General features: G+C 60.2%; 54 protein-coding genes (1 of these 54 only partly in view). 27 read left to right on the plus strand and 27 right to left on the minus strand.

Translation table 11 applies throughout. The annotated features are described in order from the left end of the window. Positions 1-29: 29 nt before the first annotated feature. On the minus strand, positions 30-2,666 hold the full coding sequence (locus HX814_RS13405) for a glucosidase (RefSeq protein WP_177008650.1): 2,637 nt from the start codon (positions 2,664-2,666) through the stop codon (positions 30-32). 195 nt (positions 2,667-2,861) lie between these two features. On the opposite strand from HX814_RS13405, the gene HX814_RS13410 reads away from it, so the two are divergent. Beyond that, a complete protein-coding gene (locus HX814_RS13410) occupies positions 2,862-4,220 on the plus strand; it encodes a VOC family protein (protein WP_177008651.1) in 1,359 nt (452 codons plus the stop codon). 125 nt (positions 4,221-4,345) lie between these two features. Here HX814_RS13410 and HX814_RS13415 read toward each other — a convergent pair whose 3' ends face one another. Beyond that, positions 4,346-4,585, minus strand: coding sequence for a DUF465 domain-containing protein (locus HX814_RS13415; RefSeq protein WP_102605146.1), 240 nt, complete (start codon positions 4,583-4,585; stop codon positions 4,346-4,348). Positions 4,586-4,774: 189 nt separating this feature from the next. Between HX814_RS13415 and tkt the strand changes: the two genes are divergently transcribed. Then, the gene (gene tkt, locus HX814_RS13420) at positions 4,775-6,835 is read left to right on the plus strand and encodes a transketolase (RefSeq protein WP_177008652.1); all 2,061 of its coding nucleotides are present in this window, start codon (positions 4,775-4,777) and stop codon (positions 6,833-6,835) included. Positions 6,836-6,896: 61 nt separating this feature from the next. On the opposite strand, the gene HX814_RS13425 is transcribed toward tkt, so the two are convergent. From HX814_RS13425 to HX814_RS13475, 11 genes are all read right to left on the minus strand, one after another. After that, entirely contained in the window at positions 6,897-7,658 is a 762-nt protein-coding gene (locus tag HX814_RS13425) for an SDR family oxidoreductase (protein ID WP_003215653.1), read from the minus strand. Between the two features lie 43 nt (positions 7,659-7,701). Next, positions 7,702-8,529, minus strand: coding sequence for a DMT family transporter (locus HX814_RS13430; RefSeq protein WP_177008653.1), 828 nt, complete (start codon positions 8,527-8,529; stop codon positions 7,702-7,704). Positions 8,530-8,604: 75 nt separating this feature from the next. Next, on the minus strand, positions 8,605-9,510 hold the full coding sequence (gene gcvA, locus HX814_RS13435) for a transcriptional regulator GcvA (RefSeq protein WP_003215650.1): 906 nt from the start codon (positions 9,508-9,510) through the stop codon (positions 8,605-8,607). 69 nt (positions 9,511-9,579) lie between these two features. After that, a complete protein-coding gene (locus HX814_RS13440) occupies positions 9,580-11,637 on the minus strand; it encodes a methyl-accepting chemotaxis protein (protein WP_177008654.1) in 2,058 nt (685 codons plus the stop codon). 401 nt (positions 11,638-12,038) lie between these two features. Continuing rightward, on the minus strand, positions 12,039-13,196 hold the full coding sequence (gene argE / locus HX814_RS13445; RefSeq protein WP_177008655.1) for an acetylornithine deacetylase: 1,158 nt from the start codon (positions 13,194-13,196) through the stop codon (positions 12,039-12,041). Continuing rightward, complete coding sequence (locus HX814_RS13450) at positions 13,193-13,870, minus strand: DUF1028 domain-containing protein (protein ID WP_177008656.1); 678 nt, start codon at positions 13,868-13,870, stop codon at positions 13,193-13,195. Before HX814_RS13450 ends, argE begins: the two co-directional genes overlap by 4 nt. A gap of 27 nt (positions 13,871-13,897) precedes the next feature. Continuing rightward, positions 13,898-14,629, minus strand: coding sequence for a class II aldolase and adducin N-terminal domain-containing protein (locus HX814_RS13455; RefSeq protein WP_008434687.1), 732 nt, complete (start codon positions 14,627-14,629; stop codon positions 13,898-13,900). A 94-nt stretch (positions 14,630-14,723) separates the two neighbouring features. Then, the gene (locus HX814_RS13460; RefSeq protein ID WP_177008657.1) at positions 14,724-15,557 is read right to left on the minus strand and encodes an ABC transporter substrate-binding protein; all 834 of its coding nucleotides are present in this window, start codon (positions 15,555-15,557) and stop codon (positions 14,724-14,726) included. A gap of 28 nt (positions 15,558-15,585) precedes the next feature. After that, entirely contained in the window at positions 15,586-16,458 is an 873-nt protein-coding gene (locus HX814_RS13465) for a phytanoyl-CoA dioxygenase family protein (RefSeq protein WP_008434690.1), read from the minus strand. Positions 16,459-16,493: 35 nt separating this feature from the next. Continuing rightward, on the minus strand, positions 16,494-18,011 hold the full coding sequence (locus HX814_RS13470) for an amino acid ABC transporter permease/ATP-binding protein (RefSeq protein ID WP_003215631.1): 1,518 nt from the start codon (positions 18,009-18,011) through the stop codon (positions 16,494-16,496). A 380-nt stretch (positions 18,012-18,391) separates the two neighbouring features. Next, on the minus strand, positions 18,392-19,366 hold the full coding sequence (locus tag HX814_RS13475) for a LysR family transcriptional regulator (protein ID WP_177008658.1): 975 nt from the start codon (positions 19,364-19,366) through the stop codon (positions 18,392-18,394). A 217-nt stretch (positions 19,367-19,583) separates the two neighbouring features. Between HX814_RS13475 and HX814_RS13480 the strand changes: the two genes are divergently transcribed. The 3 genes from HX814_RS13480 to HX814_RS13490 all read left to right on the plus strand — a co-directional run bounded on the left by HX814_RS13480 (position 19,584) and on the right by HX814_RS13490 (position 21,839). After that, the gene (locus HX814_RS13480) at positions 19,584-20,018 is read left to right on the plus strand and encodes a RidA family protein (RefSeq protein WP_003215629.1); all 435 of its coding nucleotides are present in this window, start codon (positions 19,584-19,586) and stop codon (positions 20,016-20,018) included. A gap of 17 nt (positions 20,019-20,035) precedes the next feature. Beyond that, positions 20,036-20,479: a type II 3-dehydroquinate dehydratase gene (locus tag HX814_RS13485; protein ID WP_023658744.1), complete on the plus strand. Its 444-nt coding sequence runs from the start codon at positions 20,036-20,038 to the stop codon at positions 20,477-20,479. Positions 20,480-20,588: 109 nt separating this feature from the next. Beyond that, positions 20,589-21,839, plus strand: coding sequence for an NAD(P)/FAD-dependent oxidoreductase (locus HX814_RS13490; protein ID WP_008434698.1), 1,251 nt, complete (start codon positions 20,589-20,591; stop codon positions 21,837-21,839). A gap of 468 nt (positions 21,840-22,307) precedes the next feature. Here HX814_RS13490 and HX814_RS13495 read toward each other — a convergent pair whose 3' ends face one another. Next, positions 22,308-22,715: a VOC family protein gene (locus tag HX814_RS13495; protein ID WP_102368782.1), complete on the minus strand. Its 408-nt coding sequence runs from the start codon at positions 22,713-22,715 to the stop codon at positions 22,308-22,310. 215 nt (positions 22,716-22,930) lie between these two features. Here HX814_RS13495 and HX814_RS13500 point away from each other — a divergent pair, with 215 nt between their 5' ends. The 7 genes from HX814_RS13500 to msrA all read left to right on the plus strand — a co-directional run bounded on the left by HX814_RS13500 (position 22,931) and on the right by msrA (position 29,671). Next, the gene (locus tag HX814_RS13500) at positions 22,931-23,896 is read left to right on the plus strand and encodes an amino acid ABC transporter permease (protein WP_177008659.1); all 966 of its coding nucleotides are present in this window, start codon (positions 22,931-22,933) and stop codon (positions 23,894-23,896) included. Positions 23,897-23,911: 15 nt separating this feature from the next. Beyond that, positions 23,912-24,676, plus strand: a complete 765-nt coding sequence (locus HX814_RS13505) for an amino acid ABC transporter ATP-binding protein (protein ID WP_023658742.1) — start codon at positions 23,912-23,914, stop codon at positions 24,674-24,676. A gap of 74 nt (positions 24,677-24,750) precedes the next feature. Then, the gene (locus tag HX814_RS13510) at positions 24,751-25,590 is read left to right on the plus strand and encodes a transporter substrate-binding domain-containing protein (RefSeq protein ID WP_003215621.1); all 840 of its coding nucleotides are present in this window, start codon (positions 24,751-24,753) and stop codon (positions 25,588-25,590) included. 83 nt (positions 25,591-25,673) lie between these two features. Further along, positions 25,674-26,981, plus strand: coding sequence for an FAD-binding oxidoreductase (locus HX814_RS13515; RefSeq protein WP_177008660.1), 1,308 nt, complete (start codon positions 25,674-25,676; stop codon positions 26,979-26,981). A gap of 27 nt (positions 26,982-27,008) precedes the next feature. Continuing rightward, entirely contained in the window at positions 27,009-27,479 is a 471-nt protein-coding gene (locus tag HX814_RS13520; RefSeq protein ID WP_003215617.1) for an Lrp/AsnC family transcriptional regulator, read from the plus strand. Positions 27,480-27,680: 201 nt separating this feature from the next. Beyond that, on the plus strand, positions 27,681-29,168 hold the full coding sequence (locus tag HX814_RS13525; protein ID WP_177008661.1) for an MFS transporter: 1,488 nt from the start codon (positions 27,681-27,683) through the stop codon (positions 29,166-29,168). Beyond that, positions 29,165-29,671: a peptide-methionine (S)-S-oxide reductase MsrA gene (gene msrA, locus HX814_RS13530; RefSeq protein ID WP_003215613.1), complete on the plus strand. Its 507-nt coding sequence runs from the start codon at positions 29,165-29,167 to the stop codon at positions 29,669-29,671. Before HX814_RS13525 ends, msrA begins: the two co-directional genes overlap by 4 nt. Positions 29,672-29,810: 139 nt before the next feature. On the opposite strand, the gene HX814_RS13535 is transcribed toward msrA, so the two are convergent. From HX814_RS13535 to HX814_RS13550, 4 genes are all read right to left on the minus strand, one after another. After that, positions 29,811-31,154, minus strand: a complete 1,344-nt coding sequence (locus tag HX814_RS13535) for a cytochrome c (RefSeq protein WP_003215611.1) — start codon at positions 31,152-31,154, stop codon at positions 29,811-29,813. Between the two features lie 17 nt (positions 31,155-31,171). Continuing rightward, a complete protein-coding gene (locus HX814_RS13540) occupies positions 31,172-33,424 on the minus strand; it encodes a molybdopterin cofactor-binding domain-containing protein (RefSeq protein ID WP_177008662.1) in 2,253 nt (750 codons plus the stop codon). After that, on the minus strand, positions 33,424-33,879 hold the full coding sequence (locus HX814_RS13545) for a (2Fe-2S)-binding protein (RefSeq protein ID WP_008434715.1): 456 nt from the start codon (positions 33,877-33,879) through the stop codon (positions 33,424-33,426). Before HX814_RS13545 ends, HX814_RS13540 begins: the two co-directional genes overlap by 1 nt. Positions 33,880-34,133: 254 nt before the next feature. Then, on the minus strand, positions 34,134-35,027 hold the full coding sequence (locus HX814_RS13550) for a LysR family transcriptional regulator (RefSeq protein WP_023658741.1): 894 nt from the start codon (positions 35,025-35,027) through the stop codon (positions 34,134-34,136). Between the two features lie 94 nt (positions 35,028-35,121). Here HX814_RS13550 and HX814_RS13555 point away from each other — a divergent pair, with 94 nt between their 5' ends. From HX814_RS13555 to HX814_RS13580, 6 genes are all read left to right on the plus strand, one after another. Further along, positions 35,122-36,306: an MFS transporter gene (locus HX814_RS13555; RefSeq protein ID WP_177008663.1), complete on the plus strand. Its 1,185-nt coding sequence runs from the start codon at positions 35,122-35,124 to the stop codon at positions 36,304-36,306. A 184-nt stretch (positions 36,307-36,490) separates the two neighbouring features. Continuing rightward, the gene (locus HX814_RS13560; protein ID WP_102368778.1) at positions 36,491-37,012 is read left to right on the plus strand and encodes a helix-turn-helix domain-containing protein; all 522 of its coding nucleotides are present in this window, start codon (positions 36,491-36,493) and stop codon (positions 37,010-37,012) included. Between the two features lie 22 nt (positions 37,013-37,034). Continuing rightward, the gene (locus HX814_RS13565; protein WP_087694676.1) at positions 37,035-38,144 is read left to right on the plus strand and encodes an HlyD family secretion protein; all 1,110 of its coding nucleotides are present in this window, start codon (positions 37,035-37,037) and stop codon (positions 38,142-38,144) included. Next, positions 38,141-39,706 (plus strand): DHA2 family efflux MFS transporter permease subunit, encoded by a 1,566-nt coding sequence (locus tag HX814_RS13570; RefSeq protein ID WP_134326310.1) that lies wholly within the window; start codon positions 38,141-38,143, stop codon positions 39,704-39,706. The genes HX814_RS13565 and HX814_RS13570 overlap by 4 nt, the downstream gene beginning before the upstream one ends. Positions 39,707-39,894: 188 nt before the next feature. Then, positions 39,895-40,212, plus strand: a complete 318-nt coding sequence (locus HX814_RS13575) for a type II toxin-antitoxin system RelE/ParE family toxin (protein ID WP_177008664.1) — start codon at positions 39,895-39,897, stop codon at positions 40,210-40,212. A gap of 1 nt (position 40,213) precedes the next feature. Continuing rightward, positions 40,214-40,630 (plus strand): addiction module antidote protein, encoded by a 417-nt coding sequence (locus HX814_RS13580; RefSeq protein ID WP_008434724.1) that lies wholly within the window; start codon positions 40,214-40,216, stop codon positions 40,628-40,630. 62 nt (positions 40,631-40,692) lie between these two features. Here the strand turns inward: HX814_RS13580 and HX814_RS13585 are convergent, their stop codons facing one another. Both HX814_RS13585 and HX814_RS13590 read right to left on the minus strand, forming a co-directional pair. Continuing rightward, positions 40,693-41,223, minus strand: coding sequence for a hypothetical protein (locus HX814_RS13585; protein ID WP_102605919.1), 531 nt, complete (start codon positions 41,221-41,223; stop codon positions 40,693-40,695). 46 nt (positions 41,224-41,269) lie between these two features. Next, the gene (locus HX814_RS13590) at positions 41,270-41,431 is read right to left on the minus strand and encodes a DUF2986 domain-containing protein (protein WP_008434728.1); all 162 of its coding nucleotides are present in this window, start codon (positions 41,429-41,431) and stop codon (positions 41,270-41,272) included. A gap of 145 nt (positions 41,432-41,576) precedes the next feature. Here HX814_RS13590 and HX814_RS13595 point away from each other — a divergent pair, with 145 nt between their 5' ends. Both HX814_RS13595 and HX814_RS13600 read left to right on the plus strand, forming a co-directional pair. Continuing rightward, positions 41,577-42,203 (plus strand): glutathione S-transferase family protein, encoded by a 627-nt coding sequence (locus HX814_RS13595; RefSeq protein WP_102368774.1) that lies wholly within the window; start codon positions 41,577-41,579, stop codon positions 42,201-42,203. A gap of 95 nt (positions 42,204-42,298) precedes the next feature. Next, positions 42,299-42,925: a LysE family translocator gene (locus HX814_RS13600; protein ID WP_003215595.1), complete on the plus strand. Its 627-nt coding sequence runs from the start codon at positions 42,299-42,301 to the stop codon at positions 42,923-42,925. Here HX814_RS13600 and HX814_RS13605 read toward each other — a convergent pair. Beyond that, a complete protein-coding gene (locus tag HX814_RS13605; RefSeq protein WP_087694680.1) occupies positions 42,922-43,785 on the minus strand; it encodes a sensor domain-containing diguanylate cyclase in 864 nt (287 codons plus the stop codon). The two genes, HX814_RS13600 and HX814_RS13605, sit on opposite strands and share 4 nt — an antisense overlap. A gap of 309 nt (positions 43,786-44,094) precedes the next feature. Between HX814_RS13605 and HX814_RS13610 the strand changes: the two genes are divergently transcribed. After that, positions 44,095-44,667: a helix-turn-helix domain-containing protein gene (locus HX814_RS13610; RefSeq protein WP_177008665.1), complete on the plus strand. Its 573-nt coding sequence runs from the start codon at positions 44,095-44,097 to the stop codon at positions 44,665-44,667. Positions 44,668-44,684: 17 nt separating this feature from the next. Here the strand turns inward: HX814_RS13610 and HX814_RS13615 are convergent, their stop codons facing one another. Next, complete coding sequence (locus tag HX814_RS13615) at positions 44,685-45,293, minus strand: LysE family translocator (protein ID WP_003215589.1); 609 nt, start codon at positions 45,291-45,293, stop codon at positions 44,685-44,687. Positions 45,294-45,407: 114 nt separating this feature from the next. Here HX814_RS13615 and HX814_RS13620 point away from each other — a divergent pair, with 114 nt between their 5' ends. The 3 genes from HX814_RS13620 to HX814_RS13630 all read left to right on the plus strand — a co-directional run bounded on the left by HX814_RS13620 (position 45,408) and on the right by HX814_RS13630 (position 47,727). After that, positions 45,408-46,271, plus strand: coding sequence for a LysR family transcriptional regulator (locus tag HX814_RS13620; protein WP_102368769.1), 864 nt, complete (start codon positions 45,408-45,410; stop codon positions 46,269-46,271). A gap of 101 nt (positions 46,272-46,372) precedes the next feature. Further along, positions 46,373-46,912 carry a YbhB/YbcL family Raf kinase inhibitor-like protein gene (locus HX814_RS13625; protein WP_177008666.1) on the plus strand — a complete coding sequence of 180 codons (540 nt, stop codon included), beginning with the start codon at positions 46,373-46,375 and terminating at the stop codon, positions 46,910-46,912. A 5-nt stretch (positions 46,913-46,917) separates the two neighbouring features. Next, positions 46,918-47,727, plus strand: coding sequence for an AraC family transcriptional regulator (locus HX814_RS13630; protein WP_177008667.1), 810 nt, complete (start codon positions 46,918-46,920; stop codon positions 47,725-47,727). 71 nt (positions 47,728-47,798) lie between these two features. On the opposite strand, the gene HX814_RS13635 is transcribed toward HX814_RS13630, so the two are convergent. Then, positions 47,799-49,058, minus strand: a complete 1,260-nt coding sequence (locus HX814_RS13635; RefSeq protein ID WP_177008668.1) for a serine hydrolase — start codon at positions 49,056-49,058, stop codon at positions 47,799-47,801. Positions 49,059-49,377: 319 nt separating this feature from the next. On the opposite strand from HX814_RS13635, the gene HX814_RS13640 reads away from it, so the two are divergent. From HX814_RS13640 to HX814_RS13650, 3 genes are all read left to right on the plus strand, one after another. Then, positions 49,378-50,604: an MFS transporter gene (locus tag HX814_RS13640; protein ID WP_003209751.1), complete on the plus strand. Its 1,227-nt coding sequence runs from the start codon at positions 49,378-49,380 to the stop codon at positions 50,602-50,604. Positions 50,605-50,962: 358 nt separating this feature from the next. Continuing rightward, entirely contained in the window at positions 50,963-51,292 is a 330-nt protein-coding gene (locus tag HX814_RS13645) for a DUF6124 family protein (protein WP_177008669.1), read from the plus strand. A 496-nt stretch (positions 51,293-51,788) separates the two neighbouring features. After that, positions 51,789-52,997: a Fic family protein gene (locus HX814_RS13650; protein WP_177008670.1), complete on the plus strand. Its 1,209-nt coding sequence runs from the start codon at positions 51,789-51,791 to the stop codon at positions 52,995-52,997. Positions 52,998-53,174: 177 nt separating this feature from the next. Here the strand turns inward: HX814_RS13650 and HX814_RS13655 are convergent, their stop codons facing one another. From HX814_RS13655 to yiaY, 4 genes are all read right to left on the minus strand, one after another. Beyond that, positions 53,175-54,743 carry a DUF262 domain-containing protein gene (locus HX814_RS13655; protein WP_177008671.1) on the minus strand — a complete coding sequence of 523 codons (1,569 nt, stop codon included), beginning with the start codon at positions 54,741-54,743 and terminating at the stop codon, positions 53,175-53,177. Further along, on the minus strand, positions 54,743-55,750 hold the full coding sequence (locus HX814_RS13660; RefSeq protein WP_177008672.1) for a putative phage abortive infection protein: 1,008 nt from the start codon (positions 55,748-55,750) through the stop codon (positions 54,743-54,745). The genes HX814_RS13655 and HX814_RS13660 overlap by 1 nt, the downstream gene beginning before the upstream one ends. Positions 55,751-56,011: 261 nt before the next feature. Then, positions 56,012-56,554 (minus strand): demethoxyubiquinone hydroxylase family protein, encoded by a 543-nt coding sequence (locus HX814_RS13665; RefSeq protein WP_371318522.1) that lies wholly within the window; start codon positions 56,552-56,554, stop codon positions 56,012-56,014. Between the two features lie 296 nt (positions 56,555-56,850). Then, a protein-coding gene (gene yiaY / locus HX814_RS13670; protein ID WP_177008673.1) for an L-threonine dehydrogenase crosses the window boundary here: on the minus strand, positions 56,851-56,882 show its 3' end. 1,117 nt of this gene lie beyond the right edge of the window; only the last 32 of its 1,149 coding nucleotides appear in the window; its start codon lies beyond the right edge, outside the window; its stop codon occupies positions 56,851-56,853.

The following is a 56,882-nucleotide window of genomic DNA, read 5'->3' on the forward strand; positions in this document are numbered from 1 at the left end:
CCCGCTCCCACATTTTGATTGTGCTGTTTTCAGGTTTTTGGCTGCAACAACAGCGCCACCAACGCACTCCACCCTGTCTGATGCGAAGCCCCCAACCCCCGCCCGGTCTCGCCATGAAAATACTCATGGAACAACACCAGGTCGCGGCTCGCCGGGTCCGCCTCCAACTGTGCATACCCCACCATCGACGGCCTTGAACCGTTCTCATCCCTCAGAAACAAACGCGTCAACCGCTGACTGAGCCCATCGGCAACCTCCTCCAGCGACGCCAGATACCCACTCCCCGCCGGATACTCCACCGAGAAATTATCCGCGTAGTAGCGGTGAAACTCCCGCAGCGACTCAATCAGCATGTAGTTGACCGGCATCCACAACGGCCCGCGCCAGTTGGAGTTACCCCCATACAACCGCGAATCCGACTCTGCCGGCTCATAACGGGCACACAGCGTATTGCCATTCATCTTCAGCGCCAGCGGCTCTTCGGCAAACGCTTTCGACAGCGACCGCACACCAAACGTCGAGAGAAACTCAGACTCATCCAGCATGCGCCGCAGCAAATCCTTGGTTCGCTCACCCCGCAACAACGCCAGCAACAGCCGATTCCCCTGCCCCGGCTCGTTCCAGCGCGACACCAACTTGGCCAGGTCCGGCCGATGCTTCATAAACCCCAGCAACCGCTCGCGCAGCCCCTCCAGCCCTTCATGCTCGCGCTGCTCCAGCACCAGCACCGCAAACAGCGGCATCAGGCCGACGATAGAACGCAGCCGCACCGGCTCACTTTCACCGCCCGGACGATGCAGCACGTCATAGAAAAACTGATCCTGCTCATCCCATAAGCCTTCGGCGCCATCGTCAACGCGGTTGATCGCCCCGGCGATGTACAGGAAGTGCTCAAAGAACTTCACCGCGATATCCACATACACGACATTGCGCTTGGCCAATTCCAGGCCGATACGCATCAGGTCCAGCGCGTACGCCGCAACCCACGCTGTGCCGTCCGCCTGGTCCAACTGATAACCCGGCGGCAAATCAGCCGAGCGATCAAACAGCGCAATGTTGTCCAGCCCAAGAAACCCACCCTGGAACAGGTTGCGGCCCTCGGCGTCCTTGCGGTTGACCCACCAGGAAAAATTCAGCAGCAGCTTGTGGAAGATCCGCTCCAGGAAATCCATGTCGCCCACGCCATTCAGCGCCTTGTCCTGCTGATACACCCGCCAACTGGCCCAGGCATGCACCGGCGGGTTGGCGTCGTCAAAACGCCACTCGTAGGCCGGCAACTGACCGTTGGGGTGCATGAAACGGTCTTTCACCAACAGCAGCAGTTGCTGCTTGGCGTAACCCGGATCCATCAGGGCAAACGCCACGGCCTGGAAACCCTGGTCCCACGAGGCATACCACGGGTACTCCCAGGTGTCGGGCATCGAGAGAATGTCGAAATTCGACAAGTGCCGCCAATGGGTATTACGGATATGCAAACGCTCGGGCGGCGGCGCGGGCTGGGCCGGGTCGCCGTCGAGCCATTGATTCACGTCGAAGTAGTACAGCTGCTTGGACCACAGCAACCCGACCAGGGCCTGGCGCTGCACATTGCGTGAGTCTTCATCGGCGATGCCCTGTTGCAGCGCCGCGTAAAAGTCATCGGTCTCCTGGCGGCGCTCTTCGAATAGCTTGCGCGCATTGATCCACGGCGCCTCCACCGGGGCGAAGCGCAGGTACAGGGTTTTGCTTTCCTGGCCCGCCAGCTCGAGGATGAAACGCGCAGCCACCTTGGTACCCGCATCCCGGCGAATCGCTGCTTGCGCCCCCGTGGTCACATAGTCGTTGATCCCGTCCTTGAACGGCCCCGGCGCCGGTTGCCCGTCCAGCCTGGGGTAGTTGGTTTCGTTCTCGCAGAACAGCCATTCCACCCCGTCCTGGCCCCAGGCACTCAGGTGGCGATCGAACAGCTCATGGTGCCGCGCCACCACCTGTTCGCCCTCCAGGCGCAATTCAGGCTTGGGGGCATCGTGGGTCCAACTCCAGTCGTTGCGCGCCCACAGGTGCGGCATCACCTGCAAGCGTGTGGGCTGGTCCGATCGGTTGTGCACGGTGATGCGCATGAACACGTCATCGGGCTGGTGCTTGGCGTATTCCACCGTGACGTCGCAGTAGCGGTTGTCTTCGAAAACCCCGGTATCGAGGATTTCGTATTCGGCATCCCCCAGGCCACGCCGGGCGTTTTCGGCGATCAGGTCGTCATAGGGAAAAGCCGCGTGGGGGTATTTGTAGAGCATGCGCATGTAGGCATGGCTCGGCACGCCATCGACGAAAAAGTACAGTTCCTTGACGTCTTCGCCGTGGTTGCCCTCGGCGTTGTTCAGGCCGAACAGGCGCTCCTTGATGATCGCGTCGCGCTCGTTCCACAGCGCCAGGCCCAGGCACCAGCGCTGGGCCTTGTCGCTGAAGCCCGCCAGGCCATCCTCGCCCCAGCGGTAGGCGCGGCTGCGGGCATGTTCGTGGGGGAAGTAGCGCCAGGCATCGCCGTCGGCGCTGTAGTCTTCGCGCACCGTGCCCCATTGCCGTTCGCTCAGGTAGGGGCCCCAGTCACGCCAGCGCTCGCCGTCAGGCTTGGCCAGGCGCTGGCCTTCAATCGTTTCCAGAATGTTCGTCGCAGGCTGTGCCGTCATCGAGTCTTCCGTCGCGTTCAGAGGTGACGGCCAGTGTAGAGCCCTTATACGGTGAGATGCACGTGAAGCTGGCGTCATCCAGCTCATTCATTTGCAGAATGAAGTCCAGAGGAATCTTCGTTTGCAAGGCGCCGGCAGGCCCAACAAAATCAGGCAACCGTGCTTTTCCTCTCTATAGCCGCCAGGAATTTTTCTATGCCCACCGTCAGCCCTGACGAGATTCGCAAAGGCTTCTCCAAAGCCATGTCCGACATGTACCGCGATGAAGTGCCGCTGTACGGAGCGTTGATGGAACTGGTCGCCGAGACCAATGCCCACGTGCTCGACACCGACGCAGGGCTGACTCATCAACTGCAACGCACCGGGGAAATCCAGCGCCTGGACAGGGAGCGCCACGGCGCCATCCGCCTGGGCACCGCTGAAGAACTGGCCACCATCAGCCGCCTGTTTGCGGTGATGGGCATGCAGCCGGTGGGCTATTACGACCTCACGCCGGCCGGGGTACCGGTGCACTCCACCGCCTTTCGCGCCGTGCATGAAAGCGCCCTGCAAACCAGCCCCTTCCGGGTGTTCACTTCGCTGCTGCGCCTGGAGCTGATCGAAAACCCGGAACTGCGGGCCTTCGCCCAGTCAGCCCTGGCCAAGCGTTCGATCTTCACCCCACGCGCCCTTGAGTTGATCCAGCAAGCCGAAGCCGACGGCGGCCTCGACGCCGCCCATGCCGAAGAGTTTATCCAGCAAGCCCTGGAAACCTTCCGCTGGCACCACACCGCCACCGTCACGGCCGCGCAATACCAGCAACTGAGCGACCAGCACCGGCTGATCGCCGACGTGGTCGCCTTCAAGGGCCCGCACATCAACCACCTGACACCGCGCACCCTGGACATTGACCAGGTGCAGGCCGCGATGCCCGGCAAAGGCATCACCCCCAAGGCGGTGATCGAAGGCCCGCCCCGCCGCCAGTGCCCGATACTGCTGCGCCAGACCAGCTTCAAGGCCCTCGACGAGGCAATCGCCTTTACCGATGCCAAAGGCAGCCACAGCGCGCGCTTCGGCGAAATCGAACAACGCGGCGTGGCGCTGACCCCCAAGGGCCGCGCGCTGTACGACCAACTGCTGAATGCTGCACGGGATGAATTGGGCGCGTTTCCGAATGAGGCCAATGCCGGGCGCTACACCGAATTGATGGAGCAGCACTTCCAGGCGTTTCCCGATAATTACCAGCAGATGCGTGAGCAGGAACTGGCGTACTTCCGCTACTTCGTAACCGAGAAAGGCTTGGCCGCCCAGGACAAAGTTAAAACCCTGGACGAACTGATCGCCGCCGGCCACGTGGACGTGGAGCCGTTGGTGTACGAAGATTTTCTGCCGGTGAGTGCGGCGGGGATTTTCCAGTCGAACCTGGGGGATGCGGCGCAGAGTCACTACGCGGCCAACTCCAACCAGGCCGAGTTTGAAAAGTCCCTAGGTCGCCAGACTATCGACGAGTTGAAGTTGTACGGTGAAACCCAGCAGCGCTCGATTGACGAATGCAAGCGCGCGCTGCTGGCTTGAAAGAGAGAGTTCGCCCGGCCACAGCGCATTCCATGCGCCGTCTAAGAGCCCCAGTGCCGGGCGAACGGTTGGCATGATAGGCAGCGACGGGGTCGCTGTCTTTCAGGCAATTCTGAACAAATATTTTACTTGGCCGCGGCTTTCTCCAACTGCTCGACGATCTTGTCTTTGATCAACAGGCGTTTCTTCTTCAGCTTCTCCAGCTCCTCGTCACCGCCGCTTGAGGACTCAAGCTCCAGCACCTCCTTGTCGGCGCTGTCGTATTGGTGGAGCAGCGAATCCAATCGGTTATCGCTCGCCCTGCGTTCATGAATAGCTTCCTTGCTCAAACCCAGGTCCTGATACAGGTCGTGTTTCACTGGCATGGAGTACCTCCGCAAGTTGATCATTGACTGAATGCCCCTTGAAGCTAGCCCATCCGGCGGGCTCTTGTCATGTTTGAGATCAACCTGTCGCGTTTGCGTCCCCGTTCGTCGCGGGGCAGACGATTTCATAAAACCTTTGGCGCACGCTGCCCTCCACTGTAGATCGTCACCCGATGGAGAACAGGTTCCATGAATCACGCTGCCAACGCTGTCGACACCCAGTGCATCAACACCATTCGTACCCTCGCCATGGACGCTGTGCAGAAGGCCAACTCCGGCCACCCCGGCACGCCCATGGGCCTGGCGCCCGTCGGTTACACCTTGTGGAGCCGCTTCCTGCGTTATCACCCCGAGCACCCCGACTGGCCCAACCGTGACCGTTTCGTATTGTCGGTGGGCCATGCCTCGATGCTGTTGTATTCGCTGTTGCACCTGGCGGGCGTGGTGGAGATTGACGCCCACGGCAAGCGCTCCGGCCAGCCGGCCATCAGCCTGGACGACATCAAGCAGTTCCGGCAGATGAGCTCCAAAACTCCCGGCCACCCCGAATACCGCATGACCACCGGCGTGGAAACCACCACCGGCCCCCTCGGCCAGGGGTGCGCCAACAGCGTCGGCATGGCCATGGCCGAGCGTTGGCTGGCCAAGCGTTTCAACCGTGACGACCAGGTGCTGTTCGACTACAACGTCTACACCCTGTGCGGCGACGGCGACATGATGGAAGGCATCAGCAGCGAAGCCGCGTCCATCGCCGGGCACTTGAAGCTGGAGAACCTGTGCTGGATCTACGACAACAACACCATCAGCATCGAAGGCCACACTGAACTGGCCTTCAGCGAAGACGTGATCAAGCGTTTCCAGGCTTATGGCTGGCACACCTTGCACGTCACCGATGCGAACAACCTGCTGGCCCTGAGCGACGCGCTGAGCACGTTCCAGAAAAACACTGGGGCACCGACGCTGATCGTGGTCGACAGCGTGATCGGCTATGGCTCGCCCCACAAGCACAACACCGCGTCGGCCCATGGCGAGCCTTTGGGCGAAGAAGAAATCCGCCTGACCAAAGCCGCATACGGCTGGCCCGAAGACTCAAGCTTCCTGGTGCCGGATGAAGCGCGCACGGTCCTGCGGGATGCACTGCTCAAGCGCAGCAAGCCGCTGTATGAGCAATGGACTGAGACCCTGTCCCACCTCGAACAGTACGAACCGGAACTGGCCGATGAACTGCGCCGCATGCGTGCCGGCGAGATGCCCGAGCATTGGCAGGAGCAACTGCCGAGCTTCGACGCGGATGCCAAGGGCGTCGCCAGCCGTGCCGCCGGGGGCGAGGTGTTGAATGCGTTTGCCAAGCAGATCCCGTGGCTGCTGGGGGGCTCGGCAGACTTGTCGCCGTCCACCAAGACCAACCTGACGTTCGACGACGCCGGGCGCTTCAGCGCCGAGAACTACGGCGGGCGCAACCTGCACTTCGGCATTCGTGAACATGCCATGGGCGCGATTGCCAACGGCATGGCGCTGTCGTACCTGCGGCCGTATACCTCGACCTTCCTGGTGTTCAGTGACTACATGAAGCCGCCGATTCGCCTCGCGGCGATCATGGAGCTGCCGGTGGTGTTCGTGTTTACCCATGACTCGATTGGTGTCGGCGAAGACGGCCCCACTCACCAGCCCATCGAACACCTGACCCAGTTGCGGGCGACGCCGGGTTTGCTGACCCTGCGCCCAGGCGACGCTAATGAAACCCTGGAAGCCTGGAAGATCGCCCTGGCCCAGACCCATCGGCCAACCTGCGTGGTGCTGTCGCGGCAGAACCTGCCGACCCTGGACCGCACGAAATACGCAGCGGCGACGGGTACATCCCGTGGTGCTTATGTGCTGGCCGGCGCCGATAAGCCCCAGGTGATCCTGATGGCCACCGGCAGTGAAGTCAGCCTGGCGGTGGAAGCCTATGAGCAACTGAAGACTGAAGGCGTGGCGGCGCAAGTGGTGTCGATGCCGAGCTGGGAACTGTTCGAAGAACAGGACCAGGCCTACCGCGACAGCGTGCTGCCACCCGCAGTGAAGGCACGACTGGTGGTGGAACAGGCCGGCCCGTTGGGTTGGGACCGCTACGTGGGGCAAACCGGGGCCAAGGTGGTGATGAACAGCTTTGGCGCCTCGGCACCGCTGTCCAAGTTGCAGGCCAAGTTCGGCTTTACCCTGGACAATGTGGTGAAGCTGGCGAAGGAGCAAGTCAGGCTCAACAGCTGACCCAGTGCACGCATGCCGGGCGTGGCCTACCGAGGGAAACCTCGGTGCCACGCCCTGCTGCTCATTTCCCGCCGGTGACGTCCAGGAACGTACCGGTGATGAAGGACGCCTCGGCGCCTGCCAGCCACAGGATCGCCCGAGCCACTTCTTCAGGCTGACCGCCGCGGCCCATGGGGATCGAATCCTTCACGCGATCAACCCGCCCTGGCTCCCCGCCACTGGCGTGAATGTCGGTGTAGATATGCCCCGGGCGGATGCAGTTGACGCGTATTCCCTCCCTGGCCACTTCCTTGGCAAACCCGATGGTGAAGGTCTCGAGAGCCCCCTTTGATGCGGCGTAGTCGACATATTCGTTGGGGCTGCCCAGCCGGGCGGATGCCGACGAGATATTGATCACGGCACCACCCCGCCCCTGGTGACGAAACGACATGCGCTTCACCGCTTGCTGGGCACACAGCATCGGCCCGATCGCGTTGACCGCGAAAATCCGCTGCATCCGCTCGAACGGCAAGTCTTCGACCCGGGACTGCAACGCGTTGATCCCGGCGTTGTTAACCAGCACATCGATGCGCCCGAACGTCCGATCTATCGCCGCAAATAACTGGACGACCTGCTCCGGGTCTGCGCTGTCCGCGCGTACGGCCAACGCCCGGCGCCCTGCCGCTTCTACATCCGCCACCACCGCGAGGGCGGCAGACTCATCGGAAACGAAGCTGATCGCCACGTCATAACCTTGTGCGGCGGCCAGCCGCGCGGTGGCGGCGCCAACGCCACGACTTCCACCTGTTATCAGAATCAGCGGTGCCTGCGGGACGGTATCCATTGCGCGAACCTTCATGTGGTGGTGGAAAATGCTTTGCCTGCTGTCAGCCGATCAGGATGGTGCCGGTGGCAATCACCACGCACGCCAGCACCTTGCGGACCGTCAGTGTCTCGCCCAGGAAGAAATAGCCGATCAGTGCCGCAAACAGCACGCTGGTCTCGCGCAAGGCCGAGACCGCGCCCATGGGCGCACCGGCCATGGCATAGATAATGATTCCGTAGGCCAGGAGCGACACCAGCCCACCGGCGAAGGCCGTGAAAAACCCGGGCCGCAGGCTGAACAGACTTTTCGGGCCCCGCAGGCCGATATACACCCCCGGCATCAACACGCCCCACAAGGCGCACATCCACACCGTATAGGCCATCGGCGCACCCGACAGGCGCGCGCCGATGCCGTCTGTCACGCTGTAGGCGGCAATGAAACAGCCGGTGCCCAGGGCGTATGGCAGGCTGGGAACGGCGAGCCGGCGCCCCCTGAACGCCAGGGAAATGATGCCGCCCGACACCAGGGCAATGCCCAGAAGCGAGCTGGCCGAGACACTCTCCCCGGCAAACACGGCGGCACCCAGGGTGATCAGCACCGGCGAGGAGCCCCGTGAAATCGGATAGGTCTGCCCCAGGTCTCCGACTTTGTAGCTGCGCACCAGGAACAGGTTGTAGCCCACGTGCAGCACCGCTGACAGCACCACATAAAACCAGCTGGCTGGCGCCGGAGGGTCCAGGAACACCGCAACGCCGCCACTGGCGATAGCGACCGCCAGGCACATCACCGTCATCGACCAGAGTCGGTCGGCGCCGCCACGCAGCAGCGCATTCCAACTGGCGTGCAGTAAGGCAGCGAAGAGGACCAGGAGAATAATGGGATAAGGCATGCGCCCATCCTAAGCAAACCGGCGCCTTAACTGAAGCGAAGTCTGCTCATTGAGGAATGAGCAAATCCTCATGCTTTATTCGTAAGCCAGTCCGGCGTTTACGGCGTCCTGCATCAGCCAATCACGAAAGCTGACGATATGCGGCTGGGACTCGATGCCTTTGGGGCAGACAAAGTAATAAGCGACCGGTGACGGGAACGGCACATCGAACAGCCTCACCAGGCTGCCATCGCTCAGCTCTGACTCCACATGCCCACTGCGCGCCAATGCAATGCCCTGGCCAAGCAAGGCCGCCTCTATCGTCATGTTGGTGTCCGCAAACCTGACACTTTCCTTGAGCGGCGCAATCGCGAGCCCGACGTGCTGGAACCATACTTCCCACTTCGGCACCAGGTCGGCGCCGTCGCGCATCAGCAAGGGATAGCGCAGCAATTCGGCCGGGGTGTTTGGCCGGCCAAAGCGCTTCAACAGATCGGGACTGGCCACCGGAAAAATCTGCTCGCGGAACAGGAACTCCGAATACAGCGCCGGGTAATTCCCGTTGCCCAGGCGGATCGCAACATCAGCCTCCGCACTGGAGAAGTTGATGATCTTGTCGCTGGAGTCCAGGGTGACCAATATTTCAGGGTGCCGTTGGGCCAGGCTCGGCAATCGGGGCAGCAGCCATTTCAGCGCGAAGGAATAGGTGGTACTGACCTTGAGCCGGACCCTGCCCTTTTGCTCGCGCAGGTCCGCGAGTGTCGCCTCAAGGTTCATGAAAAACTCGCGCACGATCGGCGCAAGGGCTGCTCCGGCAGGCGTCAGGCTGAGTGACTTGCCCCGCTGGAACAACTGCAATCCCCAGAGTTCTTCAAGGTGCTTGAGCTGATGGCTGACGGCACTCTGGGTGACATGCAACTCTTCTGAAGCCGAGGTGAAGGTTGCGTGGCGTGTGGCAACCTCAAAGGCGCGCAATGTCGAGGTGGGTGGCAGGTCTCTCATGGCATTGCTTCACCGTTTATGAATAGATGCTCATGATAGAACATCTATCCATTGCGCTGTAGGCCGCCCTCAACCCAGCTGGAACCGCGCCGTGTTGTCGCTCAACGCCCGGCTGCCCTTGCTCAACATATCCGCCGCCTGGTTCACCGCCCGCGCGCCGTCGAGCAAGCGCCCGGCGGCCTGGTCAACCTGCTGGATATTGCCGCTCACTTCATCCGCCGTCGCTGCCTGTTCCTCAACCGCCGTGGCGATCTGCGCCAGGGTGTCAGTGACGCTCTGCACCGCGCTGGCGATCTCCCCCAGGCGATGGCCCAGGCCCGTGACGGACTCGGCATCGGTCACCGCCTGCTCACAGGCCACGCCCATCAGGGTGACCGCCTGGCTCACCGTCGCGCGCAAACTGTCGACCGTGCCGGCGATCTGCGCCGTGGAGGCCTGGGTCCGTTGCGACAGGCTGCGCACTTCATCGGCTACCACCGCAAATCCCCGGCCCTGTTCACCGGCCCGCGCAGCCTCGATGGCAGCGTTCAGCGCCAGCAGGTTGGTCTGCTCGGCGATACCCCGAATGGTGTCAACCACCGACTGGATCTGCTGGCCCTGCTGGCTGACGCGCTCCAATGCATCGGAGGTGTCGGTCAAGCGCTGGTTGAGTTGCTGGATACTCGCGGTGGTGCGCTGGCTGTCGCGGCTGCTGTCTTCGGCAATCTGCCGGGTTTTCTGCGCGCTGCCGGAGGCCTGCTCGCAGCTCTTGGCGACGCCCATGGAGGTCGCGGCCAACTGTGTGGCGGCCGCTGCAATCTGGCTGATCTGCTGTTGCTGGTCTTCCACTTCGGTCAGCGTGCTGCCCGATTGCGAATTGAGTGTCAGCACCGCAGAGCCCAACTGCTGCGTCTCGTGATTGACCCCCAGCAGGCTGGTGCGCAACTGCACCACCGCCACGTTGAGCGCCGTGCTGATGGCCGCCAGTTCATCGCGCCCTTCCACCGCCACTTCAACGCACAGATTACCGTCGCGCAGGGATTCGGCCAGGGTGGTGATGCCGCTGGCACTGCGGCGAATCGATGCCTGCAAGCACACGAACAGGTACAGGGCTGCCAGCGCCAGCACGCTGAACGTCACCGCCACCGGGATGAATTGCTTGAGCGAGCTTTCGCGGTAGTAACCCAGGCGCGCGTCCAGCGAGGTCAGCGACTGTTTACGTAACGCGCCGAGGGCGCCAAGCATGCCATCCACACTGCGTTCGAAGCCGGTGGTATCGAGCTTGATGGTGCCGCCGAACACGCCTTCGTCCAGGGTCTTCAGTTCGTTGTCCAGCAGTTGCAAGCTGTCGTCGTATTGCGCGATCCAGGTTTGCAGCCCCGGGTATTGCTTGGCCTTGAGGGATGCGGCGGCCTTGACCAACTGGTCCCTTGCGTCGCCGATGCGACCGCGCAAATCACGCATCTGCAAACGGCTTTGCAGGGTGAACTGCCCCGATGCGATGGATGACTGCCCGACGCTCGCCATACGCCCGATACGCTCGATCAGGTCGGGGGTTTGCTGGGTGGAAATCTGCATCAGCAAATAGGTTTCAAGCCACGGATCGAGGATCAACCCGGTGTCCATGGTGATCTGTTCGCGCAGGGTTTGCATCGCGCTCAGCGCAGACGTGAAGCGGTCATAACCATCCGGCCACCAGCCCACGGTGCGCAGGGATTGGGAATCCATGCCGGTGACCGAGGCTTGCAATGCCTCAAAGCGTGCAAGGGTATCCGGGCGGGCGTTCTGGGCTTTGAGGGCCTCGCCCAGGGCCTGCACGCTTTGCAGGATCAGCGGGAAATTGGTATCGACCGCAGTCATGGCTGCCTTGGCCGCGGGTGTCTGGTCGTGGAGGATGTCGGCGGCTTTCCAGCGCGCCGCCAGGTTGCGCTGGGCGGTCAGTTGGGCGTCCAGGGCATCCAGCGCCAGCAGTTCGCGCACCCCGGATTGCTCATTGGAAATCACCGTCAGCTTGGTGCGGTACTCCTGCGCGATCATCCACAGGCTGCCCGCCAGGGGCAGCATGAACAGGAAAAACAGGATCTGGAACTTGCGCGCGAATCCAAAACGTCCGAGCAGGCGGATACCTGGCGACAACACACTTTGCATGTCCGACTACTCCTAGAACCACTCGCCTCAACAGCGAATCAAGCTTTGAAATGATTGACGGCAAAATGCCATGTCATTGATTAAGCTGGCTCTAGCAAGAAACGGACCGCTGTTGTCGGGCCCGCTGGATAGGCGGGACGTCGTGCAAAACACGCTGTGCCGTGCGCGAAAATGGGGCGAAAGCACTCAGCGCAGGTGGCAGAACGGTAACCGTCTGACCAATACCGCAAGCGTGAGGGCGGCCGACAACCTGTGGCGAGGGAGCTTGCTCCCGCTGGGCTGCGAAGCGGCCCCAAAACAGGCACTGGTGTTCCTTCAGGTCGATACGATTGCAGGGTTTAGGGCTGCTTCGAAGCCCAACGGGAACAAGTTCCTTCGCCACAGGATGGGTGCTTGCTGAATCAGGATTGCCGACTGGCAAACACCAACACTTTCTCCAGCATCCGGTCACAGGCCTCAAGCTGCGCAACGCTGATGAACTCGTCAGGCTTGTGCCCCTGGTCCATGCTGCCCGGTCCACATACCACGGTGGGAATGCCCGCCTGATCAAACAGCCCGCCTTCGCTGCCGAACGCCACTGTGCCGTATGCCTGAGAGCCACAGAAGTCGGCAACCCATTCAGCCGCCTGGCTCTGCGCTGATGTCGACAACCCTGGGTAACTCGACAGCTCACTGAAGTGGATTGCACACTGCCCGCTCACCGCCTGCATCGCGGGCAATAAGGTGTGCTCGGCGTAACCCCGCAGTTGGTCCGCGACGTGCCAGAGATTCTGTGCGGGCAGTGAGCGCACTTCGAAGTCGAAGCTGCAGTTTTGCGGGACGATATTCAGGGCGTTGCCACCGGCAATCATGCCGGTTTGCACGGTGGAGAACGGCGGATCAAAACTCCCGTCGTGATGTTGCGGCGCCTTGAGTTCTTCACCGAGCCGGCCCAGTTCGATGATCAACAGCGCGGCATATTCGATGGCGTTCACACCCGACGGCGCATACGCCGAATGGCACGCCGCGCCATGTACCTCGCAACGCATCGCCAGCTTGCCCTTGTGGCCCAGCACCGGCTTGAGTTCGGTCGGTTCGCCGATCACGCACAGTAACGGCTTGACGGTTTTTGCATGGAACGCTTCGATCAGCGACCCCACGCCCAGGCAGCCCACCTCTTCATCGTAAGACAGCGCGATATGCACCGGCATGCGCAGCGGTGCCTGCACCAGCGCCGGTACGCTGGCCAGCACGCAGGCGAGGTAGCCCTTCATGTCGGCGGTGCCACGCCCGTACAGCTTGCCATCCTTCTCGGTCAGTTCAAACGGCGCAACGCTCCAGCACTGACCGTCTACAGGTACTACGTCGGTATGGCCCGAAAGCACGATACCGGGCACCTCCGCCGGACCTATGGTGGCCAACAGATTGGCTTTGCTCTTTTGCTCGTTGAACAACAATTCACAGCTCACGCCATGGTGCTGCAAGTAGTTGCGCACGAAGTCGATCAGGGCGAGGTTGGATTCGCAACTGGTGGTGTCAAAGCTGACCAAGTGCGCCAGCAGGTCACGGCTGCGGCTCATCGGTCATCTCCCGGCACCGCGTAGCCAGGGGCGCTTTGCGGGTTGATGGCGCGGTCGATATAGTCCTGCATTTGCCCGCGATAGGCCTGCCAGAGTTGGTCCAGGGTGCCGATCGGATCCACGTCGGCCCAGTCCACCCGCAGGTTGACGATGGGCCACAGGTGGTCACCGACCACCACCAGCGCGGCAGAATGTACTGGCCCCGCCTCGCCGCCTCCCGCCGCCCCCGCCTGCATGGAGGCGAGCAACCGGTCGGCGAGATGCCCGGGCGTATCTTCGAAGGCGCGCACCATGGCTTCGATCACACCGGTATTCGCCAGCATGTTCCCTGCCGCCACGCATTGCTCGCCGCTGACCGCGTGGTGGATGCCCAGGGTCTGCGCGCCGCTGAAGTGTGCGGTTCGGCCAGTGCTATCGATCACTGTCACCTGGCGATATTCGCTACAGCTCTGCGGGGTGAGCGCGGTGGCCAGCGCCTCGCTCGGGGCCATGCCCTGGGCCAAAAGGTCCAGGGTTTGCGGGCCGAGGGCCGGCAACGTGATGTTCTGCGACGCCACCGCGCCCACGCCGGGGCGCAGCCACGGGCAACGGGCGCCCACGGCAATGCTCGACGAGCTGATAGCGATACCCAACTGGCCGGTTTCGGCACAGCGGGCGACAACCGAAAAGGTCATGGGAGTTCCTGCCTGTGAGGGGTGAAATCAGTCGAGCAACGAAGGGTCGGCGTCGATCATCAACTGCTTCATTTCTTCAAAATGCCGTTGCGAGAAATCCGTGATGCCTTCCCATCCCCGCGCGGTCTTTTCAGCCACTTCGTCAGACAGTATCCGCAGCGGCTGGCCGGTGGACCACGCCGTGACGAGGATCTGGCAGGCGCGCTCCAGGGTCCAGATATCATCGAATGCTTCGCCGATGGAGGTGGCTGTGACCATCACCCCATGGTTGCCCATCAACAAGCGGCTCTTGCCATCCAGCAAACCGGCGAGGCGCTCGCCCTCGGCCTCGGTGTCGGCCATGCCACCGTACAGCTCGTCCACCGCCACGCGATTGAAATAGCGCGCGGTGTTCTGGTCGATCGCAGGGATATGCGGCTTGGCCAGGCAGGCTACCGCCGTGGTGTACACCGGGTGCAGGTGCAGCACGGCGCGGGTTTGCGGCAACAGCCGGTGAATCTGCCCGTGGATCGACCAGGCGGTAGCGTCTACCTCCGGATGATCGGCACCGCCGGCGTCGTCGGCATTCAACAGCAGCATGTCACTGGCGCGGATACGCGAGAAGTGCTTCCACTTCGGGTTGAGCAGGAACTGTTTGCCGTCGGCCGACACCGCCGCGCTGAAATGGTTGGCCACTGCCTCATGCATGCCAAGGTGCGCAACGATGCGGAAAGTTGCCGCCAGGTCGATGCGGGTTTGCTCTTCAAGTGATAACGCCATGTAGCTTTCTCCGCAGGACAAGTACCCCATAATCTGTAGTGAGCAAGCTCGCTCGCCACAGGTATGGCGTGTTCCTTAAGTGAACAGTTTCCGGTCAGGACTTCGGCATCAGCTCGGCGATGTCGGCATCGGTAGGCGCCTGGAAGTTGTATTTCTTGAGCAAGGCGGCGTATTCAGGGGTGGCGCTGAACTTCTTGATGCCTTCGATCAAGGCGTTCTTGACCTCGTCATTGCCCTTCTTCACACCAACGCCGTTCAACACCGGGTAGATCAAGGTATCGGAAGAAATCACCACGCGCCCGCCGAGTTTTTCCACTGCGCCACGGGCCACGGCCGCATCGGTGATCTGCGCTTCAACAGCATGAGCCAGCAAGGCCTGGGTGGTTTGCGGGTCGGTACTGTACTCGCTGATCGCGATCGGCTTCAGTCCTTTCTTCACACAGTACTCATCCGACAGCTTGTGCATCTGCGCCAGCCAGGAGGTGGCGCCCATCGAGCCGATCTTGTGGCCGCAGAACTCTTCAGGGGTCTTGGGCTGGAAGTCGCTGCCCTTGAGCGTCAGGATCGACTCACCGCTTTTCAGGTAGGGAATCATATCGATGACTTTCACCCGTTCGGCGGTGATGTACATCGAAGAGTTGGTCACGTCGAATCGCCCCGCCTGCAGGCCGGTGATCAGGTTGGGAAAGCGCGTGTCGAGGGTCTCGACGGTGCGCCCCATGGTCTTGGCCAGGCCATCCATGAATTCGATATCAAAGCCGGCGGGCTTGTTGTTATCCATGTATTCATAGGGAAAGAAGGTCACATCGGAACCTGCGACGATTTTCCCGTCTTTCTGGAAAGCCGAAGCCGCCAACGACGTCATTGCAACCGCAGCGCCCAGCAGGCACACGGCAATAGGGCGAGCAATCATCTGAAACGCTGTCATGGTAATACCCTGCAAGGTGAGAAGAAGGTTAGGCAGTGACTGAATCCTGGCCGGCCTGTTGCACAAAGAAAGAGGCGCCACGGGGCTTCTGCGGCAAGCGCAGGTGGTTTTCCGTGGAACGCACCAGCCCACTTTCTTCACCGGCCACTATCAGGCCGGCGTGCGCGCTGGGCAGCGGGTTTTCGCCGAATGGAAGCGCGTCTTCAGCGGCGTAGACGCTGATGAACAGGGTGCGCGGCAGTTCGGTCTCGTTAGGGCTTGAAGCGTGCAAAAGACGGGTGTGCATGAAGCACACGGAACCGGCCGGGCCATAACAGGCGACCGGGTCGTGGCACAGGTCGTCGACCACCGTGTCGTCCACCGAACCGGTGAAACGCTGGTCGCGCCAGTGGGACCACAACGGGCCTTTGTGGCTGCCGGGAATCACATTCAACGGGCCATTCTGCGGTGTGACTTCACTGACCATCAGCAAGGCCGTGACGATGTCGTCATTGCTGTGGGGCGTGAACAGGAAGTCCTGGTGCCACTTCACCTGCGTGGCGGTGTGGGGCAGTTTCGAGTTGATCTTGCTGTGATGAAAACGCGTGCCGCCGCCCCCGATCAGTTGCGCGGAGATCGCTGCCATCCGCGAATGCAACGCCACACGCTGGTATGCCGGCGAAATTTCGGTGGGCGAACTCACTCGGCGCAGCGAGGGATGATCCGGGCGATGGTCGCCTTCCAGGTCGAAACGCGCACGGCCATCTGCCGTTTCACCCCAGCCCTGTTCGTGGCTGCGGCTGTCTTCTACCCACTGGTCGAAGTCGTGCTGCAACGCGGCGACTTCTTCAGCCGACAGCACGTCTTGCACCACCAGAAAACCGTCCCGGTGAAACTGTTCAATTTGCGCTTGCTCGATCATGTTGTGGCTCTCTTGTCGCTCGAACGTTAAAGGGGTTACGCCAGCGAGACGTCCTTGAGGAACGCCTCCACACGTGGGTTTTCGCCGCTGCGCAGCGCCTGCGGCGTGTCGTCGCACACCACACGGCCTCTCTCCATGAACACGATCCGGTCGGAGACCTTGAACGCGAAATTCATCTCATGGGTGACGATCACCATGGTGATGCCTTCCTGGGCCAGGGCCTCGATGACCTGCAGGACTTCGTTGACTTTTTCCGGGTCCAGGGCCGAGGTGGGCTCGTCAAACAGCATGATTTGCGGGCGCATCATCAGGGCGCGGGCGATGGCCACGCGCTGCTGTTGGCCACCGGAAAGCTGATGCGGGTACTTCCAGGCGTGATCGAGCATGCCAACCTTGTGCAGCAGCGCGTAGGCTTGTTGCTTCAGCTCATCCAGCTTGCCGAGGTGGTGGTACTTCGGCGCCATCAGCAAGTTGTCGAGCACGCTCAGATGCGGGAATAGATTGAAGCTCTGGAACACCATGCCGATGTTCAGGCGATGCTCGGCGTGCTCGACATACTGCGGCTTCTGCGCGCCGACTTTGTTCAGGTGAATAAAGGGTTGGCCGTTGATCTGGATCTCGCCGTTGTCCAGTTGCTCAAGACCGTTGAGCAGGCGAATCAGGGTGGTTTTTCCGGAGCCCGAAGGCCCGATCACCGACACTACTTCGCCGGGCTGGATCTGCAGGTTGACCGAGCCCAGTACCTCTACATCGTTGTAGGCCTTGTGCAGCCGGCTGGCCTGCAGCGCCGGGCCTTCGGTACTGACAGGGCGTTGCAGGGCGACGTGCTGTCGGGTCGCCAGCGCCAGCACCTCGGCATCAGGTACCCGGGACACGTTGCGTTGATTGACGTCGAGAAAACGCTCGAGCCGTTTGAGCAGGAAGTCGAACACCGTGACGATGAACACGTAGAAAAAAGCCACCGCCGCCATCGTCTCGATCACCAGGAAATTCTGCGAATACAGGCGCTGGCCGACCATCAGGATCTCGGTCAGCGAAATCACCGACACCAACGAGGTCAGCTTGACGATGGAGATGTATTCGTTGGCCAGCGACGGCAGCGCCACCCGCAATGCCTGCGGGATCACCACCCGCCACTGGATCCCGAAAAACTTCAGCCCCAGTGCCCGCGCGGCCTCGCCCTGACCTTTGGGAATCGACAGCAGGCCGCCCCGGTGAATCTCAGCGACATAGGCGGTTTCGCAGATCACCAGCGCCAGCAGGCCGGCCCAGAACGGGTCCGCCAGAATCACCGACGTGGCGGGAATCGCCTGTGGCAGGTTGTAGATGAAGATCAGCAGCACCAGCAGCGGCAGGCTGCGGAACAACCAGATATAGCCACGCGCCGGCAGGCTAATCAGCGCGTGCTTTGACTGCTTGGCCAGGGCCAGCAGGAAGCCCAGCGCGATACTCAGGACCCATGTCAACGAACTGAGCTGGATGACCGTCCATGTCGCCCGCCAGAACTCGGCATCGGCCAGCAAACCAAACATGTAATTCCAGTTGAAAGTCATCGTCACTGTGCTCGACAAAAAAATGAAAATGCCCACCGAATGCTCAACGTGAAGGTCGAACCCTGATCTGCACCGATGGACTGAGATTCGTGGGGAGAGGCCCTTGGGGTCAATTCGTAAAAGCCGGCCTATTGGGTAGGGAGAACCTACGCAGCGTCACCGTTCCCTGGGTGACGACTGGACTGGTAAAACAGCCTGTCTCTTAATGGGGCGACACCTCGCCCATCAGGCAATCAGCGCCACATCTTGGTGCGAAGCAAACGCGATCCCCTGTGGGAGCTGGCTTGCCTGCGATAGCATCGCCCCGGTGTACCTGGAAGACCGAGGTGCCTGCATCGCAGGCAAGCCAGCTCCCACAGAAAAGCAGGAAAGCACGCGGCTCAGCCCACGCCGTTCAGGGTGCGCACCGCATGGGCATCAAAAAAGCTCGGGGCCGCCATGCCCGGGATGTACTGGTCTGAAACGAACATGCGGCAACGCTCGGCAAACGCCGACACGACGCGGGACAATTGGGTATTGCTCGCCGTGGCATAGCCCAGCTGCATGGGCCGGTGCGGGCCGGACAAGCGCAGGCGGATCAAGCGCTTGCCGTCCTGGGAAAGATTGGCTTTGGGCCGGGCATTCGCGAAGGAATAGCCGATGCCATTGGCAACCATCGAGCGCACGGTTTCAAGGTTGCTGGAGCGCATGATGATGTTCGGTGTGGTACCGGCCTGCATAAAGAAGCTGAGGAAATATTCCCGACTCCAGGGCGTGTCCAGCAGCACCACCGGGTAATCCTCAAGGTCGAGCATGCTCACCGCCGACAGGCTTGCGAGCGGGTGGTACTCACCCACCATCACATACGGCGGTAATTGCGCCAGCGGCTGGAAGGCGATGTCGTCACTGGTCACCAGGTCGTAGGTCAGGGCGATATCGATCTCGGCGCTGCGCAGTTTTTCCAGCATTTCCTCGTGGTTGCCCTCCACTTGCGTGAGGCGTACACCTGGAAACGCGCGGCCAAAACCAAACACCAGCTCAGGGGTGATCATCGGCGCCAGCCACTCCAGGCAACCCACCCGCAGCGGTCCGCGCACGGTGTTCAGCGACTCGGAAGCGATGGTGTAGAGGTTGGTCATCTGCTCCAGGATCAGCTTGGCCTCCTGCATCACCTGGCGCCCCACTGCCGTGAGGGAAATGCCCTGGGCGTGATGCCGCACAAACAGCTGGATGCCCAACTCGGCCTCCATGTGGGTGATCGCAGCCGAGATAGACGGCGACGACACATGAATGCGCTCAGACGCCGCACTGATGCTGCCTGCCTCACCGGAAGCCACGAAATATTCCAGTTGGCGCTGGGTAATACGACTGAGCATCACGCCTCCACATCATCAATAAGCTGACGCCAAGCCGGCGCCGCCTGCCTCAAACACAGCGTTGCATGGTTCATGCCGATTGCTGTTTTAGCCCGACGCTGACGCCGGCGGATGGCGCTTCGGTTTTGCCTAAGCATTACCTCGCGCAAATGCTGGTTTCGCGCGGGCGAGGCCAATGTGAAGCTGGATTTATTCCGCGCCTCATGAGTTGCCAGCAATGCCCACCCATACCCGTATCCGCATGTTCAACACCAAGCAGACCTACCCCAACCAGGCGCTGGACAACGACCTGTGCCAGGCCGTGCGCGCCGGCAATACCATTTATGTACGTGGCCAGATCGGCACGGACTTCGACGGCAACCTGATCGGCCTCGGCGACCCGCGCGCGCAAGCCGAACAGGCAATGAAAAACGTCAAGCAACTGCTGGAGGAAGCCGGTTCCGATTTGTCGCACATCGTGAAGACCACCACCTACCTGATCGACCCGCGCTACCGCGAACCGGTGTACCAGGAGGTCGGCAAATGGCTCAAGGGCGTGTTCCCGATCTCCACCGGCCTGGTGATTTCGGGTCTGGGCCAGCCGGAGTGGTTGATGGAGATCGATGTGATTGCGGTGGTGCCGGATGACTGGAACCCCAACCAGCAACCATGAGCCACCTGGAGCTTGCCATGCCCCGCACTGTGTATTTCCTCAACGGCCCCAACGCCAACCTGTACGGTCTGGACAAGAACGGCACCTACGGCAGCGAAAGCTTCGCCAGCATCGAAGCGTGCTGCCAGCGCCACGCTATCGAACTGGGCCTGACCCTGGATTTTCGCCAGAGCAACCATGAAGGGGTGCTGGTGGACTGGATTCAGGAGGCCCGGCTCAACGCCGACGCGGTGATCATCAACGCCGCCGGCCTGACCTACAGCTCGGTGCCGATTCTCGATGCGCTGCTGGCGTTCGACGGCCCGATCATCGAAGCGCACATGAGCAACATCTGGAAGCGCGAGGCTTTCCGTCATCACTCCTATGTGTCCAAAGCCGCCACCGGCGTGATCGCAGGCCTCGGCGCGCTGGGCTACCGCCTGGCCCTGACGGCGGTGGCCGAGCTGCTGGAGGCCGATTGAAGGGCTTTGGTTTTGCCTAACCTCTACGTTCAAAAAGCATAATTTCCGGCTGGCGGTTGCTTGATCACACTGATACCGGTCGATGGTCGCTTATCTTTAGGAAGCTCACATGTCAGTTGAAAAGATCAACACCCTGGTGGTGGGCGCAGGCCAGGCGGGGGTCGCCATGAGCGAGCATCTGTCACTCATGGGCGTGCCGCACATCGTGCTGGAGCGTAACCGCATCGCCGAGCGCTGGCGGTCCGAGCGCTGGGACTCGCTGGTCGCCAACGGCCCGGCCTGGCACGACCGTTTTCCCGGCATGAAATTCGAAGGCATTTCCCCCGAGAGCTTCCCGCCGAAAGAGCGCATGGCGGCCTACTTTGAAGAGTACGTGAACATGCTGAAGGCTCCGGTGCGCACCGGGGTTGAAGTGCAGCAAGTGGAACGCCACGTGGGTCGCCCCGGGTTCAAGGTGACCACCTCGGCGGGTGTGATCGAGGCCACCAACGTTGTTGCGGCGACAGGCCCGTTTCAACGTCCGTCCATTCCGAATCTGGTGCCCGCACACGCCACGGTTCAACAGCTGCACTCCTCGGCCTACAAGAATCCCGGCCAGTTGGCCGAGGGTGCTGTGTTGGTGGTGGGCGCTGGCGCATCGGGTTCACAAATTGCCGAGGAACTGCAAAAGGCCGGCAAGACCGTGTACCTCTCGGTGGGCGAACACTATCGCCCTCCTCGCTCGTATCGTGGCCGTGATTACTGCTGGTGGCTGGGCGCGCTGGGCTTGTGGGACGAGGTCAAAATCCAGCCGAAGAAGAAGCATGTGGCGTTTGCCGTCAGTGGCTATGAAGGCGGCAAGACCGTCGACTTCCGCCGCCTGGCGCACATGGGCATTACGCTGGTGGGTGTTACTCGGTCGTGGAATGAAGGCGTGATGGAGTTTGAGCCCGGCCTGGCGGCTAACGTGGCTGAAGGTGACCGTGCCTACTTTGATGTGCTGCGGGATGCCGACGCCTATATCGAGCAGAACGGCCTGCCGTTTGAGCCGGAGTCGGAAGCGTGGGAATTGTTGGCTGACCCGGAGTGCCTGGTGAATCCGATCCTGAGCCTGGATTTGGCTGAGGCTGGTGTGACCACGATTCTGTGGGCCACGGGTTTCAGTTTTGATTTCAGTTGGTTGAAAGTGAATGCGTTCGACGAGAAAGGTGAGCCTTTCCATAAGCGCGGGATTTCGGCGGAAAGCGGAATTTACTTTTTGGGTTTGCCGAACCTGGTGAACCGCGCGTCTTCGTTTATCTACGGGGTTTGGCATGATGCGAAGTACGTGGCCGACCATATTGTCTTGCAGAATGAGTACATGGCCTATAGCAAGCCGTGAGGTGCCTTGCTCCATTGCCTACAGTTGCGTCAGAATCCGCCGGCTTGTGCGCTTGGGTATGGGGCTCTAAGGTTGCTCGGTCGCTGAAACCTCAGTGATCGGGTTTAGTAGCCCGAAGTATTCTAGGCAATGTGCATAAGCATCATCTGTCAGACGTCTTTGTCTGTGCTTAATGGTGGCTGTGTGCAGGGCGCCCTCGGGCGCGCCGGTTTTGTCTGGAATATCCGCTCTACTAACCTGCACACAGCTGCCACCTTTCGTTTAGTAGCGATAAGGCGGGGGCCAAAATGGAGCATCCAGACAATGTTCAAGGTTACCCCTAATCCTCCGGGAACTTCCGATCCAAAACTCCACCAGGCCGCCCAGCGCGCCATGGATCACTACCTCAATCCCAGTTCCAAACCCGCCCCAACGCCCTCAGCCCTGTTCAGCGTTCCCAGCCTCAGCTTTTGCTCGTTCAACTCACCCTCACCGAGGGTAATTTGCTTGTGGATCATGGCAGCACACGCACAGCTTGTTGCCATCAGTATCTCGAAAATACGCGCCGTAATAATCGGGGTGGTAGTGAGGCCTTAATCCAGGCTCTCCTTCACATATCCCGCCGAGCGCCAACGCCGCTGTATAACTTCTTCTAACCGCTTCCCGACTGGGTGCAAGAAGCCCCACCATCTGCCCATTCCCAGGTGCACTCGGTTTGCCATCAAATGGCGCCCCAATGACGAAGATCGGGCGAGGTTCGGTTTCAGCCACCCAACCGGCCCACGGTTTATCCGCATCGCAAAATTTCAACCTGAGGCCCAACTCAGCCATCACCTTCGAATAGAAAGCAAAAGCCCGATCAAAATCACCTGTACCTAAAAACACATGGGAAATCATGGTGGCTACCTTGGGGCGATGAATGCCCATGAGTCTGGCGCGAAATGATTGCTGGCGAAAGCCTGATGACTCCGTCCGGCATATGTACGGCTCCCCTCCCCTCATACGCTCATAAAAACCGCAAATCCCAACAATCCGCAGGGTGCCGCCCGGCATTTCGTCAACCCATAATGGGCTTACAACAATAAAGGGGCTCACCCCGGGGCGTGTAAGCCATGTACAGAGACCATATCGTCAAGACCCGCATAACGGACAGCGCGGTATTCATGGGCGCGGTGGCCGTGGTGATTTTCATCATCACGCTCGCCTGCGGCGTCGGTGAAGGCCGCCTCTCCCACTTGATGGGCCCCATCGTTCTCGACCTGAAGGCACCACTGGCACGAGATATTGCAGTGGGCGGCACGTTCACCCTGACGGTGGTGCTGAACCTGTTCATCCTTGGCCGCTTTCCCTTGCGCGCGCAGATCATCACGGTCTGGTGCGAGTTGCTGGTGCTGTTCCTGTTGTTCTTCGACACCTTCAACCTTTCCTACAGTTTCATCGCGACCAAAATCGGCTTCATGATCACCCAGGGGGTGTTCACGACCGTCTACGTGTCGGCGATTTCGATTGCGATTGCGTTCGTCCTGGCGCTGCTGGGCGCCACCGCGCGCTTGTCTTCCAACGGCTTCGCGATTGCGATTGCGAGCTTCTACACCTCGTTTTTCCGCGGCGTTCCGCTGCTGATCCAGATCTATCTGATTTACCTGGGCATCCCTCAACTGGGCTATGTCGTCGGCGCGGTTCCAGCCGGGATCCTGGCGCTCTCGCTGTGTTATGGCGCCTACATGACGGAGATCTTCCGCGCCGGTATCAGCAGCATCTCGCGGGGCCAGTGGGAAGCCTCGCGGGCGATTGGCCTGAACCCGTTCCAGACGATGACCCGGGTGATTCTCCCGCAGTCCATGCGCCTGATCATTCCGCCAACGGGCAACCAGTTCATCTCGATGCTCAAGGACAGTTCGCTGGTGTCGGTGATCGGCGTCTGGGAGCTGATGTTCCTGGCACGAACCCAGGGACGCGCCGAGTTCCGGCACCTGGAAATGCTGATCACCGCCGCCGTGCTGTATTGGCTGCTGTCGATCGTGCTGGAAACCGTCCAGGCCCGCCTGGAAAAGCACTTCAACCGCGCCCATCGCTGAACCAGGAGCATGACGATGAATCAGCCCTCAATAGTCCCTGCTCCATACCCTGCAATATCGATCCAGGACATGCATAAATGGTATGGCGATTTTTATGTGCTCAAGGGCATCGACCTGCACATTGCCAGCGGTGAAATCGTGGTGGTCTGCGGGCCGTCGGGCTCCGGCAAGTCCACGTTGATTCGCTGCCTGAACCTGCTGGAAGACTTCCAGAAAGGCCACGTGTTCATCGAGGGCACCGAGTTGACCCGTGATGCCGCCTGCGTGGCGGGCATACGGCGCCAGGTCGGCATGGTGTTCCAGCAGTTCAACCTGTTCCCGCACATGACGGTGCTGGAGAACCTCATGGTGGGACCGCGTCTGGTGAGCAAGCTCAGCGAGCCCCAGGCCCGCGAACTGGCCTATGAATACCTGGATCGGGTGCGCATCGGGAACCAGGCCGACAAATACCCCAGCCAGCTCTCGGGCGGCCAGCAGCAGCGCGTCGCCATTGCCCGGGCCTTGTGCATGCGCCCGCGCATCATGCTGTTCGACGAGCCCACGTCGGCCCTTGACCCCGAGATGGTCAAGGAAGTGCTGGACGTGATGGGCGAACTGGCCCAGGACGGCATCACCATGGTCTGCGTCACCCACGAGATGGGATTCGCCCGGCGGGTGGCCGACCGGATCATCTTCATGGACCAGGGCTGCATCATCGAGCAAGCCAAACCCACCGAGTTTTTTGACAACCCGCAGCACGAGCGTGCCCGGGAATTCCTGTCGCAGATTCTCAGCCACTGAGCAGCACCGTCGAACCTTGCGAAGTCACCGATAAAAACAACAGGCACCGCACTCAAGATACTGGAGGCTTACCCATGATCTCGTTCACTCGCTTCTTCACCGCAGCCGCTGTCGCCACCGCCCTCACCAGCCTCACAGGCGCGGCCTGGGCGGGCTCGACCCTCGACCGCATCCATGAAACCAAGGTGATCAAGGTGGCCACCTCGGCCAACTGGCCACCGCAATCGTTCCTGGGCCCGGACAATAAGCTGCAAGGCTTCGATATCGACGTCGCCAGCGAAATCGGCAAACGCCTGGGCAGCAAAGTCGACTTCGTGACGCCCGAATACGGGATCATCACCGCCGGGCGCTGGTCGAGCCGCTGGGACCTGTCGGTCGGCTCCATGACGCCTACCACCGAGCGCACCCGGGTGCTCGACTTCCCCGCGATCTACTACTACACCCCGTATGTATTCGCGGTGCACAAGGACGCGGCCGAGACCAAAGTGGCGGACCTGAACGGCAAGATCATCGGCGTCGAAGCCGGTACGACTTCGGAGGACTATATCAACCGCCGCCTCAAGATCGACGCCGCCGACGTGCCGCCGTTCACTTACGAAGTCACCCCCGGCGAGGTTCGCACGTACGGCGACAGCATGGGCCCGCTGGATGACCTGCGCATGGGAGACGGGGTGCGGCTGAACGCAACCCTGTCCGCCCTGCCCACCATCGTCGCCGCCGTCAAGAATGGCTACCCCATCGTCAGGGTGGAAGGCAAACCCGCCTACTACGAACCCCTGGCCATCGCCGTGGACAAAGGCGATGAGGCGTTCAACAGCGCGCTGACCAAGATCGTCGCCGACATGAAAGCCGATGGCACGCTCAAGCAATTGTCAGAGAAATGGTACGGCGCCGACCTCACCCAGGTGCAGTAAAAACCCCCACAGGCCGTACAGGCGCCCCGTCCCCGACGCGGCGCGCTGTATGCCTGCGCCGCGAAAAAAGGACGACCGACTTCATGTACACCTATAACAACAATTACTACACCGCCACGATGCGCGACACGACTGAACGCCAGGCGCTGTGTGGCAACGCCCAGGCCGATGTGTGCGTGATCGGCGCCGGGCTGGCGGGGCTGAGCACGGCGTGGGAGCTGGTCTCCCGCGGGCAGTCGGTGGTGCTGCTGGATGCCGGTCGCGTGGCCTGGGGAGCGTCGGGGCGCAACGGTGGCTTCGTGCTCCAGGGCTGGTCCGAAGGGTTGGCCGCCATCGAGCGACGCTGCGGCAAACCGACGGCCGCCGCGCTGTTCAAACTGTCGCTTGAGGGCGTCGAAATTGTTCGCGGCATGATCGCCGGTCATCAGTTGCCCGGCTGCACGCCAACCCCGGGGAAACTGAGTGTGGTGCGCTACGAAGATGGCGACAACCTGCAGCGCGTGCGGGACAAAATGGCCGCGGATTTCGACTTTCACCTCGACTACCTGGATCGCCAGGCGGTGCGCGAAAAGCTCAAGACCGAGCGGTATTTCCAGGCGCTGCGCGACAACCATGGCTTTCACTTCCACCCCTTGAACTATTGCCTCGGCCTGGCCCGACTGATCGAGCAAAGTGGTGGCAAAATCCATGAACGCTCGCCCATGACCGCCGTCGAAAGCCGCAACGGGCGACACCGGGTCATCACCGATCAGGGCACTGTCGATTGTGCCCACGTGGTGTACTGCTGCGGCGGCTATGGGGGGCCTGAGTTCGGCAAATTACGCCGCGCCTTCCTGCCGATCGCGACCTATGCAGTGCTGACCGAGCACCTGGGCGATCGCCTGGCCGAGGCGGTCTGTACCTCCGATGCCGTGGGCGATAACCGCCGGGCCTCGGACTATTACCGCATCGTCGAGGGCGACCGCCTGCTCTGGGGCGGCCGCATTACCACGCGCAACCTGCAGGATGAGAAACGCCTGGGGCAATTGCTGACGCAGGATATCCTCGACGTTTATCCGCAATTGCGCGGCATCAGGATCGACAAGGCCTGGTCCGGGTTGATGGGTTATGCGCGGCACAAGATGCCGCACATTGGCCCGCTGGGGCAGGGATTGTGGGCGTGTACATCATTTGGTGGCCATGGTATGAACACCGCGCCGATCGGCGCACGCGTCATCGCCGAGGCGATCTGCGGCGAAACCGATCGCTACCGCCTGTTCGATGCCTACGGCCTGGAATGGAATGGCGGCCCCCTGGGCCCGGCGGCCGCACAAACGGTTTACGCCGGCCTGAAAATGATGGATATGTTTCAGGAAAAGCGCTCGCAACACAGGGCGACTCATAAAAACTGAACCCCAGCGAGGGTCAAGGACGTGTCCATGGATACGCAGAATCCCGGTCCACTGTTTAACCTCACCGACAAGGACAGGCAATTGCTTGGCCTGCTGCAAGCCAACGCACGCGAACCCACCGCGTCATTGGCCCGCAAGCTCGGGGTCTCGCGCTCTGCGGTGCAGGAGCGGATTACCCGCCTGGAAAAGGCCGGCGTCATCACCGGCTACAGCGTGCGCATCGACCAGGACCGGCTTCAGCAGACGGTGACCTGCTTTACCATGACCTCCTGCACCAACAAGAGCTACACCGATGTGATGACCTCGCTGCGCAGGATGGAAGCGGTGCAGGCCGTTTACGCGGTCTCGGGAGAGTCCGATTTCATCATTCACCTGGCCACCGCCACCCTGAGCGAACTCAATGCCGAGCTCATCAGGATCAACATGATCAAAGGGGTGGCGCACACCGCTTCGCATATCGTGATGGAAACCAAGTTCAGCCGGAAACTGATGGTGTGAAGTGCTGCCGGCCGTGGGAAACCGCGCGTCTCACGCTCCGCCTCGACTGCCATAGCGACTCAGCCACCTGACAAGTCATTCCTTGCAAAATAATTCGCCTCAACGCAATATTAAAAGCAATTGCTTGGTTAATTACCTCAAGCCTGACGCTTATGCCCTTCGCCGGCTTCCATACCGCGAACGCATTACAAGGAATCGTTGATGCAAACCCAAGACAGCAGTTGGGGCGAGTTGCTTAGCGGCAAGAACGCCACGCGCTCCATTGCCCTTTCAGGCGGCATCGCGCTGTATGCCACCAACACCTATATCGCCACCACCATCCTGCCGTCGGTGGTGGCCGAAATCGGCGGCCTGGCGCTTTATGCGTGGAGCACCACACTGTACGTGGTGGCCTCGATCCTCGGTTCCGCCCTCACCTCCAAGCTGTTGCAACGCACCGGTCCACGGCTGGCGTATGCGCTGGCCACACTGGTGTTCATGGTAGGCGTGCTGATCTGTGCCCTGGCGCCGAACATGCCGGTGATGCTCGCGGGGCGCTCCATCCAGGGGTTGGGCGGCGGGGTCTTGCTGGCCCTGTGTTACTCGATGATCCAACTGGTGTTCGAAGAGCGCCTGTGGCCGCGCGCAATGGCACTGGTGTCGGGGATGTGGGGCGTGGCGACGCTCGTCGGGCCGGCGGTGGGTGGTGTGTTTGCCGAGATGGACGCGTGGCGCCTGGCCTTCGGCTCGATGGTGCCGGTGAGCCTGGCGTACATGGTACTCACCAGCCGCGCCCTGCCCCCACGCGACACCACGGCGGCCGCTACCACCCGCTTGCCGGTGCCGCAACTGGTGCTGCTGGCGGGCGCGGTGCTGGCGGTGTGTGCCGGCAGCGTCTCGGCGCTGCCGAGCTGGAACCTGTTGGGTATCGCCACCTGCGTCGTGCTGGTGGTGCTGTTGATCCGCAAGGAGTCCAGCGCCACCGTGCGTCTTTTGCCCCGGGATGCATTGAAGTTCAGCACCCCGCTCTGCGCGCTTTATGCGACCACCTGCCTGTTGGTGATCGGCATGAGCAGCGAGATCTTCATGCCGTACTTTCTGCAGCACTTGCATGGCCAGTCGCCGCTGATCGCCGGTTACATGGCCGCGCTGATGGCGGCCGGCTGGACGGTCTCGGAAATCATCAGCTCCGGCTGGACCGGCCGCGGTCCACATCGCGCCATCATCGCGGGGCCGCTGTTTATCGTGGCGGGCTTGATGATGCTGGCGATCACTACGCCCATCGCCAGCCAGGGCGAATGGACATTGCTGGCCCCTATCTGCCTGGGGCTGTTCCTGGTGGGGTTCGGCATCGGCCTGGGTTGGCCGCACCTGCTGACGCGCATCCTGCAAGTGGCTTCAGAACAGGACAAGGACACGGCCGCTTCGTCGATCACCACCCTGCAACTGTTCGCCATGGCCATGGGCGCCGCGCTGGCGGGGGTGATCTCGAACATGGCGGGCATCAATGAAGTGGCCGGCAATGGCGGCATCGCCCATGCCGCGCGCTGGCTGTTCGCGCTGTTTACCCTGGCACCCGTGTTGGCGCTGTTGATGGCGCTGCGGGCAACGCGGACGAAGCCGATCGAAGGCGCGCCCCTCGACCTTGGAATCGTCCAACCTGCCCCCATAACTAGCGAGGTATCCAACAAGGGGAAGCACAGACCATGACCAACCCGACCGAAACCGCCCTGCTCGCCGGCGGCTGCTTCTGGGGCATGCAAGACCTGCTGCGCCGCTACCCCGGCGTGCTGCACACGCGGGTCGGCTACACCGGCGGCGATGTGCCGAATGCCACGTATCGCAACCACGGCAACCATGCCGAAGCCATCGAGATCGTCTTCGACCCGACGGTGATCACTTACCGGCAGATCCTCGAGTTCTTTTTTCAGATCCACGACCCCAGCACGCCCAACCGCCAGGGCAACGACCTGGGCCCCAGCTACCGTTCGGCGATTTATTACCTGAGCGAACAGCAACGCGACATCGCTGAAGACACCGCCGCCGACGTCGACGCCTCAAAACTGTGGCCGGGCCGTGTCGTCACCGAGATCGAACCGGCGGGGCCGTTCTGGGAGGCGGAGCCGGAGCATCAGGATTACCTGGAGCGGATTCCGAATGGCTACACCTGCCACTTCATCCGACCCAACTGGAAACTGCCGAAACGCGGTTAAACATGTGGGAGCGGGCTTGCTCGCGAAGGCGGTGTGTCAGTCAGCAAGTTCTTCACTGACCCACCGCTTTCGCGAGCAAGCCCGCTCCCACATAAAGCAGTTCCTACACAAAGCGCCTCCCTCACAAGGCGCATTTCCCTCAGCGCATTTGCAGAATGATCGGGCTACTGCTCGCCGGGCCCGTGTGCTCACGCAACTTGCCCACCGCCTTGGCATCCACCGCCCCACCCTGATTGCCCCAAGTGCCGCGCACAAACGTCAGCACTTCAGCAATCTCCTGGTCCGACAACTGCTCACGGAACGCCGGCATGCGATAAGCGTCCGCCACGTTGGCCGCCACTACGCGCTGCGAGCCATTGAGGGTGATGTTGATCGCCGAGGCGTCCTCCTTGGCCAGTGCGGAGGTGGCGCCGGCCAGCGGCGGCATCCAGTCCGGTTGCCCTTTGCCTTCCAGCCCGTGGCACGAGGCGCAGCGGGTCACATAGGTATGCGCACCCGGCGCATCCAGGCGTTGCGCAGCCGACACCGCCTGATACTGCCAGGCCGCACCGTCGCGCTGCTCGTCGCCCGGCAATGACCGCAGATAGCGTGCAATCGCCGCCAGGTCATCGTCGCTCATGAACTGCGTGGAGTTGTTGAACGCCTCGGTCATCGAGCCATAAACCACCGCATGTTTGTTGCGACCGGTCTTGAGGAACTGCACCACTTCCGGCTCGCTCCAGCGCCCCAGGCCGGTGTTGGGATCATCCCGCAGGCTCGGTGCGTACCAGCCGTCGAGCAAGCCACCGGCCAGGTACGGCTTGCCACTTTCATCCAGTGCCTTCTCGTTGAAGGCCAGGCCCCGTGGCGTATGGCAACTGCCGCAATGCCCCGGGCCCTGCACGATGTAGGCGCCCCGGTTCCACAGTTCATCCTTCCCGGCCTTCGCGACATACGGCTTGCTGTCGGTAAACACGCCATTCCACAGCGCGATCGGCCATCGCATATTCAATGGCCACGGGATCGAACTCTTGATATTGGCCTGCTGCACCGGCGCCACGCCCTTCATGAAGAACGCGTACAGGGCGCGCACATCATCATCGCTGAGCTTGGCATAGGACGGATACGGCATCGCCGGATACAGGCGGCGCCCACCCGGCGCGACACCCTGGCGCACCGCGCGGTCGAAGTCGGCGAGGCTGTAGCTGCCAATACCGGTTTCCGGGTCTGGCGTGACGTTGGTGGCGTGGATCGCCCCCAGCGGCGTGGCCATTTCCAGGCCACCGGCAAAGGGCTTGCCGTTGGGCACGCTGTGGCACGCCACACAGTCGCTGAGCCGGGCGACATACTCGCCTCGGGCGACCAGCGCCGGGTCCGTGGCGACGGGCTCGGCCCCCAGCGGCGAGACAGGCTCGCGGGTGACATACCAGGCCAGCAGGCCTGCGGCGACCAGGCACGGCAGCGCCAGCCAGCCAACGGTTCTTGCGAATCGACGGTTGTTCATAAGTGCTCAGGCCCCGGTCAGGTGAAGGAGTGGCGGCTTAACGGCATGCTGCGAACGCGCTGCCCGGTCAACGCCGCGACGGCGTTGGCCACGGCAGGCGCCACGGCGGGCAGCGGCGGTTCGCCAATACCGCCCATTTTTTCCCCGCTCTCGATCACGCGCACGTGCACCCGGGCCATCCGCGAAGGCGGCAGCACCGGGTACAAATCGTAGTTACGCGCCCGAGGCAAGCCGTCCACATACACCGCTTCCTCCAACAGCACCTGGGACAAGCCCAGCGACACTGCCCCATTCACCTGCGCCTCGACAATCGCCGGGTTGACGATGCTGCCCGGGTCGATTGCCTGCCAGATGTCGTGCACCTTGACCTGGCCGTTCTCGATCGACACCTCGGCAATCACCGCCGTCTGGGTGCCGAACGGTGACGCCATCGCCACCCCGCGTGCGCGCTTGCTGCCGTCCTCGGCAACAAACGGCCCACGTTTCCAGCCACCCGACAACTCGCCCACCGCCTTCAGCAGGGTGGTCAGCCGCTGGTTATCCCGCAACAGATGCAGGCGCAACTCGAACGGGTCCTTGCCACCCTTGTCGGCCAGTTCATCCAGGAAGGATTCGTAGAAAAAGTCATTCAGCGAATTGCCCACCGAACGCCAGTAGCCCAGCATCACCGGGCCCTTCACATAGATCTGCGCGATACGCTTGTTGGGAATCGCATAGGACTTGCCGGACAGTCCCTCAAGGGCCGTCGGGTCGAGCTTCTCGCCCTGCTTGCCCGCCAGGGCCTCGGTCGGTCCCTCCGTGGCGCTCACCGCTTCAATCGCCACCGGCCAGCCGTCGCTGTCCAGCGCCCCACGGAAATTCACCGCTGCGACCGGGCGCAGCACATCCCGCAGGAATTCTTCTTCGCGGCTCCAGATCAACTTCACCGGGCGCCCCACCGCCTTGGCCAACTCGATGGCCTGCGGGTAAGGACTGGCCGAGTCATACAGGAAGTGCCGCCCGAAAAAACCACCCAACAACGGCGAATGCAGGGTAATCCGCTCCGGGGCCAGGCCGGTGCGCTTGGCGATATCGGCCAGGAACATGTCCTGCGCCTGATTCGGCAGCCAGATCTCCAGCGAACCGTCAGGGTTGAAGCGCGCCAGCGCCGAAGGCGGCTCCAACTGGGCATGGTGCAGGTACTGGTTGTGGTAAGTGGCCTCGACCTTGGTCTTGGCATTGGCCAGCGTGCCGGCCACGTCGCCCTCGTTCTCATCATCACGGGCCGGGCCGGTTTCTGCGGCCAGGCGCTTGAAATGCTCGTCGCTGGAAAAGTCCTTCGGCATCCCGCGCACCTTGGAATCAGCCGTCGGCTCCAGCCAGTCGACCTGAATCGACTCCACCGCACGCTTGGCATGCCACCAACGCTCGGCCACCACCGCCACCGCACCGGGCAGGCGATGCACCGAATGCACGCCCGGCATGGCCTTGACCTGGTCTTCGTTGCGCAGGCTGCCCACGGTCATGCCGAGCCGGGGCGCATGCTGCACGGCGGCATGGAGCATGCCGTCGACCTTCATATCTATGCTGTACAGCGCCTTGCCGGTGGACTTGTCATACGCATCGAGACGCTTCACCGGCTTGCCGATCCAACGGAACTGGCTTGGGTCGCGCAGCTTCACACTGGCCACATCCGGTACCGGCAGGTCCATCGCCCGCCCGGCCAATTCGCCATACGCAAGGGAACGCCCGGACGCCGCGTGTACGACCTTGCCCGGCTCGGTCGACAGCTCGCTCACCGGTACCTTCAGCGCCTGCGCCCCGGCCTCCAGCAACATCGCCCGGGCCAGCGCACCCAGCCGGCGCATCGTGGGGTAACTCATCCGCACCGACATACTGCCGCCAGTGATGCGCATGCCGTTCTCCATCACCACAAAGGCTTCACCGGGCGGGGCACACTCAACCAGGAACGTGGCCGGGTCGGCGTCCAACTCCTCGCCGACAATCTGCGCCATCGCGGTGAACGTGCCCTGGCCGCCTTCGATAAACGGGCTGAGCAAACGAATCGTGTTGTCCGGGCGAATCTCCAGGAAGGCCGGCACCTGCGTACCGCGTTCGGCCGTGGCCGCAGCGGTGGCCGCCTGCACTCGGCCAGACCCCAGCGGCAGGCCAAAACCAATCACCAGCGCGCCCACGGCCGTACTGGCCAGGAAACGACGGCGGGACAGGTTCACCGGGTCAGTCAGCGCCGCGACCAAGGGCAGCGCAGTGGGATCAATGCGAATGTTCATCAGGCCTCTCCCTTCTGCGCAAGGTCATGCACGGCGGCATGAATGGCGTTATAGGTGCCACAGCGACAGAGGTTGACCATGGCGGCCTCGATCTGCGCATCACTGGGCTTGGGCGTGTGCTTGAGCAGCGCGGTGGCCGCCATTACCTGGCCGGATTGGCAGTAGCCGCATTGGGCGACCTGGTATTCGACCCAGGTGGCAACGACCCGCTTGCCGACGTCATCGGACTCGATGGCTTCGATGGTGGTGATTTCGCGGCCGACCACGCCGGAAACGGGCGTGACGCAGGAACGCACGACATTGCCGTCCACAAGCACCGAACACGCACCGCATTGCGCCAGGCCGCAGCCGTATTTGGTGCCGGTCATGTCCAGGTTGTCGCGGATGACCCAGAGCAGGGGCGTGTCGGGTTCGGCGTCGACTTGGTGGGTCTGCTGGTTAATTCGTAATTCCATGGCTCACCCGCTGATCATCGGTTGGTGTTGCATTTTTTTTAGTATTTTTAGACGGCAAGACGGGGCCTCGCCGCTGGGCATCGATGGCCCGTCTGGTTCGCGCGCGCGTGGTTTGACTAGTCTAGCGGGCGATGGGAATGACTTTAGACCCTGGTTCATCAAGGCGCTATGCAGGGGTGGGCAAGATCGCAGGATTAGGCAAGTATTCAAGAGGATTGCGTCAGGGGGGGAGCGGCCTGTGGTGTCAGTGGCGGTCACGCCGGGTGGTGTTCCACCAGAAAGTCGACAAATGCCCTGACCCGCGCAGGCATCGCCGCGCCGCCGACGAACACCGCGTGAATCGGCTCCTGGTCTCCGGGGTTGTACGCTTCAAGCAACGGCACCAGATCACCGCTGGCCAGGTCATCTGCCACGCTGAATGCGCCAATGCGCGCGATGCCGGCACCCAGCTTGGCCAACTGGGACAATACCTCCCCGCTGTTACCCTCGATCGTACCCGACACCTGCAGCGAAAAATCGCGCCCGTCCACGCGAAACGGCCAGTCGGGCGCTGCCCGGCGGAAGTTGAAACGCAGGCAGTTGTGGTTGAGCAAATCCTGCGGCACCTGCGGTGTGCCATGACGCGCCAGGTAGTCCGGGGAAGCGACTATGACCTCGCCGATGGAGCCGATAAGGCGAGCGGTCAAGGGGCTGTCGGCCAATTGACCGAAGCGGATTGCAACGTCCGCTTGCCCGCCCAGGATATCCACCACCTCATCCTCCAGCCGCAACTCAACCACGATGGCCGGGTAGCGCGCGCTGAACGCGGCAACCAGCGGCACGATCGACAGCCGCCCGTGTGCGAGCGCCGCGCTGACCCTCAGCCGCCCCCGTGGCGCGCCCTGGTCGGTGATCGCATCCTCGACTTCGGCCATGTCCGCCAGGATCCGCCGGGCGCCGCGCAAATACGCTTCGCCTTCGGCCGTGAGCGTGATCGCCCGGGTGGTGCGCAGCAGCAGGCGGGTGCCTATGCGCCCCTCGATGCGGGTGATGATGCGGCTGATGGATGACGGCGTGAGGCCCAGCACCCGAGCCGCCCCCGAGAGGCTGCCCTGCTCCGCGACCATGGCGAACACCGCCATCTCCCCCGACCGACCGCCTATGTCCACTTGTGATCTCCACGCAAAGCTGTAGTGCCCCGCCGAGGGCTACCGCCTGAAAAGTCGTGATTGTAGCATTTGATACAAAGATGAGGAGTCACCTATGCGTATCAACCCACCCCTTGTAGCACTGTCCATCGGCGCCTTCGGCATCGGGGTCACCGAGTTTGCCCCCATGGGCATGTTGCCCGGGATCGCCGCCGACCTCGGTGTTTCCATTCCCGCCGCCGGGCTGCTGGTCAGCGCCTATGCCATGGGCGTGCTGATCGGCGCCCCGATCATGACCCTCGCGACAGCCAGGGTGGCGCGCCGTTATCTGCTGGTGGGCCTGATGGCCATTTTCACCCTGGGTAATCTGCTGTCCGCCCTGGCCACCGACTACCAGACCCTGATGGTCGCCCGGTTGGTGACATCGCTGAATCACGGGGCATTCTTCGGCATCGGCTCCATCGTGGCAGCGAGTGTGGTGGCGCCCGACAAACGCGCGGGGGCCGTCGCCGCGATGTTCCTCGGGCTGACCCTGGCGACCATCGGTGGCGTGCCCCTGGCAACCTGGTTCGGCGAGAACTTCGGCTGGCGTACGGCGTTCTGGGGCATCAGCGGGCTCGGGGCGTTCGTGATGGTGGCCCTGTGGTGGGCGCTACCGAGTACGCCCGCTCCAAAAGGGGGAAGCCTGATGGCCGAAATCCGCGTACTGGGCCGCGGGCCGGTACTGGCAGCGCTGGCGTTGACCGTGGTGGGGTCCAGCGCCATGTTCACGGTGTTTACCTATATCGCGCCGATTCTGCGGGATGTCACCCACGCCTCGACCAACTTCGTCACCGCAATGCTCGTGCTGTTCGGGATCGGCCTGACCCTCGGCAACGTCTGGGGCGGCAAGTCTGCGGACCGTTCGGTGGACCGCACCCTGATAACGTCGCTCGTGGTCCTGATTGCCGTGCTGCTGGCCTTCTCTGTGCTCATGCAATGGCCGCTGCCCGCCGCCTTGTCGATCCTGCTGTGGGGCGCCGCCAGCTTTGCGCTGGTACCTCCCCTGCAGATGCGCGTGATGGAAGCCGCCAAGGATGCACCCAACCTGGCCTCGGCGATGAACATCGGTGCGTTCAACTTCGGTAACGCCATTGGCGCGGCGCTGGGGGGAGCAGTGATCAACGCAGGGCTGGGCTACCCGGCCATTTCGCTGGCTGGCGCGATCATGGCGGCCCTGGGTTTGCTGATGGTGCTAGGCCTTGGCTGGCGCTCGCGGCGCGCAGGTTCACGTATCTGCCAGGAACCGGCGCAGGCATAAAGACAGCCGCGCTTAAACGCCCCCCTACACCCTCCCCTCTGAAAAGCCCCGAATCCCGGGGCTTTTTTGCGTCTGCCTGGCCGCCATCCATCGCTGCAAAAAATTTCAACTAGTGACTTTCATTATGAAATCCACTGTGCAATATTACTTGCGTAATATTTAGCAACAGTTCCAGGAGTCCCTCATGAAGAAAGCCAGCTTCCAACCCATGTCCTGCCCGGTCGCCCGTGCCCTGGAGCACATCGGTGATGGTTGGAGCCTGTTGATCCTGCGTGATGCGTTCTACGGGCTGCGCCGTTTCGACGAGTTCCTGCAGAGCCTCGGGATCGCCTCGAACACCCTGACCCGCCGCCTGAATGCGTTGGTGGCCGGCGGCTTGCTGGAACGGCGCCCGTACCAGGACAACCCGCCGCGCCATGAGTACCACCTCACCGAAGCGGGCCGGGACTTGCGCCAGGTCATCCTCACGCTGATGGCCTGGGGCGCGCGGCATGCCGAGGGCTCGACCAAGGTGTTTCTCGCCGATGAGGCCACCGGGCGCCCGGTGGTGCTGGCGTTGATGGATGCCAACACCGGCAACCCCATCACCCGTGCGGGCCACCGCGTACATGTCAGCGCCGATGCCGAACCGCTGACCCTGTGGCGCGCACGAACCGGCCGGGCCTACGCCGAAAAAGACCAGTTGGTCAGCCCCTTCCCCCACTAATACTCAACGAGGTCATTTCGTCATGGACGCTCCAGTCAGCGCTGTGCCCGAACCCACCCAACCATCCCGGCGCAAACAGGTTTTACGCCTGGGGCTGCTGACCCTGGCCGTGGCGGGCGGCGTGTGGTACGCCAGTCACTGGTGGCTGGTCAGCCGGTTTATCGAAGACACCGACGACGCCTATGTCGGGGCGGATGTGACGGTGATCAGCGCCAAAGTGCCGGGCTATATCAGCGAAGTGACGGTGCAGGACAACCAGTTCGTACGGGCCGGCGACGTGCTGGCGCGCATCGATGTGCGCGACTACCGCACGGCCCTGGCCAAGGCCGACGGCGCCGTGGCCGCGCAACAGGCCTCGCTCGCCAACCTCGACGCCACCGAACAACTGCAACTGGCGGTGATCAACCAGGCCAAGGCGCAGATCGACGCCACCGATGCCGAAGCACAACGGGCCGGCGACGATCAAACGCGTTACCAGAACCTGGTGCGCAGCCAGGCCGTATCGGTCGAAAGCGCACAGCGGGTCAGCGCCGTATGGAAGACCGCCCGCGCCGACCACTCCCGAGCGCAAGCCGGGCTGATGGCGGCGCGTCGGCAAATCGACGTGATTGAAACCCAGCGCGACCAGGCCCGCGCAGCGCTGCAACAGGCCCAAGCCGAACGCGACCAGGCGCAGTTGAACATCAGCTACACCGAACTGCGGGCCCCAGTGGACGGCTACGTGGGCAATCGCCGCGCCCGGGTCGGTGCCTACGCCGCGGCCGGCAGCCAACTGATCTCGGTGGTGCCCGCGAAAGGATTGTGGGTGGATGCCAACTTCAAGGAAGACCAATTGGGGCGCCTGCAGGTCGGGCAAAGCGTGAGCATCCGCGCCGACATCCTCCCCGGCCGTGAATTCCACGGGCACATCGAGAGCCTGGCCCCTGCCACCGGGGCGCAATTCAGTGTGCTGCCGCCGGAAAACGCCACCGGCAACTTCACCAAGATCGTGCAGCGAGTGCCGGTGCGCGTGCGCCTCGACAGCAATGACGCCGACTTCGGCGCCCTGCGCCCGGGCCTGTCGGTGATGGCGAAGGTCAACACCGATGAGGCGTTCGAGGACCAGGCCAGCGCCCTCAAGGCCCAGCTATGAACAGCCCGTTGCCCGCCCTCAGCACCGCACAAAAGGTCGCGGCCTTCGCCACCATGTGCGTGGGCATGTTCATCGCCTTGATCGACATCCAGATCGTCTCCGCCTCCCTCAAGGACATCGGCGGCGGGTTGTCTGCCGGCGCGGACGATACGGCGTGGGTGCAGACCGCCTACCTGATCGCGGAAATCATCGTGATCCCCATGTCAGGCTGGCTCTCCCGGGTGATGAGCACGCGCTGGCTGTTCGCGGCGTCGGCGGCCGGGTTCACCTTGACCAGCCTGCTGTGCGCGATGGCCTGGAACATCCAGAGCATGATCGCGTTTCGCGCCTTGCAGGGGTTCCTGGGGGGCTCGATGATTCCGTTGGTGTTCACCACCGCGTTCATGTACTTCAACGGCAAGCAGCGGGTGATCGCCGCCTCCACCATCGGCGCCATCGCGTCCCTGGCCCCCACATTGGGCCCGGCCGTGGGCGGTTGGATCACCGACATCTCCTCCTGGCATTGGCTGTTCTACATCAACCTGCTGCCCGGCCTCTTCGTGACCTTTGCGGTGCCGATGCTGGTCAAGGTCGACCGCCCCAACCCGTCATTGCTCAAGGGCGCCGACTATATTGGCATGGCGTTGATGGCGGTGTTTCTCGGCTGCCTGGAATACACCCTCGAAGAAGGCCCGCGCTGGAACTGGTTCAGCGACAGCACCATCTCGACCACTGCCTGGATAGCCGCCATCAGCGGCGGGCTGTTTATCTGGCGTTGCCTGGAGATCAAGGAGCCGATCGTCGACCTGCGCGCGCTTCGGGACAGGAACTTCGCCCTGGGCTGCCTGTTTTCATTTATCACCGGCATCGGCATTTTCGCCACCATCTACCTCACGCCGCTGTTTCTCGGGCGGGTGCGCGGGTACGGCTCGCTGGATATCGGCCTGGCCGTGTTTTCCACGGGGGTGTTCCAGTTGCTGGCGATCCCGGTGTACGCCTTGCTGGCCAATCGTTTCGACCTGCGCTGGATCCTGATGTTCGGGTTATCGCTGTTCGCCCTGTCGATGTGGGACTTCTCCCCCATCACCCATGACTGGGGCGCCAAGGAGCTGCTGCTGCCCCAGGCCATACGCGGGTTTGCTCAACAAATGGCAGTGCCGCCGGTGGTCACCCTGACCCTCGGCGCACTGGCCCCCGACCGCCTGAAGCTCGCCTCGGGCCTGTTCAACCTGATGCGCAACCTCGGCGGCGCCATCGGCATCGCCGCCTGCGCCACGGTGCTCAATGACCGCACCAACCTGCACTTCTTGCGCTTGGCGGAACACCTGAACATCCGGAACGAATCGATGAATGTGTGGCTTGACCAGCTTTCCGGGAATGCCCAGTTGCTGGGGCAAAACAGCCTGGATTCGAGCCAGTTCGCGCTGAGTCAGCTGTGGGCGCTGACCTGGCGCGAGGCGCAAACGCTGACCTATGCGGACGCATTCCTGATGATCATGGTGTGCTTCGTCGTCGCCGTGTTGCTGGTGCCGTTGATGCGCAAGGTGCAACCGCCGAAGCAGCCGACGGCGGATGCGCATTAGAGAGGACTTGTCACAACGTTTGAGGCTGTGAGTACAGCACCCGGCTCCATTGCCTACAGTCGCGTCGGAATTTGCCAGCTTGTGCATCTGGGAGGCACCTCTCTAAGGTTGCCCAGGCGCTGAATACCCCTTTACCTGTACTCAACCTCGCGTCGACAAGATGTAGCCATCTAGCTACAAATGGAACTATGATCAACAAGAAAAAAATATACGAGATCCACCAAACACCCGAGTTCGAGAGCTGGCTTAAACGTATGAAGGACATTCAGGGAAAAGCGGCAATTCTGACCCGACTGGATCGTGCCGGAGCGGGCAACTTTGGTGATTGCGAATCGGTTGGCGATGGGATGAGCGAAATGCGTGTTTTTGTTGGCCCGGGCTACAGAATTTACTATGTGCGCTCGGGAATCGCAGAGTACTTGATGCTCAGCGGGAGCGATAAAACGGATCAAAAACGGGGCATACAAAAAGCTAAAGCAATACTCGCTGGCCTGAGAGGTAAATGATATGAGCGATAAATTCAATCCCGAGGAGATGCCAATCCTCAGCCTCGACACGACGGGTACGACTCATTACGAAGCCTCGCGCTTTCTCGATAGCCCGGAAGCAATGGCGGCCTATTTGGCTGAAAGTCTGAAAACCGGTGATACCGAGGGCCTTATTCATGCGTTGGCCGAGGTCGCAAAAGCCAAAGGCGTAAATAAGGTCGCCAAGGATGCGGGGGTCAATCGTGAAAGCCTTTATAAGGTGCTGAAAGCCGGCTCGAAAACGCGATTTGAGACCATAAGGAAGCTGATGACCGCAATCGGTGTCGAACTCACCGTACAACCGGTAACAGCGCTGGCTGTCACTTCAAAACCCGTTGATCCAAGGGCTGGCAAGCCCGTTTCAGCCGCCAAGCCTGCAGCGAAGACGCGCTCGTGATCATCACTGTGTGTTTTGTTGTGGCCGTGTTGCTGGTGCCGTTGATGCGCATTGAGTCGCCGTCAGACAGTGAGGTACTGGATCACCTCGCCCATCGCGTCAATATCGGGAGCATCGCTCACTGCTGCTTCCGAGTTGCACCATGGGTAACTCAGACCTGACACCCACTTCATGACGCTCCCCAAATCCGCAGCGGGCAGCGTCTTCATATGCTCGATAGTGATGGTGAGCTTTTCAACAAGCCCCGACTCAACACTGAACTGCCACTCATACACCCCACACCCAACCCGGGCTTCGCCGGAGTTTTTGTCGGACATCCCCACCAGCCATTTGCACTGATAGGTTTTGGCCCCCGCTTCGGGTGGCTGCCCCAGGCAAAACGTATAGACGTTTTCAAAGGTCTGCCCGAACCGCCTCACCAGCACATCGCCGATGCCGCCCACCCCTTCGACGTGGGGCGGAAACGAGATGGACCCGGTGCGCACCACCATGTCCAGGATTGCCTCGGGAACAAACGCCCGGCTGAGCAAATGCGGGCGGTTGCCGTCCTTGGCGAGTATGTAGTGCTGAATCGCGAGTTGAGCAGTGTTCATGGTTTTTCCGTCGATTCCCTATCAGGTAATGCTTAGGCCTTCTGGATCAGCTCTCAGAGGTAACAACAGGCTCATCACCGGACTCGGCAGCCAGCTTCAATCGGTCTGCTTTGCTGATGTATTTATCCTTTTTGGCCGGTGCCAATTTGGCGCTGGCCTTTTTGGCCTTGGCCTTGAACAGCTGCTGTAGTTTTTTTTGACGATTCATGTTTTCTATCCGGTGTGTAATCAGTGCTTGCCGGCGTGATTATCCATCTTTCATGCCTTTATCGAAGCAGATTTAATTCACGGCACTCCACAGCGCCACCGCGGTCTGTCCCTATACGCCTCTATTCTCGCCCAGCGGAGCCACCATGATCATCGTCCACCACCTCAACAACTCCCGTTCGCAACGCATCCTGTGGCTGCTCGAAGAACTCGGCCTGCCCTACGAGCTCAAGCGCTACCAGCGCGACCCGAAAACCAACCTCGCGCCCCCTGAACTCAAGGCGATCAATGCCCTGGGCAAATCACCGGTGATTCAAGACGGTCCCCACGTGGTGATCGAGTCCGGCGCCATCATCGACTACCTGATTCGCCGCCATGGTAACGGCCGCCTGCAACCGGATCCGGCCACTGCCACCTATGACGAATACGTGCAATGGCTGCACTTCGCCGAAGGTTCGGCCATGCTGCCACTGATGCTCAACCTGTACGTCGGGCGCCTGGGTGACGCGGGTGCGCCGTTGCATCCGCGTATCGAATCCGAGGTGGCGAACTACCTGGGTTATCTGGACAACGCACTGGGGCTCACGCCGTACCTGGTGGGTGACGAATTGACCGGCGCGGATATCCAGATGAGCTTCATCGGCGAAATCGCCCGGGCTCAGGGCAAGCTGCAGGCCTACCCGAATGTGGCGGCGTGGGTGCAACGCTTTCAGGAACGGCCGGCGTATCGCAAGGCGCTGGAACAGGGTGGCGCATACGCGTTCGCGAAGTAAAAGGCCAGGCGGTTCCGGCGGGTGTTCATCTGTATTGCGTTAATCCCCGGGATGAGGATTACTGTAGGACGCATCCGGCATTGAGATAACACAGCATGTTCGAACTCGCCCCCATCCTGACGTATGTCGCCGTGGTCATCGGCCTTTTCCTGATTCCCGGCCCAGCCGTGCTGCTGGTGATCACCCGCACCCTCCAGGGTGGGCGCAAGGTCGGGATTGCCACCGGGCTGGGGGTGGCCTCGGGCGACCTGATCCATACGCTGTGCGCGGCGCTCGGCCTGTCGGCCATCCTGATGACCTCGGCCGTGGCGTTTAACGTGGTCAAAATCGTCGGTGCCTGCTACCTGATCTACCTGGGCATACGTGCGTTTATGGCCAAGCCTGGCGCCACCACGCGCAAAGACCTGCCCACCGTGACCTCGACCCAGGCGTATTTCCAGGCGGTGGGTGCCGAAGTGCTGAACCCGAAAACCGCGATTTTCTTCCTGGCCTTCCTGCCGCAGTTTATTCACCCGGAATCGGGTTCTTCCCTGGCGCAGTTCGCGGTGTTGGGGTTGATCTTCTCGGGGCTCAGTGCGATGTACACCACGCTGATTTCGCTGGCGATTCGTCCGTTGAGCCAATGGATGGTGGGCCTTTCAAGGCTGCGCCGTTGGGAGGGAAAGATCATTGGGACGTTGTTCATGGGATTGGGGCTGAAGATTGCTTTCCAGCAGCGTTAATCGGTTGCAAACCGCTGCCTTTTAACCCGGTACATCTCACCATCCGCGTGGCTGAGCAGGCTGTCGGCATCTGCCCCATCCGCCGGGTAAAACGCTACGCCGATACTGCAGGACGGCATCTTGACCGCGCCAAACTCAGCGCTCAGGGGCTGGGTCATCACCGCAACTATCTGCTGCACTTTGGCCGACACGGCTTCCGGTGACTGAATATCCGTCAGCAGCACGGTGAATTCATCCCCGCCCATCCGGGCCACCAGGTCGCTCTCACGCACACACCCTTCCAACCGTCGTGCAATCACGCAAAGCACGCGGTCGCCCACGGCATGCCCGTACACATCATTGATGGCCTTGAAGTCATTCACGTCCAGAAACAGCAAGGCCAGAGGACTTTTGTGGTGGTGAGCGGCTTGCAGGGCCTCGTCCAACCGGTCATTGAACAGCGAGCGATTGGTGAGGGCCGTCAACGGGTCGTGATGGGCGAGGAAACGCAGCTCCTCTTCCGCCTGCGTCAGGGCGGTTACGTCCCGCGCAACACCGATCCGCGCCCCCACTTCCTCGGACCAGAAGGCCGCCCACAGAATGTGCACCACACTGCCATCCTTGCGGATATAGCGGTTGCGGAAGTCGACGTGGGGCTTGCCATTCATGACCCGCACAATCGACGCCCGGGTGCGGGCCAGGTCTTCAGGGTGCATGTAGTGGGTGATCAGGGTGCCGGTCAGCTCCTCGGCGCGGTACCCCAGCAGCGCTTCGCAGGCATCACTCACAAACACGATCTGGTTTTCACTGTCGACCACGAACACCGTATCCAGCATCAAGTGGATCAGTTTGGGATAGAGGGCTTGCAGGTCAACGGGCATAGGTCTGGGGAGCGTCTGGTTCGGATTGGGCGATCATAGCCCGATCCCGAAGGATGGCGAAAAGGAATCATAGCGGCCCGCAGAATAGCCCCCGGCAATGTTGCTGCGCCAACTGCGTCGCCACCAGCAGGCTGCGCCACCCTTCAAGGTCGTAGGAGAGCGCCCGCCAGAGCAGCCACGGCCAATGGTCGCAGAGGTGGAACACGCACCAGATCATTCGACACTCGGTTTTTATAATGAACGAATGATTGCTATGCTGAACACCCGGCGACAAAGCGTCAACCCATTTATGGATGATTTGAAGAACAAATGACCGACATAACGAACAATCTCAATCCAAGCCGAATCGACCTGCTGGCCCTGTCGATCAAGCGTGAACGCCAGGCTGCGGGGCTTTCATTGACTGAACTGGCAAAACGCGCAGGCGTGGCGAAGTCGACCTTGTCCCAGCTGGAGTCCGGCATCGGCAACCCCAGCATCGAGACCCTGTGGTCGTTGGCCACGGCGATGGGCTTGCAGGTGACCCGGTTCTTCGAACAACCCCAGCAACACCTGCGGGTAATTCGCGCCAACGAGGGCCTGACCACCTATACCGAAACCGGCCACTACGCGGCCACATTGCTTGCGGATTGCCCGACGGGCGTGCGTCGCGATATCTACCGGCTAAAGGTACAGCCGGGCGACGCGCGCCTGTCGCAGCCCCACCCTGCCGGCACCGTCGAGCACGTGCTGCTGTGCAGCGGCAGCGCGAATATCGGCCCGGCCGGTGCGCCTGTGCTGCTGCACGCCGGCGACTACATCAGCTACCTGGCGAATGCGCCCCATGTGTTCGAAGCACTTGAGGCGGATACCACGGCGGTGATGGTGATCGAACATCCCTAAGCCGCGGGGATGTGCCCTCAGGCATGGATAGGCAGGGCCAACCCGAACAGCACAAAAAACCCGCCGCAGACTTTATTGAATCGGCGCCCGGTTCGCGCCAGCCAGGGCCGTACCCGGTGCGCGGCGCTGGCCACCAGGTACTCGACGATGAACTCCACCACGGCGTAGGTCAGGGCGATGGTGAGCGTCTGCGCAACGATGCTCCGGTGCGGGTCCAGGAACGGTGGAATAAACGCGGTGAACAGCAGCAAGGCCTTGGGGTTCGAGATCGCCGATACCAGCCCCTGGCGGAACAGCGGCCAGCTCCGCGAGCTGGTGGTGCCGGTCGCCTCAAGGCTGACCGGTGCCGCCCGCCACAGCCCGAAGCCCAGCCAGATCAGGTACAGCCCACCCGCCACCTTCAAGGCCGTGAACAAACTGGCCGATGCCTGGATCAGCGCACCCAACCCCAACGCACACAGCGCCAGCACAATCGCAAAACCGAGCACGCCGCCGCTGATGGTGAACAGCGTTTTGCGGCTGCCGTGAAGCGCACCGTGGGTCAGCGCCAATAACGCATTGGGCCCTGGCACCACCGAGATGCCGAAGCAGGTAACCAGGTAAAGCAACCAGGTATCAAAGGGCATGGATCCGATCCAGAAGATGTTGGTTCAAGGCAGAATGTTGCGGGTGAACAAGCGACCATGAAAAGCGCATAATTCAGGCCTTAGCCATTCGATTAACGAATAGAGGTAAGCGCGATGCCCGCCAGCGATTTGCAACTCGATTGGCTCAAATGCTTTGTGGCCGTGGTGGATGCCGGCTCGTTGTCTGGCGCCGCCCACGAGGTCAACCGCTCGCAGTCCGCCGTCAGCATGCAGATGAAGAAACTCGAAGCCGCCCTTGGACGACAGCTCTTGAGTCGCGGCCCGAGGCATCTGCAACTGACTGCCGATGGCCAGACGCTGCTGAGCTACGCCCGGCGCATGCTCGCCCTGCACGCTGAGACCCAGGCGGCGTTTCACGGTGAAGAGCTGACCGGGCGCATCCGCCTTGGCGTTGCCGAAGACTACGCGGCCCGGTACCTCACGCCGCTGCTCAAACGCTATTCGCCGCGCTACGCCGGTGTGGAAATCGAACTGACCTGTGAACAGTCGACCACGCTGATCCCGCAGTTGCGCAGCGGCGATCTTGACCTGGCGCTGGTGTCTCGGGACTCGCCCCAAAGCGGCACATTCCTGTTCAAGGAGCCCATGGTATGGGTAGGTTCACCGCAGTTCGAACTGTGGCGGCGCGACCCGATCCCCATCGCCGTCTACGAAAGCGCAAGCCTCGCCCGGCGGTATGCGGTGAACGCACTCACCCAGCAAGGCCGCGAGTTCAAGGTGGTGTACAACAGCTCCAGCCTTGCCGGCCAGGTGGCCGCCGTCGAGGGCGGGCTCGCGATTGCCGCGATTACCCAATGCACCGTGCAGGATTCGCTTCAGGTACTCGGTGACGAGCACGGTTTGGGCAGCATTGAGCCCATGGAGGTTGCGATTCTGCGTAGCCGGGCGTCCCGCGGTTCCAAGGCAGTCAATAGCCTGCATGCGTTCATCATCCGTACGCTGAGGGCTCAGCCTTAGTGGGCAGAGCGTTTCGGCACAATCATCGAGCGCTTCGGCGCAGTGCCGTGCCTACGCGCTGTTTAGGATCAAGGCTCAAACCACGCCTGGACATCACCGCAATGAAACTCAAAGCACTTGCCCCCGCGATCACCCTGATCATGGCCGCCAGCGGACACGCCGCCAGCTTCTCACTCAACAGCCCGGACATTGCCGACCAACGCCCGCTGACGCACCTGCAGGAATTCAACGGCTTCGGCTGCAGCGGCGGCAACACCTCCCCTGCCCTGTCCTGGGCCAACGCCCCGGCGGGTACCAAAAGCTTCGCCATCACCGTCTACGATCCCGACGCCCCGACCGGCAGCGGCTGGTGGCACTGGACGGTGGTGAACCTGCCCGACACCGTCTCCAGCCTGCCGAGTAACGTGGGCACCCACCTGCCGGCCGGGGCGGTGCAAGGCCGCACGGACTACGGCCAACCCGGCTTCGGCGGCGCCTGCCCGCCCGTGGGTGATAAACCGCATCGCTATCAATTCACCGTGTGGGCGTTGAAAGTCGCCACCCTGCCGATCGACAATCAATCCAGCGGCGCCCTGGTCGGCTACATGCTCAATGCCAACAGCCTGGCCAAGGCCACAATCACGGCCCCTTACGGACGCTAGTCACGATGGATGTTCACGAAGGTCTGCGGCACCGGGAAAGCATCATCGAAAGCTGCGTGATCAGGGCCCGGCAACATCACACCCTGCAACGCGTGCCGGTCTTCATGAGCGCCCTTTGCCGCGTGCGCCAGGGGCAAAAACTGATGCAGTGGGATGAGCGCGAAATGCGCGCCGGCCCACAGCACCTGATTCTACTGCCGGCGGGCCGCGAGCTTGGGGTGACCAATTTTCCCGGTGCCCAGGGTGACTACATCGCTGATGTGGTGTCGTTTCCGGTGACGGTGTTGCGTAACTTCGTTGCCCGGTATGGCGCGCAGTTCAAGGGCAGCATGCATGCCGACCTGTGCGTACGCCTGGACAAACAGACCCGACAAGCCTGGGACCAACTGCTGACCGCACTGAGCACCGGCGCCCCGTCGGCCTTGTGCACCCACTATGGCGAGGCCGTGTTGCTCTGCCTGTGCCTGGCCGGCCAGGCGGGACCGTTGCTGATGGATCGCAACGACCCCTTGAGTGAACGCGTGCAGCGGTTGATCGGCAGCAACCTGTCCAGGGACTGGACCGTTGCCACGGTTGCGCAGCAGCTGAATCTGGGGGAATCGACGTTGCGTCGGCAACTGGCCAATGAGGATGCGAGCTTCAGGGCCATCCTGGAAAATGTTCGGCTGGGGGCGGCGTTGCAACAGCTGCAAACCTCCAGGGATTCCATCGGGGAGATTTCCAGTGCGTGCGGGTATGCGTCGGCGTCGCGGTTTGCGGTGAGGTTTAAGTCGCATTACGGGCTTTCACCGCGCTCGTTGCGGGCGGCGATGTGAGGTACACACTACCTGAGTAGCCCATAACCTGTGGCGAGGGAGCTTGCTCCCTCGCCACAGGTACTTCGCGGTTACTGAAGCGCTTTGGCAACCGCATCAAAGGCAAACATATCGTCGATCACCTTGCCACCCGTGGGTTTGGTCTGCGCCTGCCACACCACAATCACCACATTCCTGGTCGGATTGATGTAGAGGTACTGACCAAACGTACCGGCCGCCGTAAAGGCTTTATCCGCTTTGGAGGCGTCGGTCCAACCTGGCCACCACATGGACGCAAAGTCACCATACGCCGCATCTGAACCCGTAGTCGCGCTGGCAAAACTCAACCAGCCTTCAGGCAACACTGGCTGCCCACCGGCCTTGCCACCGCTAAGCACGAACTGCCCAAAACGCCCGTAATCCTCAAGCGTCGCGCTGATACCGCTGCCGCCCACTTCATTGCCATTAAGACCATCCAGCCACCACTTGGCATCGGTTTGCATGCCGTAAGGCGCCCAGATCTTCTCGCTCAGGTATTGCGTCAGTGGCTTGCCCACCGCAGCGCTCACCAGTTGCCCCAACACTTGAGTTTCACCGGTGCTGTAGTTGGTGCGAGTGCCAGGCGGCGCAGCGGTGGGCAGGCTGGCCATGAACTTGAGGAGCGACCCGGGCACTTGTTCACTACGCAGTTTGATCAAGTGGCGCTCGTCCGAGGTAGGGTCGGTATATTGCTCGTTCCACTTGATCCCGGAGCGCATGGACAGGATCTGGCGCACGGTGACCTGGTCATAACCGCTATCGGCCAACGCGGGTAAATAACGGGTGACCTTGTCATCCAGGCTCTTGATGGAGCCGTCCTGCAGCGCCGCGCCTACGAGCGTCGAGGTGATGGACTTGGCCACCGACATCGACATCCACCGGGTGTCGGCGGTGTTGCCTTTTTCATAACGCTCATCAACGATCTTGCCGTCCTTGAGCACCAACAGCCCGGTTACCCGGTTGATCGCCACGTAGTCATCGAGGCTGTAATGCTTGCCTTTATAGTCAAAGGCAACCGGCCCAAGTGGCTGGCTGCTACGAGGTAACGGGAACGGATGGCCGCCCGCCTTGATCGTGCGCGTCGGGAACAATCGGTCGGTATTACGGAAGGTAGTGACCGCCAAGTCCTCGCTGAGCCTGCCGTCATAGATGGCCTGCACGTCGCCGATCGGTTCCTGTGCATGGGGATAAGGCTTCGCGGGATCCGGGGTGGCCGCGCAGGCGGTTAACGACAGCGCAAGTGTCGACGCACACACCAACACATGAAGCGCGCTGCGTTCAACCGGGGATGAAGGGCGATGAAGCACGGGCATAAGCACCTCTTTATTATTGTTTGATCGGCCTTGAAACGCTTCGGCACGTCAGCAAAACCGACATGCCGAGGCTCAGGATGCAGCGGGGGATTTTTTCTGGCGCGCGGGATCGGGCCGGATTACGCGCGGAGTCGGGCCATGGGCAATCGAGAGGGTCTACACGGAAGAGAACGCTCTACGCAGGCAGTCTTATCAACGAGACTGATGATTACTATCGAACCGGTCGCCTATTGGCTTACCAAAACCCATTCCTATAATCGCCTCCACTTTCTCCCTCCCGTCTGCCCGCAGGCGAAATCTCCTCCCGGAACCCGACACCATGCCAAGCGCAAGCCGGGCCCCTAGCGGCCTCCCCGAACATAATCAACAAACCGTCCTGCAGCAGTGGCTGGCGATTCTTTCCGTTGCCGTGGGCGCCTTCGCCCTGGTCACCAGCGAGTTCCTGCCGGTAGGCGTACTCAACGACGTCGCCGCCGACCTCGGCATCAGCGCCGGCCACGCCGGGCTAATGGTCACCCTGCCCGGCATCATGGCCGCCCTCGCCGCCCCGTTGCTGTCGGTGGGCATTGGCGCCATGGACCGTCGCTACCTGCTGATCGGCCTGACCCTGATCATGATCATCGCCAACATGGTGGTGGCCTACGCCAGCGACTTCAGCCTGCTGCTGTTCGGCCGCGTCCTGCTGGGCATCAGCATCGGCGGCTTCTGGGCCACCGCCATCGCCCTCAGCGGCCGCCTGGCGCCCAAGGGCGTGGGCGTCGCGAAAGCCACCTCGATCATCATGATGGGCGTGACCCTGGCCACCGTCCTCGGCGTACCCGTCGGCACCTGGCTGAGCGGCCTGATGGGCTGGCGCATGACCTTCCTCGTCACCGCACTGGTGGGCATACCGGTACTGCTGGCACAGATGTTCCTGCTGCCCCGCCTCGAACCGGAAAAAGCCATTCGCATCGCCGACCTGCCGGCCCTGTTCATCAACCCACAAGCACGGGTTGGCTTGATCGCCGTATTGCTGATCGGCCTGGCCCACTTTGCCGCGTACACCTACGTCGCGCCGTTCTTCAAAAACAGCTCCGGCTTCGACGGCCCGACCATTGGCTCCCTGCTGCTGCTCTACGGCGTGGCCGGCGTAATGGGCAACGTCTTCGCCGGCTTTGCCGCCAACCGCAGCGTGCGCCACACCTTGCTGCTGGTGGCGCTGATGATCGGCACCAGCACCGCCCTGTTCCCCTACTTCGCCACCGGCATGAGCGGCGCAGTAATGCTGATCGCACTGTGGGGCTTCGCCTTCGGTGCCTTCCCGGCCTGCGCGAGTATCTGGATGTTTGTGGTTGCGCCCAAGGATGTGGAGCGTGGCATGCCGCTGTTCGTCGCGTTGTTTCAGGTGATCATTGCCGTGGGCTCGTTCTTTGGCGGGCAGATTGTCGACAAGATGGGGACGTCGGTGCTGTTGAGTTTGGCGACCGCGTTGGTGGGCGCCGGGTTTGTGACGGTGCTGGTGTTGGGGCGCAAGGTGAGTAATAGCCTGGCGGCTCAGCCTGCTTAATCGAGGAAAACGGGACTGATTGAATTCAGTCCCGTGGCTGGAGGCAGTGAGCACCGCACCTTGCTCCATTGCCTACAGTTGCGTCAGAATCCGCCGGCTTGTGCACCTGGGTGGGCGTCTCTAAGGTTGCTCGGTCGCTGAAAACTCAGTGATCGGGTTTAGTAGCCCGAGGTCCAACCTAACGTGTGCATTAGCTTCATCTGTCGGACGTCCTTGTCTGTGCTTGATGGTGGCTGTGCGTAGGGCGCCCTCGGGCGCGCCGGTTTTTGTTAGGTTCCCCCGGTCTACTAACCTGCGTACAGCTGCCACCCCCTCGTTTAGTAGCAACGGGGTGGAAGCCCGAGCAAGGAACTTAACGATGTTCAAGGTAACGCCGAATCCTCCGGGATCTCCCGATTTGAAACTCAACCAAGCCGCGCAACGTGCCTTGGATCACTATCTCAATCCCCCCTCCGCCAAAACCGCCCCGCCGTCGGGTGCGTTGTTCAGTGTGGCTGCTGATGCCAGCAGTGAAAGTCTGATTACCAATAGCTATGAAACCTTTGCCTCGGTCAGCGCGTTGCTGCTTGATCTATCGGATGAGCTGAGCGGGAAAGACCGTGATGTGGCGTTGGCGACTCACCAGCTTAGTGAGTTGGGGGTGTTGTTGATGGGGAAGTTGATGGATCGGGAGGTGCCGTGTAGCTGAAGCCGGGCTTGGCCCAGGATTTTCAACTAGCTCAATCGATTAGTCGCCGAGTCGTTGTAGGTGCCTACAACGACTCGGCGACGATGGAGTTGCTGCCTTCATCCGAGTGAGTGGCCACTCATGCCGCACTCAATGGCGGCCTTCGGCTGATTGTGTTGAAAAAGTTGGGCCTTCCAGACTGACTGCACGCTAGCTGTTGAACACGCCTTTTTTGCGCGCAGCCATGCGAAATCTGAGCTCGGCCCCCTCCGCACAAAGTAAAGATTTCAGCCTCAAGCGCGTATTGTTCTACCGTGGAAACTATTCCCGAATTTTTCAACAGGATCGGCCAGAATCAGGCATTCGCGGTGTCTACGAACCGTGGACTCCTTCGAAAATCGGTCTTATACAATACGTGGTGCTTACCTAGCGGCTACTGCTATTCTAAGAACAGCTTTTTGCAAATCTGCAAGTACGATGAGAAAGTAGACACTGAGAAATCAGTGCTGGGGAAAAAATGATATCGATCACGCCATACATCACCCCTGAGAAACTCGGTGATTACCAAGATAGACTCTTGGAACTCATTCAGGCAGACGCTGCTTTGAATCAAATAATCCCAGAGTCAATTCGGCACTCAACCGAATGGTTGCTGCGCCAGGTTAACTGCTTTTACAGTAACAAGATTGAAGGGAACCCCACTCACCCCAAAGATCTGTTAAATGCACAAGAAGCGACAGGTCCAAAGGCCGGAGGGCGCTCCCAGGCAATCATGGAGTTATTGGCACATCTCGAAGTACAAATAAAGCTTAAAAAAAACTCTGTAAACCTTTCTGAAGTCTGCACCCAAGATTTCATCAAAGATATACATAAGTCTTTTTATAAGAATCTTCCTGAAGAATTTATGCGGGTTAAAGATTTAGATGGGCGAGATGTCCTAGACGACAATGCTCAGCCGCTTTTGATCGTACCAGGTGAATACCGTGATCATGGTGTTCGTGTCGGTAGACACATTCCTCCTGACCCACAAGAGCTTAACGGCTATATGGCATGGCTGGAGAAGCAGTTCGATCCCAGTAAAATTTTTGCCACCAATCGGGTTATTGCAGCCGCTGCGCTTCATCACCGTCTTGCCTGGATACACCCATTTCAAGATGGCAATGGTCGAGTTATTCGACTGCTCACTGATTGTTACATGCGATGCGCCGGCTTCGGAGGTTATGGATTGTGGTCTATAACCCGTGGATTCGGTAGAGACACTGCTAGTTATTATGCTGCTCTAGCAAGAGCGGACATGCCGCGTCAAGGGATGTCGGATGGTCGCGGCATTCTTTCAGATGAGGGCCTATTACACTTCACAAAATACTTTATTGATACCGCTCTGGATCAGGTAAAATTTTTCTCTGGGTTATTTGAGCCAAGAAAACTCTGCATTCGAATTGATTACTACTTTGAGATGCGAGCAAAAGGCGGGCTACCTGATGTATCTGGCGAGCCACTGCCGCTACTTAAAATTGTAGCGCGGGACATATATAGACTGCTCCTAGATCGAGGAGCATTAAGTCGGGCCGACATTTGCAAACATTTAGGAAAGGGCGAACAAACGCTTAGACCTATATTTAAACAAATGCTCGCAGAAGGGCTTATAGCTACGAAAAGAAACAAGAAATTCGAGCTACAACTCTCCAAGACAGCTATTGAGTTTATTTTTCCGCAGCTTTGGTGAATACTGGCCAGCATCGGCTAGAGGTAAAATAAAATCTGAGCTAGCCCAGCAATTTATATTAGGCGTAAAAGGAAGTCAGACCACCATTATTTTAAATGTGGTCTGACGCCAATTTTGCGCAATTTTCGTATATATAGAAAAATTGGCGCTTTTTCCGAAAAAAGCGCCATACGCGTTCTATTCTAAATCATTTTCTGAGTCGTCTATTTCAGGAGGCAAATCAGGGAGAGTTAATAAGCACTCACACCCGGTTAGCAGTGTAACTACATCGGCAATTAGTCCCGAACGCGCCCACGTAAAACCATCAGAATCACCATCAGCGATCATCTTCAAGCATTGTGCGTCCAGCAGATGCTCGGATACGTCAACACCTTCCCCGACTATGACACTAAGGCTTTTTGAAGGATCGATGATTGCCGAGATATTAAGATCTTCAATTTCTGTCGGAGCAATCCTCCCAAAAAGCTTAGCGTTTTTTTCTGTCAATATCTCTGGATCTAATTCTCTACCTGAAAGGTTTGATTTAGGTCTTCTGGAAATCAGAATCAAACAAAAAGCAATACTGCTCGCATTTTTTAAATTAAATTTATCATAAATCAAATTGCCAATATTTATTGGATTTCTCTTGAATAGCTGCGTGCGAATGCCTGTCGAAAACTCTCTAATATTTATCAGTTCGCGAGATATGTCGCCCGTGCTAGCCCCTCCAAAGTAAAGCGTCGTCGAGGTAAACCAAAACCATGCTTTGAGTTCTCCCAACAACTGTTCTGATGGATTGGGATTGCACCGAAAAAACTCTACCAAATAGGTAAAAAACAGCCCATAAGGTAGGTAGTTCGCGTCCCGAATTAGTAATTCATTTGTAAGCCAGCTAACGGATTTAAAAATCGCCGCATTACACGTATTCGCTGCCGCGCTGAGCTGGTCAGGGCTAAGAGTCCTAAGGCGCTGGATATCGTCTTTGTTAACGCCAAAGTCCGCAGACGCCGCAATTGAGCGCAATATGACTTGCTCTGACAACCCTGAAAATCCAATATCAACGCATACGCCCTGGATTTTTTGGATTTCAGAAGACAAATCGAATCCATTACTCCAGGTCGCCGCCATCATCAGATCCACGATCGTGAGCTTTCGCCCGGTGCTATTTATCCTTTCAAAAATCGGAGCGACCTGCTCGATTGACATATCGCCAATTTTAACAACAGCAATCTTATAATCCTTTATTGTCCGTAGCAGACGCTCTGCCCTTTCTGTGTATATTAATTGTTTCTCGTGGTGTGCAAACTTCATGCATTGCTTGATAAATTTGTGCGTCTCTAGAAGTTGGTTTAGCGGATACGTAGACGTGCTATCTTGATTCTTTGGGTGAACAAACTCTTCCGTTTCCAAATCAAAATGGATATTCCACATACTGCTGGAAGTGCCTCCATCCCAGTAAAGTGCTCCACAGATAGTTGTAAGCCGCTGTTGCCCGTCTAGCAAATAGCTTGTTGGATATATAGTTGAGTCCTCGTCAACTTTTAACCCAGCGATATCGCGCTCACTTTTCAAGCGCTGCGAGCTATTCCAAAGTAACAAACTCCCAACTGGATAGCCCTTATAAATGCTATCCAAGAGCTTCAACATGTCGCCTCGTCGCCAGACAAAAGACCGCTGAAACTTTGGCAACTTAATATCGCCAGACTTTACAAGCATTGCAAGCTCTTCAAGTCTATACACTTCTGGCTTGGGCTCGCGCTGTGACATTATGCCACCTCCGCATAGTTTGCTTCGAATATTTTTGAGTGCGAGGGGTGCAACAGACTTCGCGGGGGTAAATTCTGCAATATATCAAAGTGATAAAGAAGCCTGCCCATTTTTGGGTATCCAAGCTCCATTTTTTCTCTACCGGGGAGCTCGACTTTCGTTAAAGAATTATAGAAAAGGCAAAGTAACTCTGGCTCCGAAAGCTGGGAGCGCACATATTTAGCGTACTGCGACCGTTCAGACTCTTCTATTAAAGGTGATTCTTTAATGTACCGCAAGGTGTGATACAAGTTACGAAAATAATGAGAATAGTTATCCACATGCAGCTCTGCTGCTTTCGTATAAGCGTGACGTATCTTTCTTTCTTGAAGCGGCAATGAGTCATCTAGATAATTATCAAGACTTGCAACTCCTTCTTCTAAACTAGTTTGAAGATTGGAGATGTCTGCGGAATCGAGCTTCTTTCCTGCTTCTTCAATAATAATTTTGGCATCTTTGACTCGACGAATTTCTTCACGATCCAATTTCTGTAGAGCTGGGTAGCAGCGAAAGTCTGGATCAGAAAGTATTATGCGAGCATGAAACGAGCGAAAAGCTTCGCGACCTCGGGCTTCAATATCGGAAAGCTTGGAAGTTATATCATTATGCAAAGCTAGCAACTGAAAAAAAGTACTGTCAAACCTTTGCTTGTTCGAGTCTTTTAGTTGCTCTTCCAGCATTAACTTCGTCTGCTTTAACTCCCGATTCTGCATAAAAATTGTAAAGATGATCCCCGCAAAAGCGAACCCCGCAAATAGGGCATTCACTGCACCAAATTTGTCGCCGAACTGGCCTCTAGCTGCAATATTCTCTGTAATGCCTCCAACATTTATATGTCCATCAATCCAGTACCAAGCCCCTGACCAAATGGAGAAAACCGCTACCAAGACTAATATGAGCTTGAATATATCGCTCAAAACTGAAGGATCTTTTGAACTAGACTTAGGGGTGAGAGATGATTTGCTCATAGCATCCTTTCTGTGTATGTCAGTTGGCTTCAAATCGTGCTGGACACATAATTGTAAAATTCCATGCGCCCGGCACATGATACTACTTTGCCATCACCGCACTACAGTTTTTTTGAATCCAATCGGCGGAAATCGGGGTGAGACCACCATTGTTTTTAAAAATTATGAGATTCGGATTCAAACTAGATCCTTCAGGTAACGTTCGTGTATCAATGGCGGTCTAAATCGAGACAGTGAAACTGGGATATTTACACCTGTTTTCTAAGAACGCATACCCATCCAGATTATCGCTTCAGTCCATGCAGTCACCATCGGTGCCAGTACCCTGAACCAGGGATCGCGCACATCAATCTGCGCTGCTGAGTGGTCATGACGGTGCTGCTCCTCCTCCACAATCGAAGTAATGGCAGCCACCGCATGGAGATCGATATCACGCGGCACATCAAGTTGATGAGCCAGGTGCTTGAGCACAACACTTTCAACCGCGACGGTAGAAGCGACAATGGCTTTGCGGCCACAGATGCCAGTAACCAGACCCAACGCCAGACCGCCGATGCCACACAACCAATAACTACGGCAGCGGGGATAATTGCGACGTTGCAGCTCCTTCTGAAAGACCGTCCGATGGCGGCGCTCGTGGGAGAGGAACTCCTTAAGTTCATTCACCATGCCCGGGACGAAAAGCCGGGCCATAAAAAACTGTCCACTGTAGATACAGATCGCACCATGCTCGCCCGCATGGTCGACCTTCATCATGCGGTTGCCGAGGTCTTCGCCCTTAGCCGTGTAGTCTGGTGAGTTCACATTGAGATTTCTTGTTCGAGGGGCTTAGTCATCGGGCCTGTCCTAACTCTTAAGCCGGCATCGTGCTGTAACGCCAAGCAGATAGGCAAGTGACTTCACAGGATGCCCCCTCGCCATCGTCGATTTGGCCGATCTTTAAGCAGCTGACAGACCGCTTTGGGTCGTTTTCTTCCGTCTCGCGACGGGCACAAGACGGCCAGCCAGTGAGCCACTCCAACCCTATCGGTGAACAAAACCAAAACACCCCGCACTTCAACCAAAGGCGGGGCGTTCTCTCCAGCATCAATTCACATCAATCACATCGCCGTATGAAAAATCTGCTCAATCT

The sequence above is a fragment of the Pseudomonas sp. C8002 genome, assembly GCF_013385765.1.
Lineage (GTDB): Bacteria > Pseudomonadota > Gammaproteobacteria > Pseudomonadales > Pseudomonadaceae > Aquipseudomonas.

Excerpts from the sequence above, each read along its gene's own strand:
- HX814_RS13405 (WP_177008650.1), bottom strand. The coding sequence starts at position 2,666 with ATGACGGCACAGCCTGCGACGAACATTCTGGAAACGATTGAAGGCCAG.
- HX814_RS13410 (WP_177008651.1), top strand. The coding sequence starts at position 2,862 with ATGCCCACCGTCAGCCCTGACGAGATTCGCAAAGGCTTCTCCAAAGCC.
- HX814_RS13415 (WP_102605146.1), bottom strand. The coding sequence starts at position 4,585 with ATGCCAGTGAAACACGACCTGTATCAGGACCTGGGTTTGAGCAAGGAA.
- tkt (WP_177008652.1), top strand. The coding sequence starts at position 4,775 with ATGAATCACGCTGCCAACGCTGTCGACACCCAGTGCATCAACACCATT.
- HX814_RS13425 (WP_003215653.1), bottom strand. The coding sequence starts at position 7,658 with ATGGATACCGTCCCGCAGGCACCGCTGATTCTGATAACAGGTGGAAGT.
- HX814_RS13430 (WP_177008653.1), bottom strand. The coding sequence starts at position 8,529 with ATGCCTTATCCCATTATTCTCCTGGTCCTCTTCGCTGCCTTACTGCAC.
- gcvA (WP_003215650.1), bottom strand. The coding sequence starts at position 9,510 with ATGAGAGACCTGCCACCCACCTCGACATTGCGCGCCTTTGAGGTTGCC.
- HX814_RS13440 (WP_177008654.1), bottom strand. The coding sequence starts at position 11,637 with ATGCAAAGTGTGTTGTCGCCAGGTATCCGCCTGCTCGGACGTTTTGGA.
- argE (WP_177008655.1), bottom strand. The coding sequence starts at position 13,196 with ATGAGCCGCAGCCGTGACCTGCTGGCGCACTTGGTCAGCTTTGACACC.
- HX814_RS13450 (WP_177008656.1), bottom strand. The coding sequence starts at position 13,870 with ATGACCTTTTCGGTTGTCGCCCGCTGTGCCGAAACCGGCCAGTTGGGT.
- HX814_RS13455 (WP_008434687.1), bottom strand. The coding sequence starts at position 14,629 with ATGGCGTTATCACTTGAAGAGCAAACCCGCATCGACCTGGCGGCAACT.
- HX814_RS13460 (WP_177008657.1), bottom strand. The coding sequence starts at position 15,557 with ATGACAGCGTTTCAGATGATTGCTCGCCCTATTGCCGTGTGCCTGCTG.
- HX814_RS13465 (WP_008434690.1), bottom strand. The coding sequence starts at position 16,458 with ATGATCGAGCAAGCGCAAATTGAACAGTTTCACCGGGACGGTTTTCTG.
- HX814_RS13470 (WP_003215631.1), bottom strand. The coding sequence starts at position 18,011 with ATGACTTTCAACTGGAATTACATGTTTGGTTTGCTGGCCGATGCCGAG.
- HX814_RS13475 (WP_177008658.1), bottom strand. The coding sequence starts at position 19,366 with ATGCTCAGTCGTATTACCCAGCGCCAACTGGAATATTTCGTGGCTTCC.
- HX814_RS13480 (WP_003215629.1), top strand. The coding sequence starts at position 19,584 with ATGCCCACCCATACCCGTATCCGCATGTTCAACACCAAGCAGACCTAC.
- HX814_RS13485 (WP_023658744.1), top strand. The coding sequence starts at position 20,036 with ATGCCCCGCACTGTGTATTTCCTCAACGGCCCCAACGCCAACCTGTAC.
- HX814_RS13490 (WP_008434698.1), top strand. The coding sequence starts at position 20,589 with ATGTCAGTTGAAAAGATCAACACCCTGGTGGTGGGCGCAGGCCAGGCG.
- HX814_RS13495 (WP_102368782.1), bottom strand. The coding sequence starts at position 22,715 with ATGATTTCCCATGTGTTTTTAGGTACAGGTGATTTTGATCGGGCTTTT.
- HX814_RS13500 (WP_177008659.1), top strand. The coding sequence starts at position 22,931 with ATGTACAGAGACCATATCGTCAAGACCCGCATAACGGACAGCGCGGTA.
- HX814_RS13505 (WP_023658742.1), top strand. The coding sequence starts at position 23,912 with ATGAATCAGCCCTCAATAGTCCCTGCTCCATACCCTGCAATATCGATC.
- HX814_RS13510 (WP_003215621.1), top strand. The coding sequence starts at position 24,751 with ATGATCTCGTTCACTCGCTTCTTCACCGCAGCCGCTGTCGCCACCGCC.
- HX814_RS13515 (WP_177008660.1), top strand. The coding sequence starts at position 25,674 with ATGTACACCTATAACAACAATTACTACACCGCCACGATGCGCGACACG.
- HX814_RS13520 (WP_003215617.1), top strand. The coding sequence starts at position 27,009 with ATGGATACGCAGAATCCCGGTCCACTGTTTAACCTCACCGACAAGGAC.
- HX814_RS13525 (WP_177008661.1), top strand. The coding sequence starts at position 27,681 with ATGCAAACCCAAGACAGCAGTTGGGGCGAGTTGCTTAGCGGCAAGAAC.
- msrA (WP_003215613.1), top strand. The coding sequence starts at position 29,165 with ATGACCAACCCGACCGAAACCGCCCTGCTCGCCGGCGGCTGCTTCTGG.
- HX814_RS13535 (WP_003215611.1), bottom strand. The coding sequence starts at position 31,154 with ATGAACAACCGTCGATTCGCAAGAACCGTTGGCTGGCTGGCGCTGCCG.
- HX814_RS13540 (WP_177008662.1), bottom strand. The coding sequence starts at position 33,424 with ATGAACATTCGCATTGATCCCACTGCGCTGCCCTTGGTCGCGGCGCTG.
- HX814_RS13545 (WP_008434715.1), bottom strand. The coding sequence starts at position 33,879 with ATGGAATTACGAATTAACCAGCAGACCCACCAAGTCGACGCCGAACCC.
- HX814_RS13555 (WP_177008663.1), top strand. The coding sequence starts at position 35,122 with ATGCGTATCAACCCACCCCTTGTAGCACTGTCCATCGGCGCCTTCGGC.
- HX814_RS13560 (WP_102368778.1), top strand. The coding sequence starts at position 36,491 with ATGAAGAAAGCCAGCTTCCAACCCATGTCCTGCCCGGTCGCCCGTGCC.
- HX814_RS13565 (WP_087694676.1), top strand. The coding sequence starts at position 37,035 with ATGGACGCTCCAGTCAGCGCTGTGCCCGAACCCACCCAACCATCCCGG.
- HX814_RS13570 (WP_134326310.1), top strand. The coding sequence starts at position 38,141 with ATGAACAGCCCGTTGCCCGCCCTCAGCACCGCACAAAAGGTCGCGGCC.
- HX814_RS13575 (WP_177008664.1), top strand. The coding sequence starts at position 39,895 with ATGATCAACAAGAAAAAAATATACGAGATCCACCAAACACCCGAGTTC.
- HX814_RS13580 (WP_008434724.1), top strand. The coding sequence starts at position 40,214 with ATGAGCGATAAATTCAATCCCGAGGAGATGCCAATCCTCAGCCTCGAC.
- HX814_RS13585 (WP_102605919.1), bottom strand. The coding sequence starts at position 41,223 with ATGAACACTGCTCAACTCGCGATTCAGCACTACATACTCGCCAAGGAC.
- HX814_RS13590 (WP_008434728.1), bottom strand. The coding sequence starts at position 41,431 with ATGAATCGTCAAAAAAAACTACAGCAGCTGTTCAAGGCCAAGGCCAAA.
- HX814_RS13595 (WP_102368774.1), top strand. The coding sequence starts at position 41,577 with ATGATCATCGTCCACCACCTCAACAACTCCCGTTCGCAACGCATCCTG.
- HX814_RS13600 (WP_003215595.1), top strand. The coding sequence starts at position 42,299 with ATGTTCGAACTCGCCCCCATCCTGACGTATGTCGCCGTGGTCATCGGC.
- HX814_RS13605 (WP_087694680.1), bottom strand. The coding sequence starts at position 43,785 with ATGCCCGTTGACCTGCAAGCCCTCTATCCCAAACTGATCCACTTGATG.
- HX814_RS13610 (WP_177008665.1), top strand. The coding sequence starts at position 44,095 with ATGACCGACATAACGAACAATCTCAATCCAAGCCGAATCGACCTGCTG.
- HX814_RS13615 (WP_003215589.1), bottom strand. The coding sequence starts at position 45,293 with ATGCCCTTTGATACCTGGTTGCTTTACCTGGTTACCTGCTTCGGCATC.
- HX814_RS13620 (WP_102368769.1), top strand. The coding sequence starts at position 45,408 with ATGCCCGCCAGCGATTTGCAACTCGATTGGCTCAAATGCTTTGTGGCC.
- HX814_RS13625 (WP_177008666.1), top strand. The coding sequence starts at position 46,373 with ATGAAACTCAAAGCACTTGCCCCCGCGATCACCCTGATCATGGCCGCC.
- HX814_RS13630 (WP_177008667.1), top strand. The coding sequence starts at position 46,918 with ATGGATGTTCACGAAGGTCTGCGGCACCGGGAAAGCATCATCGAAAGC.
- HX814_RS13635 (WP_177008668.1), bottom strand. The coding sequence starts at position 49,058 with ATGCCCGTGCTTCATCGCCCTTCATCCCCGGTTGAACGCAGCGCGCTT.
- HX814_RS13640 (WP_003209751.1), top strand. The coding sequence starts at position 49,378 with ATGCCAAGCGCAAGCCGGGCCCCTAGCGGCCTCCCCGAACATAATCAA.
- HX814_RS13645 (WP_177008669.1), top strand. The coding sequence starts at position 50,963 with ATGTTCAAGGTAACGCCGAATCCTCCGGGATCTCCCGATTTGAAACTC.
- HX814_RS13650 (WP_177008670.1), top strand. The coding sequence starts at position 51,789 with ATGATATCGATCACGCCATACATCACCCCTGAGAAACTCGGTGATTAC.
- HX814_RS13655 (WP_177008671.1), bottom strand. The coding sequence starts at position 54,743 with ATGTCACAGCGCGAGCCCAAGCCAGAAGTGTATAGACTTGAAGAGCTT.
- HX814_RS13660 (WP_177008672.1), bottom strand. The coding sequence starts at position 55,750 with ATGAGCAAATCATCTCTCACCCCTAAGTCTAGTTCAAAAGATCCTTCA.